Source organism: Alcanivorax sp. NBRC 102024, assembly GCF_001602235.1.
Lineage (GTDB): Bacteria > Pseudomonadota > Gammaproteobacteria > Pseudomonadales > Alcanivoracaceae > Alcanivorax.
Map to the genome: position 1 here is coordinate 1 of NZ_BDAS01000016.1, position 42867 is coordinate 42867.

Here is a 42867-nt window from a genome sequence, read left to right on the forward strand (position 1 = left end):
CGGATAGCTAAACCAGTTTGCCTGACGACCATAGAGTGTTGGAACCACCTGATCCCATGCCGAACTCAGAAGTGAAACGACATATCGCCGATGGTAGTGTGGGGTCTCCCCATGTGAGAGTAGGTCATCGTCAGGCTCTTAAATAATACAGAAAACCCCCGTCACGAAAGTGTCGGGGGTTTTTTGTTTTATTCAGGATCACGGTGATCCACTCTCCCTACCTCGCAGCGCTCGCGCTGCCATCCCCTCAAGGGGGACCGAGCCAGCTTGGTCCCGAAGGGATGGCGAGCATGCTCGTCACACACTGTAGGTCATCACGCCCCGCAAAGCCTCAAACTCCAACCTAGAAGCCAGAAGCGGAAAACTACCCCTCGCCATGCAAGCATAGCTCCAACGAATCAGTGCCCACCCCGGGCCTCGCCCTTGTAACCAAACCGCCACCCCGCCGTCATCCCCCTTACTCGGCAAGCCTGCAATCTCAATGCTTCATCACAAGCAATGAGCCAAGACCATGCTGCTGAACATCATATTGATCACCATGGCGATCGCTTTACTGATCTACCGCTACCGCAAACTGATGTACCACTTTAGAACGGTGGAGGTGGGCAAACTCTATCGCAGTGGCACTCTGGGGCCGATTGCATTGCGAGTGATGCATCGCGTGCTGGGTGTGAACACCATTATCAACCTGCGTCTGGAATCAGAATACGGCAAGGGGGACTGGTATCAGCGGCAAAGTCAGTATTGCGCCCGGCACGGGCTCAGGCTGGTGAATATTCCCATGGCCCAGGATACCCCGCCTACGGAAGCGCAGATTCAGGCACTGATGAGGGAGCTGGATCGAAGCGAAAGCCGCTGCCTGGTGCATTGCGAGATGGGCGTTATTCGTACCGGCATGATGGTCGTCGCGGTAGCCACGAGACGGTACGGGGTGCGTGACCAGGCAGTGTGGAAACACTTTCCGCTGTTTGGACACAAGCTTGATGGGCGTCGACGGGCTGTCAGAACCTTCATCCAGCAATGTGCCGACTGGTCGGAGCCCTCAGCCCAGTAACGCACTGTCCGGTGGCAGATGAAGCTTGAGTCGATTACGAATGACCCGGATGTTGAACTCTGTGCTCTGGATGGGCTCGCCATCCAGATTCAGGTTCATGGGGTGGGGCGTTCTGATCTGCAGTGAAGCCAGCCGGGTGCGAACGAACAGGCCTTCCTGCTTGGGGTCCTGACGGGCTTCGCTATCAAACAGTTCTCGCACGCCTGCCAGTAAATCCATCTGCGCGGGAAGAATGGCAACATCCAGTAATCCATCGTTGATCAGAGCATCGGGGCACAGCCGCTGCCCACCGCCCGCTTGTCGGCCATTTCCCAGTCCGAGGGCAAGGAATTCCCCTTGCCATTCGAAGTCGTCACCACTGAAGCTGCCTTCGGCGGCCTGAATCTCTGAAAAGCGGGTAAGACCGGTGAGCAGGTACGCGGCGCCGCCGAGCATGTTCTTGAGATCCTCGGAGGTTTGGGTGGTGACCTCGGTACCAAAGCCGCCAGTGGCCATGTTCAGAAAATAGTGATCATTGACCTGAATGACGTCACAGGCAGTGGCGGGGGCATCGAGTAACGCGATGGCTTCGGAAATGCTTTCCGGGGTGCCGGCAGCGGTGGCGAAGTCGTTGGCGGTGCCCAGCGGCAAAATGGCCAGGGCAAGGTCATCGCGCCCACTGGTCATCATTGCATGAACAATATCCCTGACAGAGCCGTCGCCGCCACCGGCAATAACCGTGGTGTAGCCCAAAGACAGGGCTTCTTCAACGTAGCGTTCCGCGTCACCGCCTTCCCAGGTGACGCGTACGGCAAGGTCGTGACCCTTGTCTCTCCACGCCATTACAGCTTCGCGGACTTCCTCGTTGGTGGCTTGTTTACCGTGCAGGATAAGCAGGCTTTTCGTGGACACAGTCAGGGTTTCCTAATTCAGTGAATGCGGAAGCAAGTGTACTTGATACCTGCAGCAGGCCCTGGCGAGCAATCGCGAGGGTGTGACAGGGGTGCGAACTTTACAACTGTTAACGCTTGCGAGCCCTTGTTGAGAATGATTGCTATCTGCTATTGGGGATATTGAATAATCGAATTTTGCTATTGATCTGGCTGCTGTAATTATAAATGCCAAGGAGGTGGCCAATGATCAAGACATTCAGTTTCGGTGCGATGCATATTACCGTGGCATTTCTGGTCGTCTGGGCAATGACCGGGGATTGGCGGATTGGTGGGGCGACGGCCCTGGTTGAGCCCTGTGTGAATACCGTGGCGTACCATTTCCACGAGAAGATCTGGAAGCGATGGGCCCCGGGTAAAGTCGTGAGCGGAACGGTCATGGCATAAGATAAACTCGATGTTTACTCTGCTGTAACCGTTAGTTAAGCTAGCGACCAAGTATACATTCCTAGGGGTATTTGTCAGGTGCAGAATTCAAGCAGTGACATTGATGCGATCCGCCAGGTGGTGAATCAGGTATTGGAAGTGCACGCGCGGGAGGAGGGCGGTCAGCGCTCACAGGCCCGTTCGGAAATTCTGATCCACTCCATGCAGGTGTTTGCCCAGCGTGGCCTGCAGCGAACCACAGTGCAGCACCTGCTGGATGCCTCTGATGTGTCCCGGCGCACCTTCTACAAATATTTCCGCAACAAGATGGATGTGCTGGAAAGCATCTATCGCATTTTCGTGGACAACATGTTGCTTCACTTCCACAAGGAGGTGAAGCAGGCGTCGTCTGCCCGGGATATTATCCGGAATACCACCCAGGTGTATTTCGACTACCACGTCAGCATGGGCCCGATCATCAAACTGATGATGGAAGAGGCACGCTCCTCAGCCTCGGCGCTGGCACCGCACCGGGTCCGGGCCCAGGATATTGCCTCCGAAGTCCTCACCACCCAGATTAGCCGCTACACCGGCAAGGACTATGAGCCCCTGGTGTTCCGCACCATGTTGTGGATGCTGGAAAACTATTCCCTTTATATCTTCGAAGACGGTGGCTTCTCCCAGCAGCGGCTGGACCTGTGCAAGAAGGTTGCCATCGGCATCGCCGAATCCCTGGTCCTCGGTGAGGTCACCCCGGGTATGCTGGAGCGCACGCCATCCTGAGTGCGTGAGGGTGTGCCGGGCTTATTCCGGCTTCACGAACTTCAATGTCATGCGATCACTTTCTCCGATCGCCAGATATTTTTCCCTGTCTTTATCGCCAAGCCGCAGTGAGGGAGGGAGCGTCCAGACGCCTGCGGGATGGTCTGCACTGTCCTGGGGATTGGCATTGATTTCCGATTGTTCTGCGAGACGAAAACCGGCTTTTTCTGCCTGAGCAATCACATAGCTTTCGGTCATGTACCCGCTTTCGATCTGGGCATCCAGTGAGCGCCCTTCTGGCGCACGGTGTTCAACAACCCCCAGAATGCCTCCTGGTTTCAGAGCCTTGAAGAAGCTGGCAAACACGGCTTCTGCCTTGCCTGCCTTGGCCCAGTTGTGGACATTGCGGAAAGTAAGCACCCGGTCCACGGTGTTTGCGGGGGCAATGTCGCTGTAGGCAGGGGGATACAGGTGGGTGATGCGGGTCCGGTCGTATAACGCGGGTTGCTTGGCCAGATTCGCCTTGAACAGGGTCAATGCGCGGGTATAGAAGTCGATGTCGCTATCCGGCGGAAACTGGGCGGCATAAAAAGTGCCTTCCTCGCGCAGATAGGGGGCAAGTATCGCGGTGTACCAGCCCTTGGCGCCGGGCCAGATTTCCACCACCGTCATGTCTTTTTCCACCTCGAAAAAATTCAGGGTTTGTACCGGGTGGCGATATTGATCACGCGCCTTTTCTTCACTACTGCGGTGGGGTGCGGAAAGAATGTCGTCGAGGGAGGCCGCGTGAGCCAGGGAAAATGACAGCAATGCTGCCAGGGCAATCAGAATGCGCATGGTCTCGTCCTATCTGAGGCCGCGGATTAACACCTTCATGTAGTCTGCGGCTTGTTGTTCGAGGCTGCCTTCGCCGGTGAGTGCCCACGTGTAAGTGGTGCCCACCACTAGATTCACCATCATCAAGATGGTATCGCGGGTTGGCAAGGCGACAAAGTAGCCGTCCTTGCGCAGCTCCTTGAAGAACGCATCCGCCACCGGCAGGTTCTGTTCCATCAGCGCTAGGTACTGGCGCTGAATATCGCCCATGAAATCCCCAGCTTCCTGGATCAGCACTCGGGAAAAATTCTGATTCTGCTCCAGATAGCGGGCCACGTTGCGGCAGAGATTTTCCAGCCGCTCCAGCGGGGGAATGCTGGCCATCAGGTCAGCGAAAATGATATCGCGGATGGTGTTAAGGTTTTCCTCCACGATGGTGAGTAGCAGGGACTCCTTGGACGGAAAGAATTTGTAGATGGTGGCCTTGCCGACCCCCGCCTGCACGGCAATGGTCTTGACCTCTGCGCTACGGAAGCCTTCGCTGGCGAAGACTTCCTGGGCGCAGGTAAGGATGCGGGCACGGCGAGGGTCATCCATAGCGGCTTCCGTTATGCCTTACAGATATTTGATTTTTTCCAGCTGCTCTTCGAGCTTGGCCAGCTGGGACCGGTAATCGTCCAGTTTGGCTTTTTCCTTGTCTACGACAGCCTGGGGCGCCTTATCCACAAACTTGGGATTTTTCAGTTTGACTTCGGCGCGCCCCACTTCCTTGCGCAGTTTGTCGATCTCTTTCGAGAGCCGCTCGATTTCTGCATCCTTGTCGATCAGCCCGGCCATGGGCACCAGAATTTCCATATCGCCGACCAGGGCGGTGGCGGAGGCCGGTGCGGAGTCTTCCGCGTTGAGCCAGGTGATGGATTCCAGTTTTGCCAGTTTGCTCAGGAAGGAGCGGTTGGCATCCAGCAGGGCCTTGTCGCTGTCCTTGCCGTTGTGCAGGTAGACGGGCAGGGCCTTGCCCAGCGGGATGCCCATTTCGCCGCGGATATTGCGTACCGCGCTGATCACGGCCTTGACCCATTCGGCACCCGTTTCCGCTTCTTCATCAATCTTGCTGGCGTCGCTGGCCGGGAAGGCCTGCAGCATGATGGTGTCGCGCTTATCCCCTTCCGTTGCCGCAGCCGTTTTGCCGGCCATGGGGCCGATCTTCTGCCAGATTTCTTCCGTAATGAAAGGCATGAACGGGTGAGCCAGACGCAGGATGGCTTCCAGCACGGTCACCAGGGTGCGGCGGGTGCCGCGTTTCTGGGCCTCGGAGTAATCGTCGCCCCACAGCACGGGCTTGGACAGTTCCAGGTACCAGTCGCAGTACTCGTTCCAGATAAACTCGTAGGCGGCATGGCTGGCCACGTCGAACCGGAAGCTGTCCAGCGCTTCGCTGACTTCCTGTTCGGCGCGCTGCAGGGCGGAAATGATCCAGCGATCCGCCAGGGACAATTCCACCTCGCCGGTCAAACCGCAATCTTCCCCTTCCGTGTTCATCATCACGTAGCGGGCAGCGTTCCAGATCTTGTTGCAGAAGTTCCGGTAACCTTCAATGCGGCCCATGTCCCACTTGATATCACGACCGGTGGAGGCCAGCGACAGGAAGGTGAAGCGCAGGGCATCGGTGCCGTAGGGGTTGATGCCGTCCGGGAAATCCTTGTGGGTACGCTTGGTGATCTGTTTTTCTTTCTGCGGCTGCATCAGGCCCTTGGTGCGCTTTTCTACCAGCGCATCCAGGGTGATGCCGTCGATCATGTCCAGCGGGTCCAGCACATTGCCCTTTGATTTGGACATCTTCTGGCCGTCGTTGTCGCGCACCAGGCCATGCACATAGACCTTCTTGAAGGGCACCTGGTCGGTGAACTTCAGGGTCATCATGATCATCCGTGCCACCCAGAAGAAGATGATGTCGAAGCCGGTGACCAGCACATCCGTGGGGTGGAAGGTGCGCAGGGCATCGGTATCTTCCGGCCAGCCCAGGGTGGAGAAAGTCCACAGGGCGGAACTGAACCAGGTGTCCAGCACGTCCTCGTCCTGGGTCAGGGGGATGTCGCCCAGATTGTTGTTGGCGCGGACTTCCTCTTCATCACGGCCCACATAGACATTGCCATCGGCGTCATACCAGGCGGGAATCCGGTGTCCCCACCATAGCTGACGGGAAATGCACCAGTCCTGCAGGTCACGCATCCACGAGAAGTACATGTTCTCGTAGTTCTTCGGCACGAACTGGATGTCGCCGTTTTCCACGGCGGCAATGGCGGGTTTGGCCAGTTCTTCCACGGCCACGAACCACTGGTCGGTCAGGTAGGGTTCGATGACCACGCCGGAGCGGTCGCCACGGGGCACCTGCAGGGTATGGTCGGCCACTTTCTCCAACAGACCCAGGGCATCCAGATCATCCACCACCTTCTTGCGGGCATCGACCCGGTCCAGGCCGCGATAGGCCTCCGGCACTTCGTCATTCATTGCCGCGTCGATGGTCAGGATGTTGATCATCGGCAGGTCGTGGCGCTTGCCCACTTCGTAATCGTTGAAGTCGTGGGCCGGGGTGATTTTCACGCAACCAGAGCCGAAGTCCGGATCCACGTAATCGTCGGCGATGATGGGGATGTCACGCTCGGCCAGCGGCAGGCGAATGGTCTTGCCGATCATGTCCTTGTAGCGCGGATCTTCCGGGTGCACCGCCACGGCGGTATCGCCGAGCATGGTTTCCGGGCGGGTGGTGGCCACCACCAGGTGCCCGGAACCATCGGAGAGGGGATAGCGGAAATGCCACATGTGGCCCTGCTCCTCCACATTCTCCACTTCCAGATCGGAGATGGCGGTATGCAGGGTCGGGTCCCAGTTCACCAGCCGCTTGCCGCGATAGATCAGGCCTTCTTTGTGCAGGCGTACAAAAACTTCGCGTACCGCGTTGGACAGGCCCTCGTCCATGGTGAAGCGCTCGCGGGTCCAGTCCACGCTGGCGCCCATGCGACGCAGCTGACGGGTAATGGTGCCGCCGGATTCGCCTTTCCACTCCCAGACTTTCTCCAGGAATTTGTCACGGCCAAGCTCATGACGGTTGGTACCTTCTCCGGCCAGCTTGCGCTCCACCACCATCTGGGTGGCGATACCGGCATGGTCGGTACCTACCTGCCACAGGGTGTTGCGACCCTGCATGCGTCGGTAACGCACCAGGGTATCCATGATGGTGTCCTGAAAGGCGTGGCCCATGTGCAGGCTGCCGGTCACATTGGGGGGCGGAATCATGATGCAAAAGGAATCACCCTGGCCGGACGGCTTGAAATAACCGGCTTTTTCCCAGTTTTCATACCAGGCCTGTTCGATGCGATCGGGTTGATAAGTCTTGTCCATGAGTCCGCTTCTAAACCAGTAAAAAATGAGGGCGAATTATAGCGGAGCGGGGCGGCTGCGTCGCGGGTTGCGGGAAAACCCGGTTGCCGGAGCCTGCTGAGGGGATATCCGGGAAAGCGAGGACTTACGACTTTTTGCGCAGTGCGGCACGCAGCTTCAGGCGCAGGGCTTTTTCCAGCTTCGGCAGGGCCTCGGCCACCAGCTCATCGATCACCGCATCAATATCATCGCTGTTCAAAGCCGGGCGGGCAGAAGAAGGGGGCGGGGCCATGACGGCAGGCGCCACACGATCTTCGGGGGCCGGGGGTGGGCTGCCAAGAAAGGGGTTGTGTCGTTCGCTGGCGAGCTTGCGGATCTGCTCTCGCTCCAGGCTGCCGGAGCCGGTGGTCGAAGGGGCTGGCCGAGCCTCCGTGTCGTCCAGCAGTGACTGGACGTCGTCGAGCTCCTTGAGAAGCTCTTTTTTTCGTGTCTCCCGGTCGCTCATGGTGGTGTCCGTGACGTGTTCAGCCCAGTTCGTGTGTGGTGACCGGGAAGCCCCGCTCGCGGTAGTAGCGAAATCGGTCACGCCCAGCCTGTCTTTCATTCTCGGCACCGCTGATCATCTCTGCAACCCGCTGGAAACGGGAGGCAAAATCCGGCACCTGATCGGTCAGGTTGATCAGCACATCGTGGTGGTCGCCGGGATCCTCGCCGTGACCCAGGATGACCGGGGCCTTGCCTTCCTGCTGAGTCCCGTGGGGCAGGAAGCCAGTGGCAGGAGTCTGCCAGAACTGCTGGTCCAGTTGCCGTGCATGGTCCGCATCCCGACAATGAATATAGACCAGCCGGCCCTGTTTCTGGGCCTTGTCGGCAATGCGCCAGGCCAGCGCCTGACGAACGCCGTCGCCAGCTTTGTTGCTCAGGTAGAAAGTCACTTCGGTCATGGTGGGCCTGCGGGCGTCAGACGTGACAGATGCACGTCTGACGCGTGGGTTGCGCTGTCGTCGCCGGCCATCAGGTTTCCGGCGACCGGTCCATTACTGGCTCAGGTTCATCAGATAGCGGGTCAGCATGGGGACCGGACGACCGGTAGCACCTTTGCTCATACCTCCGCTGATCCAGGCGGTGCCGGCGATATCCAGATGCGCCCATTTCACGTCCTTGGCAAAACGTGACAGGAAGCAGGCGGCAGTGATGGAGCCGGCTTTGGGGCCGCCGATGTTCTGCATGTCGGCGAAGGGACTGTCCAGCTGGCTCTGGTACTCGTCCCACAGGGGCATGGGCCAGCCCCGGTCACCGGTCTCCTGGCCGGCGGCCAGCAGCGCCTGGCTGAGATCATCGTCGTTGCTGTATACCGCCTGGGCATGGGCGCCCAGGGCGACAACGCAGGCGCCGGTGAGGGTCGCGACATCGATGACGGTGTGTGGTTTGTGTTTCTGCTGCACATAGGTCAACGCATCACACAGCACCAGCCGGCCTTCCGCGTCAGTATTGAGAATTTCCACGGTCTGCCCGGACAGGGTCTTGACGATATCCCCGGGCCGGGAAGCGCGCCCGTCGGGCATGTTTTCCGCCGCTGCAACCACCGCCACCATATGGATGGGCAGGTCCAGCTCGCACACGGTCTTGACGCTGCCGAACACGCTGGCCGCACCGCCCATGTCGTATTTCATCTCGTCCATATTGGCGCCGGGCTTGAGAGAGATGCCGCCGGTATCGAAGGTGATGCCCTTGCCGACCAGGGCCACGGGGCCCGCCTTGCCGGGTTTGGCGCCCTTGTATTCCATGACGATAATCTGGCCCTGGCGCTCGGAACCCTTGGCCACGGCAACGAAGGCGCCCATGCCCATTTTTTCAGCCTGGGCCTGACTGATCACCTTGACGGTGAGTTTGTCGTAGGCCTTGCCCAGGTCTCGGGCCACGCCGCTCAGGTACTCCGGGTAGCAGTCGTTGGGCGGCAAATTGCCCAGGTCCCGGGCCAGGTTGACGCCGCTTGCCACGCCTTTGCCGGTCTTGCTTGCCTTGCTCAGGGCGGCATCTTTTTCCGCATGCCAGAAGGTCCATTTGCCCAGCTTGCTGGCCGGTGCCGGCTTGCTGCGGTACTGATCGAAACGGTAAGTGCTTTCTTCTGCCACCCGGGTGCCTTCACGGGCCTGCCACTCCAGACTTTGCGGCAGGCTTGCGTCGAGCAACCAGACGGCGTGTTTGGCCGGTGCTTTGCGAACCGTTTTCACCGTCTGGCGCAGCAGTTCCTGCCACTGCAGATCGGAGGGCTGCTTGTCGCCCCGGCCTACCAGCAGCAGGCGAGCGGCGGCCAGACCTTCCGGTTGGTGCAGCCAGCTCATCTGGCCCTTGCTGCCGTCAAAGTCGCCGGCCTTGATGAAACGGGTGAGCTGGTCGCGGGTGCTCTCCGGCAGTGACTCCGGAAGATCGCTGTTCTTGCCCAGCACCAGAATCAGTGCATCGGCTTTGAATTTGTCCAGGGGCCTGTTGCTCACTGCGAAGTCCATGCTGTCTCCATATCAATCAAGGTATGACACGCGGCAAGAGCGCTTGCCGGTGCGAAAACAGGGAAATAGTGGGCTGTTCGGCGTTCAAACGCAATCGGGGCAGGGTGCCGGGGCGTGCCGGGTTGCCAGCGAAACCGCCGCTGTCAGCGGTATTTCATTGCGCTTGATTATCACCTTGGCCAGTCAGTCAGTTACACTAGGACCCATTCACTGCTGCCGCAGGTGCCTGGTTGCCGGGTCGCCCGCGCGGTATGTACCGCTCCCGCAGGCGCTCAGTCCTGCCTTTTCGGGGTGTCGGTGCCTTTTTGCAGACATGAATGAGTGGGCCAGCCCTTGATTCTTCATCGTTATATTAACCGGCAAGTCTTCATGACCACCGTCATGGTCACCTTTATTCTGGTGATGGTGTTGGTCAGTGGCCGGTTTATCAAATACCTCGCCGAAGCCGCCGCCGGCGAAATCGCCGCCGACGCCCTGTTTTTGGTGATGGCGTTCCGGATGCCGGAATTCCTGCAGATGATCGTCCCCCTCAGCCTCTATATCGGCCTGCTGCTGGTGCTCGGTCGCATGCACATGGATAACGAGATGGTGGTGCTGCAGGCTGGTGGCCAGGGCCATCGCCGGATCGTCCGGTCACTGATTCTGCCTATCCTCATGGCCACTACCCTGGTCGCCATGTTTTCCCTCTATGTGACGCCAAGGGGCGATGCGGAAGTGAACCGCATCTTTGAAGAACAGAAAGACCGCTCGGTGCTGGAACTGCTCACCCCGGGGCGTTTCCACGTAAAAGGCTCCAGCAATACCCAGCGTGCCACCTACGCGGAGCAGATGAACCGGGAAAAAGGCGTGCTGGAAAATGTGTTCGTGGCGGATGCCCGGTTCCAGGCCCGCGGCGAGGCGGATCGTTTGCTGACGGTCTGGGCCAAGAGCGGCAAGCTGGTACAGGAAGAGGGCATCAGCTATCTGTTACTGACCGAGGGCTTCCAGTATCAAGGCAAGCCGGGCCAGAGTGACTACAAGGAAATCGGCTTCAAGGAAGCGAAGGTAAGAATAGGTAAGGAGCGAACCGACAGCCGCCCTCCCAAGGTGCGCGGTCGGCCGACGGCGGAGTTGATAAACGAACGGGACAACAGTCGCGATGCCATGGCGGAGTTGCAGTGGCGTATTTCCCTGATTCTGACCGTGCCCATCATGGCCCTGGCAGCGATTCCGCTGGCCCGGGTGAACCCGCGCCAGGGCCGTTTTTACCGGCTGATCCCGGCGGTGCTTGGCTACATGCTGTACGTGGGCATGCTGTTGGTCACACGCAGTGCTATCGAGGACCATGAGGGAGCTCTGCCCTGGTACCTGCACACTGGCTGGGTACACCTTACCGCAGTGATTGTGGTGTTCTTGTTGTATTTCGGCGGGCGGATTTTCCGCCGCAGGAGGCGGGCGTGAGATTACTGAAACGCTACTTCTGGCGGGCGGTATTGATTCCTACGCTGGCGATTCTGGGCATTATCGTGGGCCTGGATTGTCTGTTCGGGTTTATCTATGAACTGGAAGGTCTGCGTGGGGATTATCAGGCCATGCAGGCGCTGCAGTTTATTCTCACCACCACCCCCCGGCGTGTGCATGAATACCTGCCGATGGCCATCTTGCTGGGGACCCTGATTGGCCTTGGTCTGCTGGCCAATAGCGGCGAACTGTCGGTGATTCGGGCTTCCGGTGTCTCCACGTTGAAGGTGAGCTGGCTGGTGTTGCGTCCGGTTTTCCTGCTGATCCTGCTGTCCATTCCTCTTGGTGAATACCTGACGCCCTATTCGGAGCAGGTGGCGCAGAGTAACCGTTCCATGGCGGAAGGGGGCGGCGAGGCGCTGCGTTCCAAATATGGTTACTGGCACCGGGAAGGGCCGGAGTTCATTCATATCAACGCGGTGCAACCCAACGGTGTGCTGCATGGGTTGACCCGCTATCGCTTTGATGACAATCACAAGCTCACGGAAACCCAGTTTGTCGAGCGGGCCATTTACCAGGGCGATTACTGGTCCCTGGAAGGAATCAAGGGAACCCGGCTTTCCGATGAAGGTACCGAAGTCTTCAATCGCGATAACGCCCGATGGCAAACCAAGCTGACTCCGCAGCTGCTCAGTATCGTGGTGCTGGAACCGGATCATCTGGCCATGGCCAAGCTGCTCGAGTACACCGATTACCTGAAACGCCAGGGACTGGAAACCGCTGATTACATGCTGAGTTTCTGGCAGAAACTGTTCATGCCGCTGGCCACGATCGGCATGGTGCTGATCGCCATCTCTTTCGTGTTCGGGCCGCTGCGAGAGGTCACCATGGGCCTGCGTCTCACCGCAGGGATTGTGGCCGGGCTGATCTTCCATTACGGCCAGCAGTTCTTTGGCCAATTATCGCTGGTGTTTCATACCGAACCCTTGATGGCGGCGGTTGTACCACCGGCGCTTTGTCTCATCCTGGGGATCTGGCTCCTGCAGCGGGTACGATAATAATGACAATCTGGAGGGGGCAGGGGCGCACCCATAAAGGGCGCAGGCCTGCGAATGAAGACACCCTGGTGTGCCGGGACAGTGACGGGCTGTGGGCGGTGATCGATGGCATGGGAGGGCACGATGCCGGTGATCTGGCCGCTACCATTATCCGTGAATCCCTGGACACGGTGGCGCTGGGGGGCGGTATTGCCCACCGGCTGATGGCCGTGGAATCCGCCTTGCAGAGCGCCAATCACGCCATTCGTCATCATGCGGCACTGCACCTGCGCAGCAAGCCCATGGGGGCCACTGTGGCAGTGCTGCTGATTTATCGGGATGAGGCTGCCGTTCTGTGGGCCGGAGATGCCCGACTATATCGCCATGTGGGGGAAGAGATGACCCGGTTGACCCGGGATCATACGCCGGTTCAGGCCCTGGTGGATGCGGGGGACATTGATGAGCGCCAGGCCATGTCCCACCCCCGGGCCCATGTGATCTATCAGGCCATTGGCAATGGCGACAAGCTGAAACTGGAGCAGGCCCGTTTTGATCTTTCTGCGGATCAACAGTTTCTGCTGACCACTGATGGCGTGCATTCGGTCCTCACGGTGGACGATCTGGGGCGCCTGATGGGACAGGGTGCCAGCGAGTCTGCCATCCTCAAAGCCGCGCTCAATGCGGGTAGCCGGGATAACGTGACGGCGGTAAAAGTGTCCGCTAATGGGCATTACGAGTGACAAATCTTTCTCCGAGGCTGGCAAAGCCGTCATCTGCTGGTATACTCGCGCACCACTGCCAGAGTGGTGGAATTGGTAGACACGACGGATTCAAAATCCGTTGCCTTCGCGGGCGTGCCGGTTCAAGTCCGGCCTCTGGTACCAAATGACGGTCCGGCAGCATCCGAAGAGCTCCTCGAAAGCTTTAAAAACAGCAAGTTATCGATGAGTCTCTTCCGCTGCCGTCCGACAAGGTTTGTTGACATCTGGCCCCACCTGGGGCCAACTTTGGGGCCAACTCCACAGCCCAAAGCCGGCGAAAGCCATGGAAACCAACAAACTCAGCGACGTCAAAATCCGCGCAGCAAAGCCCCAGGACAAGCTCTACAGCATCTCCGATGGCGAGGGGATGTTCCTGGAGATTTCCCCCAAAGGCGGCAAATGGTGGCGCTTCAAATACCGCTTCAACGGTAAGCAAAAGCGACTCTCCCTTGGCACCTACCCCAGCACAAGCCTGAAAGCTGCCCGAGACAAACGGCAACAAGCTCGAGAGCTGCTGGCTTCTGGCGTTGACCCGGGTGATCAGCGTAAAGCCGAAAAGATGGCCACAGAGACCGCCTTGCGCAATACCTTTGCCGGGGTGGCGGAAGAGTGGGCGCAGAACAAGGTGAGCAGCGAGAAGTGGACGCCGACCACGGAGCGGAAGCGGCGCATCTGGCTGAATAATGGCCTTCTTCCATTCCTGGGCAGCCGGCCCATCTCTGAAATCACCACAGCTGAGCTGTGGAATGTGCTGCAGCGTACCCAAAAGACCAGTGGCTATACCGCCAACCGCTTGAGGGGTATGGCCTCCGAGATCTTCAACTTCGCTATGGCAACCGGTCGTGCCGAGAACAATCCCGCCTTGCCTCTTCAGGGGCAGATTGCCGTTAAGAAAGAAAAGCACCGCCTGGCGATTCTGGAGCCAGAGGAAGTGGGCAAGATGCTTCGGGCCATTGATGCCTGTCAGGCAGCGGCCACCACCAAGGCCGCAGCCCGGTTGGCTCCGCTGGTATTCGTCCGACCGGGTGAATTGCGTCACGCCGAGTGGTCAGAAATTGACCTGAAGAAGGCCCTTTGGAGCATTCCTGCAGAGAAAATGAAGATGCGGGAGCCCCACGTAGTCCCGCTGTCTCGCCAGGCTGTCGCGATTCTCAAGGAAATCCAGCCGCTCACAGGGCATTGCCGCTATGTTTTCGAGGGCACCAAGCCCGGAGAGCCGATCAGTGACAACACCCTCAACAAGCTGCTGAAAACCCTTGGCTACAAGGGAAGGATGACCCAGCACGGATGGCGCGCCATTGCCCGTACCCTGCTTGATGAAGTCCTGGATGTCCGTGTGGACTGGATCGAGCACCAGCTCGCTCACTCCGTCAGGGACGCCAATGGTCGGGCCTATAACCGGACGTCGCACCTGGAGGGTCGTGTGGGGATGATGCAGCAGTGGGCGGATTACCTGGATGGCCTCAAGGCGGAGGGGCCGGCAGAGGAGGTGAATGGGGCCAGTCAGGAGGCTTGACGTGTGTTCCCATCTGCTTTTGCGGGCAAGCAGTGGCAATGGCGGAAAGAGCTTTACCTCAGAATGATGGTTTCTTTCTGTTGTACAGAATTTCGCCAACGTTTCGTGTCGGCTCGAGTTTAGGTGGCTCGGGCTCTGCTTTATCATCAATGTCAGGCGCACTGCCGGGGGCTATATCCGATTCGTCTTTTTCTATTGATGTGGAGCTCAGAGAATCGAGTTCCTTTCTAAGGCGATGAATTTCCTCGTCTTTTTCTGCGACAGTTTCCCGGAGGCTCTCAGCCTCCCTGGTAAACACCGAGGAAAGGGGGGGCCATTCAAGCGGGGAGTGCTTTTCGAAATGGCTAAGCTTCGCCTGATTAACGGCTTCTTTGATGGCTGCTTTCTTGTCAGCTTCCGTTTGAAATCCCTCTTCGATGAGCTTCTCCAGCGTGGCTTTTTGCGTTTCCCTCCTGCCATTGGCCAGCTTCTTTAGTGACTCGTGGGTACGTTTTTTCACGCTGATTGAGAGTGTGGAGGTTTTGTTCTTTTGGCTGCATTTAAAAACTCTCCAGTTCTGTTTCAGCTTGCGGATCGCCTCTGCGCGGTCAGCGCCTTTCGGAAGAGCCTCCTCTAGATCTGAGATGAGTGCATCAATTGTGTCTTGGCCTTCATGGGTTAATCGGCGTAAACCTGCGTCACGTAATTTCTGATCGAGCCAGTCCTGCCTTGCTTTCTCTCCCTTAATCCATTCCTCGATAGTTTGTGGTTGTCTGCCCATGGTTCCTCCAAGCGCCCATGCTAAATCTTCCCATTAGTTTAAATGCTAACATTTACGTTATCCATAGCGTTATATATAACGTTAAAAGTAACGAAAATGATAATACCTGGTGGTATAATGGGGTAAAAGGGGGCGGTATGTGGCCATTAAGACTGTTGATTTACAGAAAGGGCGATCCTGCGGAGGAGACACTGAAGGGCATATCAGGTGTGTCTCGCTTGTTTTTGTACTGCTTCGTTTGTCGGTTTGGTAATGGTACCGCCTCGTGCTCCTTTGAGGAATACGCAGAGCTATTCCGGCTAAACAGCAAGCACGTTGGTCGGGCTGTGCAAGAGCTGGGAGCTTCCGGGGTCGTGGCGATATCGAAGGAGCATGGGGTTGATCATCGTCCTAAGAGGCTGATTCAGGTGGATGATGATTTTGCGGAAGCGCTGAAGGGGTCGTTCAAGAATTGCCCTGTCGAGGTGGAAGAAACTCTGATTCGTAAAGTGGCATTTGGGTGCCTTTGCCAAGAAAAGGGGATGAAGCTAACCCCATTAAATCGATTGTTCTTGTCCGTCCTTTTGTCGCATTCATCAAAGGTTGGCAGGGTTGTTGATTTGGGACATGCGTCACTGTCTAAGCTCACGGGCTTTTCTGTTGACCAGAGAAGGTCGCAGGTCAGTAGGCTGGCTGATTTGGGTTTCCTTAGAGCGTTGGTTCCAGGTGTGACGGGGCGTTATCTATTTGGTTCTGCCAAGAGCCAATATTTCTTGAATATGGGGCATCCAGCATTTGGTGAGAATAGTAGGTCTGAGACTCTGCTGGTAGGCAGAGGCTTCGCTGGGGATGAGGATTGGTTAGGTGGGCAGGCAGAAGCGCTGTTCAAGGGAGCGAGGGAAGTTAACCAGTTGGTACCTGGCATTGTTAAGGAAGAGGGGCGTTCCGATGTCGCTCTCAGAAAAGTGGTCCGGTTCGAGAGGCAATGGGGCCTGAAGAGGGCTGGCTTGGAACAGGGCGGGGCAGGCTATCAGCAACTATCTGACCTGACGGCGCTTTTCAAGGATTTGCCTCTCGAGGGATATATTTCATATCTTCAAGCAAAAATAAATGAGTATGCCAGCGAGTTGCTTTCCGAGTTTCAGGATCAGGATGGGTTGCAACTTCTAGAGGTGGCAATACTGGCCAAAATTGGTGAAGAGCTTGTCATCGGTAATGAGCCAGGAGCCAAAGCATTCAAGACGGCGATCCTGACAGCTTCACAACGTCAGGCGGAAAGGGCAAGGCTGTTGCTGGATGGTGTGAAGAAAGAGTTGGGTTTGGCTGAGGGCGCAGAGAAGGGAGGCGATACAGAGTTTGTGATTCTTCCCATGCTGGAGTCTCACCCTGCATCAGGAAACATGCTGACCCTGTGCGTATCTTCCAGCGGCCCAAGTCCACTTACCGAGAGCCCGTATTGGAATATTCGCCTCACCATGGGATGGGGCAGAGAGTATTGCATTTCCACAGCTGAGTCGCAGCCAGATAGCTCGTTTCTTGAGGAGGGTATGCAGGTGGTTTGCGGTTTGAAGGCCAAAGCAAAGCGGTACCCCGAACGTGCGAGCAACGCAGATGCAATAATAACCTAACTAGGGAGTGGATTCGGGGCTGGGTCTTAGGTCGGTAGTGGCCTCGACCGCTTTTTCTGTCCCGGTAATAGTATTACACGAAAGCCTTTAAGAGGGTTCTCTACCCTCTGATTGATATCAAATACTAGTAAGAGAAGAATACCAGTAAGTGATTGATAGATAAGCTCAATATAATTATGTCTGGTTAAGAAATACACACCAGCTAATTCCTATGGATTCATTACATTCAAGGAGTTAGCAATGAAACGTCGTCACCCAGACAATACCCACCTTACTTACCATCACTCAGGCCCCTGGAACGGATATGACGTTCAGCTACAGAGGGGGCCGTTGTTTATTCCATATCTGGAGCGTATCCACCAGACCATGGAGCAAGCTATCCATAGGCAGGCAAGTACTATGGCGGTGAGGATAGATCTCTATCTACCTGATAACGGGTATGTGCGTTCTGGCGATTGGTTTGGTCTCTTCATTCGGTCCCTAAAAGAACAGGTGGACGTAGATCTGTCTAGACGTGAACGCGAGGGTCGGTGGGTGCCTGACTGGAAACTTGACTACACCGCCGTCGAGGAGAAGGTGGGAGATCAGCAGGTGCATTATCACGCCTGCTTATTTCTGAATGGTGAGATCTATCGTGGGCTAGGGGAGTTTCCTGTGGGGAGTGGCTTCGATCCGGATGTGCTGGGAGATCCACGGGCTGAGCGGGCAGATAGCCTAGCTAAGAAGATTGTCATGGCCTGGGCTAGGGCATTGGGAATGACCATGAGAGAAGCGGCTGGCTTGGTGCATTTCCCTTCAGGAGGGGTGTACCGGCTGAGGCGTAGTAGCGCGGGATTCGAAGCGACTGAAGCTGGGCTGTTTAATCGGCTGAGCTACCTAGCGAAGGCGCAGAGCAAAAGGTTCGGCAGAGGAGGCCGAAATATTCGCTATAGCCGAGGCGATTAGTGCCAGAGACGATCTGGCCGTTTTTTACAGCCATGGCTCATCTCATGAGCAGAAGGAGATATCTCATGAGAATCATTCGATTGAAAGAAGTCATGGAAACTACAGGTCTGGGCCGATCATCCATCTATAAGTACGCCCAAGAGGGCTCATTCCCGAAACCCGTGAGCCTGGGAGGGCGCTCATCGGGCTGGGTGCTGGATGAAGTGGAGGAGTGGGTGATCGAGCAGATTGCCAAGCGGGATCAGCGTTTAGAAGAGGAGGGCATGCGGGCTGGCGGTTAGCCGGCCCCCCACAGCCAACCTTTAACCTCATCCTCGTTGGCCAGTACCACCTGCTGGGCCTCCGGGTCTCGGTGTCGCGACCCATCTAGTCTAAGCAGTTGCACAATGTAATTGGCCATGGCAGCCCGACACTCAATAGTCAGCGCTCCATCGGTCATGTCGTAATCCCGCGCAACCACGTCCTGTTGAGCCACAGAGAGGCGAGGATCCGGGGTGACATGCAGAATGAGTCGTTCTTGCCACGCATGATCATCCTGCTCAGTGTGGTGTTCGCTTTGTTCGGTGAATTCGGTGAATTCGGGTTCATCCTGAATCCGGCTTAATACGAAATCCCGGTAGTCGCTACTCTTCTCGCGCCAGGCCCGGGCATGCCAGCGCATGCCATTGTGTGCCACGGTGTGAGGTTGAATGATGCGGGATTCCGGCTCCGGGTTGCTCAAGGAAGTGTACTGGATTTCCACGCGTAGTTTGTCCCGGCAGGCCTGGAGAATCGGGCGCAGCACACTCGGGCGTAGGTCACGGGAAGGAGGAAGTAGCACTTCGGTATTGAGTTCGCGCACATCCAGGGTCTCAAAGGCACAACTGAGGTCCTCCCGGGCATGCATCATCTGCAGGTATTCATCGGCCACGCCCCGTGTGAATACGGGCTTGAAGGTGCTGGCGGGCTTGTAGCCCTTAAGGGAGCGGTCGTAAACCAGGTTGGCCGGCGCATATTCAGCAAGATAGTGGTTAATGTCCTTGCTGGCCTGCTGCCTGCCAATACCGAATGCCCGCTGAAGATGGTTGGTCGTCAGTCGCCCCTCCCAGAGGGCGATCACCTCGATCAGCCTGTAGCGTAATAACAGATCCCAGCGCAGCGGCCAATCCGCTGCGTTTTTGCCCGCAACCCTTGCCATGGATGTGCTCCAAAAAGCGATATATGCCAAAAGGCGACGTGTTCATGTATTCAGTATCGACATGACAATAATAAGTAAATAGCCTTTGGGTGTCATCATGGACGAGACAAAAGCGGCAGGATGCCGCATCTGACTTAAGGAAAAGTGGCGAAGGAGAAAACAATGAAAGTCTATGCACTATTGATGCTGGTCCTGGCGACCATGGCCATTACAGGCTGTTCCGACCCCACCATTGACGCCTCCAGTGAGGCCAAGATGAAAGAGTCTGTGGCCAAGGTTCGGGAGTCATTGCCCGAAGCGAAGCGGACAGATTTCGATAAGGCGGTTCAGTTGATCGCCTTTAGTCAGATCGATATGAAAAGCCTGTTTGCCAATGGCGGAGCTGGTGCGGGTGATATGGAAGGCAAAATGCGGGGTGCCCTGAACGGTAAAACCGCAGAGCAAGTGCTGGCCCAGGCAGAGCAAATTCAGGCCGACCGCAAGGCTCGTGAGAAAGAGCAAGCACTGGCCGAGATCCGCGAACTTGTTGCCAAGCGGGAAAAGTCTGAGCAGGCCAAACTGCAGCTGGATAAGTTCCAGGTGGTACGCTCCCGCTTCTATATGCGAGAAAGGCAATATCTTGGCAAGCAGCCGATCATTGAGCTAACGGTCAAGAACGGCACGGATCAGGCCATCTCTCGAGCCTATTTTTCTGGCACCATCGCTAGTCCTGACCGGAGTGTGCCTTGGCATCAAGACCAGTTCAATTACAGCATTTCCGGTGGTCTAGAGCCGGGAGAGGAAGCTACCTGGACGTTGGCGCCGAACAGTTATTCTGGCTGGGGAAAGGTGAATGCCCCTGCGGATGCCGTCTTTACCGTGATGGTGGAAAAGCTGGATGGGCCGAATGGGGAAGTTCTGTATTCCACCAGAGACTTCAGCGAGCGAGATCGTAACCGCTTGGCGGAGCTGAAAAAGCAATATGGAGTTGATTAGACCGACTTCAGCCTGAATACAGAGAACCTGATTCAGTTGGGGTAGGGACTTGAGGGGCTCTGGTCGGTACCATACGGAAAAAATATTAGGTCGGTCCAAGGTCAAGAAGGCCGCCAGCGGGGCACGGAGTGCTTCGTAAGAGCAGGTAACAGGAGATAGGGATGCCTCGATTTCTTCACACCGCTGACTGGCAGATAGGCCGCCAGTACGCCAGCTTTGCACCGGATGATGCGGTGGCGTTGGCCGAGGCCCGTATTTCTGTCATAGAGCGCATCGCCGATCTGGCGAAGGAGCATGCTGTCGATGCGGTGCTGGTCGCGGGCGATGTGTTTGATGCCCAGACGGTATCGGATCGCACCATTCGCCGTCTGTTTAATGCCATGGCCGACTACGCCGGCTCCTGGATCCTGATTCCTGGCAACCATGATGCGGCGCTCGCCGAAAGTGTCTGGACTCGAGCGCAGCGGCTTGGGGCTGTTCCCGCGAATGCTCACTTGGCCCTCTCGCCAGAAGTGCTGGAATTTGCCGACGCCGGCTTTGCTATCCTGCCGGCGCCGCTCACCCAGCGGCATACCCAATCGGATCTCACCAGCTGGTTTGATCAGGCGGAAACCGCAGAAGGCCTTGCACGCATCGGTCTGGCCCACGGCAGTGTTCAGGGCATCCTGGCGGAAGACGTGGACTCCCCCAACCCCATTTCAGCGGACAGGACGGAAACGGCACGGCTGGATTATCTGGCCCTGGGGGACTGGCACGGCACCAAGCAGATCAACCCGCGTGCCTGGTACAGCGGCACACCAGAACAGGATCGTTTCAGTAACAACGACCCGGGCAATGTGTTGCTGGTGGATATCCCTGAAGTGGGCACAGAGCCCCAGGTGGAGATCCTGCCTATCGGTCGACACCCCTGGATTCAGATGTCAGAGCATCTTGCCGTGTCATCAGACCTGGATCAGCTCATCGCCAAGATTGAAGCGCAACCTGAGCAGGCGGTGGTGGCTCTGCGTCTTGAGGGGGAGGTCAGCCTGCTTGGCAAACAGCAGCTGGAGCGCGCGTTGTCAGTAGCGGAAGCCCGCTTCCGCAGCCTGGGTTATGACCTGTCAGGCCTGAGCTTGCAGCCCACCGAAGACGATATCGCCGCCCTTCATGCCGATGGCTATGTGGGAGACGTGATCGCCGAGCTCCGTGACCAGCAGGAGGGTGAGGGCGGCGAAGTCGCCAGAGATGCCATGGCTATCCTTGCCTCCATGTTGCTGGAGAAACAGGCCCAGGGAGGTGACGCATGAAATTGCTGCGCCTCAAGGCCGAACAGCTCCGCCAGTTCCGCGCCCCCGTGGAAATCAAGGACCTGGAGCCGGGTATCAACCTGTTTACCGGCCCTAATGAATCCGGCAAAAGCACCCTTGTACGTGCGATCCGGGCTGCCTTCTTCGAGCGCCATAAATCCTCCAGCGTGGAGGATCTGCAGCCTTGGGGTGATTCGGCAGCCGTGCCCACCGTGGAGCTGGAGTTCGAATGGGAGGAGCAGTCTTGGAAACTGGTGAAGAGCTTCCTCAAGAAGAAGCGCTGTGACCTTACCGTTGATGGTACGGCCTATAGCGGGGACGAGGCCGATGACATGCTGGCGGACCTGCTGGGCTTCGAGCTACCCAAGAGAGGAGCAAGCCGTCCGGATCAATGGGGCATTCCCGGCTTGTTATGGATCGAGCAAGGCGCAGGCCAGGAAATCCAGGCCCCGGTAGAGCATGCCGGCCAGCACCTGAAAGCCGCCCTTGGCGGTAACCTGGGCGAAGTAACCAGCAGCACGGGCGATGAGCTGATCAACCAGGTGACAGCAGAGAGAGCCAAGCTGCTGACCACAACCGGCAAAGCCACGGGCAACTATGCCAAAGCCATTGCCGACGCGAACACTCTGCAGGGGCAGTGTGACGCGCTGCAGGATCGCATCCAGCAATACCGGCAGCAGGTAGATCGGCTGGGCCAGCTGAGAGAAGAGCAGTCCCAGGCCGAAACAGAGCGTCTCTGGGAGACCTACCGTCAGCAAGCCAAAGAAGCAGAAGCCCGGTTGAGTGAAGTCGAGTCCTGGCAAAGAGAACAAGATCGGGACCAGCAGGCGTTCAAAGACTGCCAAACCAGTATTCAGACCACACTCGAGTTGCTGAGCAGCTTCCAAAGCCAGCAGCAGGACCTGGCACGCCGCGAGGACGAAAAGAAAGCCGCAGAACAGCAGCAAGCGGACCTTGAGGCGCGCAAGCCTGCCAGTGAAGCGGCCCTCGAAGAAGCCAAGCAGGCCCACGAGGCCGCTCGCAAGGCATTGAAGCTGGCCCAGCAGCACCAGCAACGCAAGGAGCTGGTCCGGGAACTGGAAGGCATAGAGGTTGAACTGGTTAATAACCAGAGCAAGCTCGCACGGGCGAAAGCTCTCCATGCCTCCCTTCTGGAAAACCGCCAAAAGCAGCAATCCCGGCAGACTGACCCGCAAACAATCCTGCGGCTAAAAGACGTGGTCTCAGCGCTGGATCGCCTGGCCATTCAGCAGGATGCCGTGGCAACCCGGCTGCAATTCGACCTGACCGATGATCACAGCGTTACCCTGGATGGGCAGGGCCTGGCAGGGCAGAGTGAGCATCTGTTGATTGAGCCAGGCGAGGTAGCCATCAAAGGCGTCGGCACCCTGCGGGTGTTGCCGGGGGGCGAGGATGTTGCCGAGATCGCCAGGGCCAAGCAGAGCCTGACCGACGAGCAGGAAAACTTGCTGACCCGGCTGCGCGTCACGTCCCTGGTTGAGGCAGAAGAGCAACTAAAGCAGCTGCAGGCACTGGGGCAAGCCATCCAGCAGGATGAATCCGTCCTCAAGGAGTTGGCACCGGAGGGGTTGGAAGCCCTGTCTGATCAACTGCAGCTGAAACAGGCGCGCAAAGATGCGCTCGCCCCGCAAATTCAAGCGTTACCAGAGCAAGAAGAAGACAGCCCGTCCCCTTCCCGTGCCGAGGCTCAGCTGGAAACCGCCGCAGAGGCGCTTGAAGACGCGCAAACCGCGAATCAAACGCTGAAGAGTGAGCTTTTGCTGGCGGATCAGGCCCTGAATCGTGCCCGGCAAGAGTGGGAGCGCCTCAGCAATGAACTGCAAGCCCCGGACCGCAAACAGCGTGAAAAGCAGGCGGGCGAACAGTTGGCCGAGCTGCGAACCAACGAGCGCCACCTGAGCGACCAGATTGAAAAGCGGGAAGCGCAGATCAATGATGCCAACCCGGAAGCGCTTGAGCAGGACGTGAGGCGTCTCACTCAAAGCGCAGATGCGGCTGAAAAGCAGGAAGAGTCGCGCCGGTTTGAGCTAATTCAGCTGCAGGCTCGCCTGGAGTCAGCCGGTGCGGAAGGCCTGGAAGAGCAAAGCGCGGAACTGAAAGTCGAGCTGGACCGGGCAACCCGCCGAAGAAGGGAGCTCGAACGCCACGCCAACGCCCTGGACTTCCTGCTAGCCCGTCTCACAGAGCATCGCCTGGAGCTCACTCGCCAACTCCAGGCCCCATTGCAGAAACACCTGAACCACTACCTGCAGCTCTTGTTCCCGGAGGCTTCCCTGAATGTGGATGAAAACCTCATCCCGGAAGTGTTGGTCCGCCAGGGTCACGGTGGGGAAGAGCGTGGGCAGTTTAATGAGTTGAGCTTCGGCGCACGGGAGCAGATGGCCCTGATCAGCCGGCTGGCCTATGCCGATCTTCTGCAGGAGGCCAAAAAGCCAACCCTGATCATCATGGATGATGCCCTGGTCCACAGCGATGCCGAGCGCCTCAAGGCCATGAAGCGCGTGCTCTACGACGCAGCCCAACGCCACCAGATCTTGCTGTTTACCTGCCACCCGGATAACTGGCGGGATTTAGGAGTGATGGCCCGAGATATAGATTGGTTGAGGCATTGATTCATGTGGGGGTTATCGAGCGCTGGACTTTTCCCTATTCTCCCAATAATGCCGGCTGGCATTTGTGTACAATTTTTTGATACTTGCTGTGTGAGCCGGTTCTCTCGGGTTGGGGTGTGGTTTATAGCGCTCGTATTTAGGGGGAGCAATGCCGCACGGATATCAGATAAAAGCGCTGCGCTATAGGCGAGGGGATAAATGGAGCTGATCGATAACATTAACCAGCTACTGGGCGATGATCTCAAGAAAACCTTAAAATCTGGCGCCAGGCTGAAAATTGCTGCCTCATGCTTCTCCATCTATGCCTTTGAAGCTCTCAAAGATGAGCTGGAGCAAATTGAAAGCTTGCAGTTTATCTTTACTTCCCCAGCCTTCGTGCCCAGTGAGGTGACCGATAAACTTCGCAAGGAGCGCCGCGAATTTCATATTCCACAACTGGAGCGTGAACGGAGTTTATACGGCAGTGAGTTTGAGATACAGCTGCGCAACAAGCTCACCCAGCGGGCCATAGCCCGTGAATGTGCAGACTGGATGCGCCGTAAGGTCACCTTCAAGAGCAACCACAGTAAATCTGCGATGCAGCAGTTCGCTTGTGTGAACGAACAGGGCGCGAGTACAGCCTACATGCCACTGCATGGCTTCACTGCTGTCGATCTTGGGTATCAACAGGGCGATGCGGTTTCAAACTTCGTACACAAAGTTAATGACCAGGCCAGCACAGCTAGCTATCTAAGCCTGTTTGATCAGATATGGGAAGATTCCGAAAAACTGGAGGACGTAACAGATCAGGTTTGTGAGCATATTGAGTCTGTATATCGCGAGAACTCCCCAGAGAGCATCTATTTCTTGATGCTCTACAACATCTTCAATGAATTCCTGGAAGATATTGATGAGGATGTGCTCCCCAACGACCGGACAGGGTACCAGGACACTCTTGTCTGGCAGAAGCTGTTTAATTACCAGAAAGATGCCGCTATCGGCATTATCAACAAGCTGGAAACTTACAATGGCTGCATCCTTGCGGACAGCGTGGGGTTGGGGAAAACTTTCAGCGCATTGGCGGTAATCAAGTACTACGAATTACGCAATCGCTCAGTATTGGTGCTCTGTCCCAAAAAGCTTGCTGACAACTGGTTGAACTACAACAGTAATCTAACCACCAATATATTCGCCGAAGACCGCTTTAATTACGACGTACTTTGCCATACCGACCTCAGCCGAACCGGTGGGGAGTCTTTTGGCATGGCCCTCAATCGCGTGAACTGGGGTAACTATGACCTGGTTGTCATTGATGAATCCCACAACTTTCGCAACAACGATGCCTACAAAGACAAGGAAACCCGCTACCAGAAACTGATGAATAAGGTTATTAAGGCGGGGGTAAAAACCAAGGTCTTGATGCTTTCAGCTACGCCGGTAAATAACCGATTTAACGATTTGCGCAACCAATTGGCGCTTGCCTATGAAGGCAGTTCGGAGAATCTGAGCAGCAAGTTGCGAACCAGTCATTCTGTGGAAAAGATATTTCGTAATGCGCAAACGGCATTCAACAATTGGTCAAAATTGCCGCCCCAAGAACGCACAGCGAAAGCCATACTGAACTCCCTGGATTTTGATTTTTTCGAATTGCTAGACAGCGTTACCATTGCGCGATCACGCAAGCATATTACAACCTTCTACGATACCACTGACATCGGCCATTTCCCTGAACGTCGTAAGCCGCTCTCATTTCGTTGCCCGTTGACCATGCTGGGCGACACCATGAGTTTTAATGATATCTACCAGCAGCTCGCCCTGCTCAAACTGGCGGTCTATGCGCCAGTTAGTTACATCCTGCCTAGCCGACTGAAAAAATATGAGGAACTATACGACACTCAGGTCTCAAGCGGTGGAGGGAAGCTCAAACAAACCGACAGGGAAAAGAGCTTGCAGGCACTGATGACAGTGAACCTGCTAAAACGCTTGGAAAGCTCAGTGCATGCTTTCCGTCTTACTTTGCAAACCCTGAGAGATAACCACCAGAGCACGCTCGAGCGAATCTCCGAGTATCACCAATCCGGTGGCGAGAGGGATATCAGTGATTACACTGATATCTTGGAAACACTTGACCCAGAAGATGACGAAATTCCGGAATTCGAGGATAGCGGAAACCTGGTCGGCGGAAAGGTAAAGATTAGCCTTTCCGATATGGATCTTCCTTCCTGGGAGCGCGAGCTCCAGAGTGATCTGGAAATTATCAAAGGCTTGCTCACCGAAATGGAGAAAATCGGACCGCGAGACGATGCCAAGCTCCAGCATCTAAAGGATCATGTGTTGGGCAAGATTGCCAGCCCGATAAACCCAGGCAACAGAAAGGTGCTGATTTTCACCGCGTTCGCAGACACGGCAGATTACCTTTATCAAAACTTGGCACCACTTCTACAGGAAAGCTGCGGCCTCCATAGTGCCAGAATCACAGGCCAAGGCGGACCAAAGTCTACTTTGCAGAGCCGCACCCGGCGGCAACATTATGATTTTCAGGAAGTGCTCACTCTCTTTGCGCCTAAAGCCAAAGAAAAGTCATCTGTCATGTCTGACGAGCCCGGCGAAATCGATTTGCTGATTGCCACCGATTGCATTTCCGAAGGTCAAAACCTACAAGATTGCGATTATTTGATTAATTACGACATCCACTGGAATCCGGTACGCATTATCCAGCGCTTTGGTCGGGTGGACCGCATTGGCTCCCCAAACCAGAGCATTCAGCTGGCTAATTACTGGCCAGATATCTCCTTGGATGAGTACATCAACCTTAAAGAGCGGGTCGAAAGCCGTATGACCATCGTCGACGTGACCGCTACCGGCGATGACAACGTGCTCTCCGCCCAGGCCAACGACGTGGCTTACCGCAAGGAACAACTACGCCGGCTGCAAGAAGAAGTCATCGAGTTGGAAGATCTGAAAACCGGAATTGCCATCACAGACCTGGGGCTCAATGACTTTCGCATGGATCTACTCAACTATGTGAAAGCTAATGGCGAATTGGACAAGGTGCCCAACGGCCTTCACACAGTGATTCCGGCAAACCTGGATAAAGGGTTGGAGCCGGGTGTTATTTTCACGCTGCGTAACCGAAATGCCGAAATCAACGCTGCACCCCATTTACCTAACCATAACCTCCTTCATCCTTACTACCTGGTATATATCAGCCAGGATGGCCAAGTGCTGAGTGATCACACTCAGGTCAAACGCCTTCTCGACTTGGCTCGCAGTGCGTGCAAAGGCCGCGCCCAGGCACTTCCGGAGGTCTATACACCCTTTAACCGTATCACTGCCGACGGGCGTAAAATGGATAGTTATTCGACTCTATTGGACCAGGCTATAGGTAGTATTATCGAGGTGCAGGAAGAAAAAGACTTGGACAGCCTGTTTAAAGGCGGCCGTACCACGGCACTTACGAATGCGATTAATGGGCTTGATGACTTTGAGCTACTGTCATTCATCGTCATTCTGCCGGAGCCGCAAGAATGAGCGAGCAGGCCAAAAGTGACGTCCTGTTTGACTGCCCGGAGCATACCCGGGTGGGCCGTCAAGTTCCCAAGCGCCGTATCATTGATGCAGCCAAACCTGGTAAGCGGGTGCGGGAGCTACTGACTCGGCAGGTGGAGAAAATTGTATGGCAAAACAAGCTGGCCCCGGAAACGCTCAACCTGCCTGCCACTCGATCCGTACCCGAAATTCAGATCTTTCGCGTATTTTTGAAGCAGGAAGGCTCTGGTGATGGGTTGCCCGAAGACGTACTGCGCTGCATTGACGGCGCTATTGGTTTTCCTGTCCTCTTTGAGCTGATTAGGGCTGATGAGCAGATTCGTCTTGTAGCTGGTTACAAACGCCCAAGCGAAGCGAAGCTAGATAAATGGGTAATCGATGGTTACTTCGCCAGTAACTGGGGGCCGGCAGGAAAACCACGGGAAGCTTTGCCTGTAGCTCTTGATCTAGGCTCGCTATACAAGCAGATATTACAGCGACTCATTCCACTGCGAACCCAAAATAATGAGAATCTTGAAAAGCTGATTAATCGCGTAAGCAGGGCGCGTGCAAAAGAGCGAGAAATAGAAAAAACACAGTCCATGCTGGAACGCGAAAAGCAGTTCAACCGTAAAGTGGATGTTAATAGCCGCTTGAGAAAGCTGAAGGAAGAATTAGAACAAATAAAGAGAGGGGGCGGCAATGAGTGAGCCTGATATTTTGGATTCAGACAATGAAAACCTTGGTGGCCTTGCTGAGAATACGCTATCTCATTTTTTGGTTATCGAAGAAGCGGCTAAAGCAGGCTTACAAAGTCCTCCATCCCAAAGTGCTGAAGCGTTGGGGTATGTCAATACCATGACGTCTGAGGAGACGATTGAGCGGATGAATCAGGCGAACCTGGCCGCCATCGAGAATTATCGAACGCTGTCCGTTGAGCCTGCCATTGCCCGTGTGGTTGCATTGGGTGAGAGTGGGGATGAAGAAATTTACTATATTTGTCGTGCATCCGGTGGGGTTAATGGGGTTGTCAGTTATCGCGCTCCGGTCGGGCGGTTGGCTTCTTTGGAAATTGGAGATGAACTCACGCTTCCTAACGGGCGCACTCTTGAAGTCATAGAGCGAGTAAAGCTAAGGCCCGGCAAGAATGACCACGGGTGGGATTCGAAAGATAGCGTTTTTGAGTCTGATAGCATCGGCCTAATAACTATTGAATCTTTGCGTGCCCTGTTGCCTAAGGACGCAAGCGATAGCGAAGTCGAAAATATACTTGATCAGATGTTGGCGGAAGAGGAGGAAAATAAGAATATCATAAGGGGCCTGCGGCGGAGACGAATCACAAGGATGGGGCTCCGAGATCAACCAATACTTGATCGGTATCAGGATGAAATATTTCGTCTTCCCCTTGACCGCCGATTAATGATTATGGGGCCACCTGGCACCGGGAAAACCACGACCTTGATACGGCGTCTTGGTCAAAAGCTTGATATCGATTTCCTGGATCAGAACGAACGAAATTTAATTAATGCCATTAATGCGCCGGAGTCACCACCCCACGCAAATAGCTGGCTGATGTTTACGCCTACCGAACTTCTGAAGCAGTACCTGAAGGAAGCATTCTCTCGTGAAGGAGTGCCAGCATCAGATCAGCGTATCCGCACATGGCAGGATTATCGAAGAGAGTTGGCGAGAAATACTTTCGGCGTGCTGAAGACGTCAAGCGGTGGTGGCTCCTACGTGTTGAAAGAGGAGATTCAGAATCTGGCCGAGGACTCCAAGGTGGATGCAATCGCTTGGTTTGAAGATTTCGATGCTTGGCAGAAAGGAATCTACCTCCAGGAATTGCTTGATTCTTCTATCAGGCTTAAAGAATCCAAAATCTCAGACATTGCTGCCCTTGGTTATCGTCTAAATGCCACTGTCAAGAAGTCAGATAAATCATCTATTTCAGCAATGTTTGAGCTTCTGGCGGGAGATAGCGCCGGGATTCAAAAGCTTGTTGTCGAACTGAAAGAAAAAACAGACAGGAAAATTAGGGGAGCCCTGAACTTGCAACTTAATAAAAGTCGCAGTTTCCTGGATGAGTTTTCGGTATTCATCGACTCTCTCAGGCAGCTTCAATCCGCTGAAGAGAGTGACCAGGAAGAACCGGATTACGATGAAGATGAAGAGGGCGGTCTCGCGCCACGAACCGGGCGTGCTGCAGCTTTGAGCGCATACATGAGCGCAGTGCGTGCCCAAGCTCGCGCTACGGCGTCTGGCCGCACTATCAGCAAAAATTCCAGGATCGGGAAAATCATTGAGTGGCTTGATGATCGGATTTTATCAAAAAGTGATCTGTCTGAAGTAGGTATTAGTTTGGTCATCCAGACTAACGCACGTCACTTTATTAATCCGGTAAAGCGCTACCTTGACGGCGTGCCGAAAAGGTATCGCGCATTTCGGAGAGAAAGGCAGAAGGAAGAGCGCTGGTACAGAAGAGAGAGGTTTGATGCGAAAGACCTCCATCCCCTGGAGTTAGATATTATTCTTTTGTCTATGCTGCGATCAGCTGCAGAGCTCCTTGGCAGGAAAAACGTTCTGCGCAATCTCAATGATCCTGCCTGGTCATCACTCCAATCGATTATGGGACATTACCGCCATCAGGTGCTAGTAGATGAAGCAACAGACTTTTCTCCCATACAGCTGGCATGTATGGCTGCATTGACTAATCCGCGCTTGCCGTCATTTTTTGCCAGCGGTGACTTCAATCAACGGCTTACCTCTTGGGGTGCCCAATCGCGAGATGAACTGAAGTGGGTATTTCCAGATTTTGATATACAGCAAATAACCGTTTCTTACCGGCAGAGCAGGCAGCTAAACGAACTGGCAAGGGCTATTATTAAGAATTTTGGCAATGCGGACAGCGAAGCGACCTTACCGGCCAATATGGATTGCGAGGGTGTTGTGCCCGCCTTAATAGAGGGCGCGGACAGTATTGAATGCGTCGCGGAATGGTTATCTGAGCGAATCTGTGAAATCGAAGAATCCATCGGCCAGTTACCGTCTACGGCCATATTCGTAAATAATGAAGCGGATGTAGACCCCCTTGCTGAAGCGGTAAATGCCAAGCTCTCTGAGCACAATATTCGGGTTGTTCCGTGTCTCAAAGGTCAGGCTGTGGGCCAAGAGGGACATGTGCGTGTATTTGACATACAGCATATCAAGGGCCTGGAATTTGAAGCTGCTTTCTATGTGGGTATTGATCAACTCGCGAAAAAATATCCCAGCCTGTTCGATAAGTACCTGTATGTGGGGGCAACACGCGCAGCCACGTATCTTGGAATGACCTGTGAGGCGAATTTGCCAAAGGATATTGAGGGGTTAAGGGCGCACTTTGGCATTAACTGGCAGCAGTAGGCTAAAGATTCAAATCAAATTAACGGCTGGAAGCTAAGGGGCCTAATAATGAGCGAGGCAGGTGATCAGGTTAAACAGGGAGAGTTTCTCAATATATTAAAGGTCAGAGATGACCCAAGGCCTCTGTACTTCAACAAAAATGATGACGAAAGTATAGATTGGAAGGAGGGTTCAGATGCGGCATGGGCTCAGGAAGAAGGGAGCTGCACCAAGGTCCTGAGGAAAAGGATCGAGCCATGGCTGACCTCGCTATTCCAGTCTGAACACCTATCCCTGTTAGCAGGTTCGGGACTGACGCATGCTGTTCACTGCTTGGCACAAGGTAAGCCGGCAGCAGGAATGAACAAGCTTCCTCTTAAAACAAAAAGTGTTGAGATCGATAGGGAAGCCGAAAAATCAGCAGAATTAGCTGGTCGGGAAAAGGGGAACCTGGAAGACCAGTTGAGAATTGCGAATGAACTTCTTCGAGGTTTGGATATTCTTGGGGATGACTCAGCAGGTTCACTCCGAGATGAGCTGAAGGATGGGATGTCGGAGTTCGCAAAATCCATTCTTGAAAGCGAGAAGGGTATTGTTTCAGCGGACGCAGAGAAAAGGGATCAAGCGCTAAATACCTTAGTGACCTTTTTAATGAGCTTTGCCAGCCGTACAGGTGTGCGCGACCGGCTGAACATATTTACAACGAATTATGATCGTTTAGTGGAAGCCGGTGCTGAATTGGCAGGCTTGCATTTGCTTGATCGTTTTTTGGGCAATCTAATGCCAATATTCAGGTCGTCGCGGTTAGATCTGGATATGCACTATAATCCGCCAGGCATTCGTGGTGAGCCGCGCTATCTGGAAGGCGTTGCACGCTATACAAAATTACATGGCTCGGTCGATTGGGTGCAAACTGGGAGGGATATACGCCGTATAGGTCTACCGTTGGGGGCGGATGAAGTGGCTCCTTATCTGAATGTTCCAGGTTTCCAGGGCGTCACAGAAAACAAATTGATGATTTATCCCAACGCGGCAAAAGATCAGGAGACCGCAAACTATCCTTATGTTGAATTGTTCCGTGACCTCGCATCCGCTGTTTGCCGCCCAAACAGTACGCTCGTTACCTATGGCTATAGTTTTGGGGATGAACATATCAACCGCGTAATTCGAGATATGCTCACTATCCCATCGACGCACCTGGTTGTGATATCAAGGGATGATAACCTGGGCCGGATAATGAAAAATTATGATGAAATTGGCCGGTCATCTCAGATCAGCCTGATGATTGGCCCCGCACTGGCTGACTTAAGCATTCTGACAGAAAGCTTTCTGCCCAAAGCCTCTATTGATAAGACTACCTCTCGTATGAGCGAGTTACTGAAACAGAGATTTGATGCTCAACAGGGGCCAGTTAATCAGTCTTCAGGGAAGGCGCAGTCTGACGACTTGGGTGGATTGATATGACAGTATCTCCCCAAGCGTATGCTGACTCGCTCCGTATAGGCACCGTAGACTTTGTATCACCAGACGAAGTCAAAGTCCTTTTGGATATCGAGACGCCAGATGCTGTGGCGCTGAACACAGGCATGCCTCGCCCCTTTCCGCGAATCAATGGGTATGTCTTGATTCCGAGTGACCAAGGCCATCTGGTTGCCCAAGTAGAGTGGATTACCATTGAGCGCTCTCAGTATCCAAAACGAAAAGGGATGCAGGACTTCGGCCTGGTCGACTTGCCATATCCACTGCGAAAGATGAGTCTCAACCCCCTCGGGAGCCTTGTTTATGAAGGCAGGAGGGGCGAATCCGATGAATTTAGTTTCAAACGGGGCGTTGAATCCTACCCCACCGTTGGTGACCCGGTGTTACTGCCTACTGAAGTACAACTCAGGTCTATTGTTGAATCTGGTGATAACCGCCATGTAAAAATTGGGACAAGCCCCCTGGCGGCCAATGCTGAGGTTTGCGTTGATCCTGATCGCCTCTTCGGGCGCCACCTGGCAGTGCTGGGGAACACAGGGAGTGGGAAGTCCTGCTCCGTGGCAGGGCTGATCCGCTGGTCGCTGGAAGCAGCGAAGAAAAAAAGCGGGGTTAACCCCAATGCACGCTTTATCGTTCTTGACCCCAATGGGGAGTATGCCAATACCTTCAAGGATATGGGAGATGTTCGCGTATTTGCGGTTGAATCAAGTGAGAGCGTCGAGCAATTGCAGGTGCCCTTGTGGTTCTGGAATAGCACGGAATGGGGCGCATTTACCCAAGCTAGTGCAAAAACACAGCGGCCAACGCTTATTCAGTCCCTTCGTTCAGTCCGCGATGGGTCTTTGGCGACCGCAGTTACACCAAGTCATGAGATGCGCCGCTATTTACGTACATTAATCTCTGCTCTGCTTATGGATCGAAACTCCGGTAATCCATGGAAAGGGCCTGGACCGGCAAAAGGATTTAGCGAAAAACTAGCGGAATGGAAAAAGTGTCTAATTAAAGACGCTTCATTTAGTACAGAGGAAGATGAAGCCCTCGATAATTTGTTAATCCATATCGACAATTTGAATAGTGAACATCCAGGTCCATGGCCGAAGGTCTTTAATCTTGGGGAAGTAGAAGCGCTTCTTAACATGTTGAGCGAGACGCATTCTGTTTTCGGGGGCAGTGACACGGATGCTCTCCCTGTCGACGCAGATGTTCCTCGCGCCTTTACAGGTGATCAGCTTCTACGCAGCGTGGAAGCCAATGCAGAGTTGTTAAATGTCTCCGAGTTCGTTGAGACCATGTTAATGCGTATCCGAACTATTCTTTCGGACAGCCGCATGAAAAATATCACCAGCGGTTTGGAGGATACAACGCTAGATGGTTGGTTAGCTGACTATATCGGTGGCAACCAAGCCGCAAATGGCTCGGTTACGGTAATTGACCTGTCATTAGTGCCAGCAGAAGTAGTGCACATTATCACGGCTGTAGTGGCGCGCATGACGCTGGAGGCCTTGCAACGTTACCGCAACCTTAATAAGGGCAAGACCTTACCAACCGCATTAGTCATGGAAGAGGCTCACACGTTTATTCGTCGATACTCTGACGATGCAGAGAACCAGAACTCAGCTGCGATTTGCTGTCAAGTTTTCGAGAAAATAGCACGTGAAGGGCGAAAGTTCGGCTTGGGTCTAGTGCTATCATCGCAGCGACCCAGTGAGCTTTCTCCAACAGTGCTTTCTCAATGCAACAGCTACTTATTGCACCGGATCAGCAATGATCGTGACCAGGACTTGGTGCATAAACTGGTCCCGGACAATCTTCGTGGATTGTTGCGTGATCTTCCGTCTTTACCGTCTCAGCATGCCATTTTGCTGGGGTGGGCATCAGAGCTGCCGGTGCTTGTGAAGATGAATGGTTTGCGCGCCGAGCATCGACCAAAGTCGGATGACCCAGATTTCTGGTCGGTATGGTCTGGGGAGTCGGCGCGAAACGTCGACTGGAAGGAAATCGCCTCTGATTGGCAACAGGTACAAACAAGCGATACGGATGATGACACAGAGGACTTGATTGGCCGCACCGATGAGGATGATACCGATATTCCGTTCTAGGGCGCTTTCCAAACCGTGTACAGAAAAATCAAATAGAGAATTACACCGCTGAATCAAATCAGCAGTAAGAGAGCAAAACATGGACAAATTGAAAATGCACTCGCCAGACATGACACAAGAGAACATTGCCCGTATTCGGGAGCTATTCCCTGGGTGCGTTACAGAGGCGAAAGACGAGGATGGTGGCGTGAAGCTGGCAGTAGACTTTGATCAGTTGCGTCAGGAGTTGAGTGACTCCATCGTAGAGGGGCCGCAAGAGCGCTACCATCTGAACTGGCCGGGAAAGCGCGAGGCACTTTTGACTGCTAATGCGCCCATTGCCAAGACGCTGCGCCCCTGTCGTGAGGAGAGTGTGGATTTTGACAGTACTCAGAACTTGTTTATCGAAGGCGATAATCTGGATGCGTTGAAATTATTGCAGGAGACTTATCTTGGCAAGGTGAAAATGATCTATATCGATCCGCCCTATAACACCGGAAATGATTTTATCTACGAAGATGATTTTGCAGAATGTGTTGATGATTACCTAAAGCGCTCTAACCAAATGGACGAAGAGGGCAATAGGCTTATTTCTAATTCTGCCTCCAATGGACGATTCCACTCCGATTGGCTAACCATGATGTATTCAAGACTGCGACTGGCAAGTAGGTTGCTGAGTGATGATGGAGTCTTGTTTGTAAGTATTGATGACAATGAAGCGCATAATCTTATTTCTATTGGTTCGGAGATATTTGGAGCAGAAAACTATGTGGCGCAACTGGCTGTTCAGTTGAATCCCAGAGGGCGTCACCTCGACCGCTTCGTTGCAAAGACGCATGAAACGGTGCTTGTGTTCGTTAAGGATGGGCTGAATGCTAATTCCATCCATGGAATCGAAAAAGAAGGCCGAATGGTTAAGGAATATAATAGAGAGGATGAAAGTGGTCCCTTCCGACTCCTTGGTCTAAGGAATCGAAACCAATCTTTTAACCCAGATACTCGTCCTAAGCTCTACTACCCGCTTTATGTTAATGAAATGACTGGCAAGGTTTCTCTTGAAAAGGATGTTGAGCACACAGTAGAGGTTTGGCCAGATGCTCCAAATGGTGTTAAGACCTGCTGGACATGGGGTAAAGATAAGGTTTTGAAGGAAGGGGGCCTATTATTCGCTGAACAAATTGGAAGTGAATGGCGTGTTTTTCGAAAAGACTATTTGCATAATGCGGATGGCGATATAGCTAAAACATTAGTTAAGTCGTTATGGACAGAAAAAGAAATAACAAATGATTATGGAAGGAAAGCAATAAAAAATTTGTTTGGGTCCGCAATCATGGATTTCCCAAAATCACCTGAACTATTGTCAAAATTAGTAAAGATTGGTAGCCATAGAGACTCTATAGTCATGGACTTTTTTTCGGGGTCTGCATCTACCGCTGAGGCTGTCTTCTCGGTTAATGCTGAGGATGGTGGTAATAGAAGGTTTATAATGGTCCAGCTTCCAGAGCAAGTTGATCCAGGGTCACAGGCCGGCAAGGAGGGGTTTCGAGTTATTGCGGATATTGGCAAAGAACGCATCCGCCGATCCGGAAAAAATGTTATTAAAGGCGAATACCGAGAAGGGTGGAGTGGAGATGTCGGCTTCCGTGTATTAAAAGTCGATATGTCTAACATGACTGAGGTTTACTATTCGCCAGATTCATTAGACAAGAAAAATATTGACTTTTTTATCGATAACATTAAGCCCGGCCGCACCCCAGAAGACCTGCTGTTTCAGGTGATGTTGGACTGGGGGATAGACTTGGCACTTCCCATCGAAAAGCAAGATATTCAAGGGCGTGAGGTCTTCTTCGTGGATTGCAACGCCTTGGTTGCATGTTTCGATGCTCACGGTAGGATTGACGAGAATTTCGTCAAGGAGCTGGCCAAAACTGTGCCGCTGCGTGCAGTCTTTCGCGATGCTGGCTTTAAGGATGATGCTGTGCGCATCAATGTGGAACAGATTTTCAAGCAGCTGTCTCCCTCCACCGAAGTGAAGTGCATCTAAGGCAACGGTATGAAGCTCAAGTTCAAGACACAGGCCTACCAGAGCGCAGCTGTGCAGGCTGTAGTCGATTGTTTCTCCGGGCAGCCTAACCTGTGTGGTGTCCGCTATCGTATGGACCCGGGGGTTAGGCCAGCACCTGCATCCGCTAGCCCCCAATCTGCTTTATTTGGGGAAGAGGCTGAGCCAGCCGAGCAAGATGCGGCTTTTCGTAATGCGGATATTGTGTTGCCTGATGAGCAGTTGTTGGAGAATATCCAGCAGGTGCAACGGCAACAAAATCTGCCTGTTACTAGTGCATTAGATGACTTCTTCACGTTAAACAACAAAGGCTCGCAAGTTCCCGTTAAAGCCAAGTACAAAAAACTGGCAGCTGATATTAGTCACCTGCACTTGGATGTTGAAATGGAGACGGGCACCGGGAAAACGTATTGTTATATCAAAAGCATTTTTGAGCTTAACAAGCAGTACGGATGGAGCAAGTTTATTATCGTGGTGCCTTCCATCGCTATTCGAGAAGGTGTGGCCAAGTCCCTCGAAATTACCGCCGAACACTTTCTGGAGACGTATCACAAGAAAGCTCGGTTTTTCATTTACGACTCTAAGCAGCTGCACCATTTGGAGAGCTTTTCGTCGGATGCTGGTATTAACGTGATGGTTATCAACGTGCAGGCATTCAATGCTACTGGCAAGGACGCGCGGCGCATTTACGAAGAGCTGGACGACTTTCAATCCCGGCGCCCGATTGATGTGATTAGTGCTAACCGTCCTATATTGATCCTGGATGAGCCACAAAAAATGGAGGGGGACAAAACCCTCAAGTCCCTGGCCAATTTCCGGCCATTGATGGTGCTGCGTTATTCTGCCACCCATAAAACCAGTCACAACAAGATCCACCGGTTGGATGCCCTGGATGCCTACAATCAAAAACTGGTCAAGAAAATCGCCGTGCGAGGTATCGCGGTTAAGGGGTTGGCAGGTACTAACGCTTACCTCTATCTACAGTCCATCGAGATATCCAGCACCCATCCACCTATCGCCCGTGTGGAACTTGAGAAGAAGCAGGCCAATGGCACGATCAAGCAGGTGCTGCGCAAGTTATCCAAGGGCGATAACCTGTTTGAGCTCTCTGGTGGATTGGACCAGTACAAGGGTTTTGTGGTGGCGGATATCAACGCTAATACGGATACCCTGAGCTTTACGAATGGTGAAGAGCTGTTTGTGGGTGATGTCTCAAGGGATGTCAACGAAGCTACCCTGCGCCGTATTCAGATTCGCGAAGCCATCAAGGCCCATTTTGATAAAGAGCAGGCGCTGTTCCAGCAGGGTGTCAAGGTGCTGAGCTTGTTCTTTATTGACGAGGTGGCCAAATACCGTGATTACGATGCCGAAGATGAGAAGGGCGAATACGCCCGCATTTTCGAGGAAGAATACAATCAGTACCTGAACGAAGTGCTGGACCTGGATGAAACGCCTTATATTCAGTACCTGAAAGCCATTGACGTTGATAAGACTCACAATGGTTACTTCTCTATCGACAAAAAGAGCAAGAAGCTTGTGGACCCCAAGGTGAAGGCTCGGGGTGAAGGTGCTGGTGAGGCGGATGATGTAGACGCCTACGACTTGATTCTTAAAGACAAAGAGCGGCTGCTTTCTTTCGATGAACCGGTGCGCTTTATCTTCTCCCACTCAGCTCTGCGCGAGGGCTGGGATAATCCAAACGTTTTCGTGATCTGCGCCCTCAAGCACAGCGATAACACGGTTTCACGTCGCCAAGAGGTAGGGCGAGGCTTGCGTCTGGCGGTGGATCAGCATGGTGACCGAATGGATCACCCGGCTACAGTACATGACATTAATGTGCTCACGGTTGTCGCCAGCGAGAGTTACAAGGACTTTGTAGCTGCGCTACAGAAGGATATCAGCGAGACCCTGTCTGCTCGCCCGCGTGTGGCCGATGAGGGCTATTTCACTGGCAAGGTAATGCATACCCCTGAAGGGGATATTACCGTTACCGAGAAAATGGCCAAGCAAATTTACCGTTACTTGCTGAAGAATGACTACACCGATGATGCGGACCATATTACCGAGAGCTATCACAAAGACAAAAAGGACGGTGATTTGGCACAGTTGCCAGAGGAGCTTCAGCCCCATGCTGAGCAGGTGTTCGCGCTGATTGATAGTGTCTTTAGCGGTGCTGACGTGATTGATATTGGCGATGACAGGCGCCCTAAGAAGAACCCGCTAAATAATAATTTCGATAAGGCTGAATTCAAGGCGCTATGGAATCGAATCAACCGTAAAGCCGCTTATACAGTGAAATTCGACTCCGAAGAATTGGTCCAGAAATCCGTATCTATTCTTAATGACAAGGACAAGGGCCTCAAAGTTACCCCGCTTCAGTACATCGTTCAGAAAGGCGAGCAAAAATCGCTGGTTGGTTATGAGGACTTTAAGAAAGGAGATGGGTTCGAAATTCGTGAAACTGAAACGGAAAGGAACAAGAACTCTATTCATTCCTCCGTTCATTATGACCTTATCGGAAAAATCGTTGAAGGAACGTTGCTGACACGCCGCACCGTAGCCGCCATCTTGAAGGGCATGAATAATGCCGTTTTCTCTCAATTCAAAACCAATCCAGAGAATTTTATCTCTGAGGCTATTCGGCTGATTAATGAGCAAAAAGCGACCATGATTGTCGAGCACCTGGCCTACGACCCCGTTGATGATCGCTATGAGCTGGATATTTTCACCGATGGCCAGAGCAAGCAGAATTTCAGCGCTGCCGGTGAAAGGTTGAAACGTCATATCTACGACTATGCCATCACGGATTCTCAGGTGGAGCGGGACTTCGTTAGGGAGCTGGACACTAGTTCAGAAGTGGTTGTTTACGCCAAGCTGCCCAGGGGGTTCCTGATACCAACACCGGTTGGCGACTATAATCCGGACTGGGCGATCTCTTTTAAAGAAGGGGCGGTGAAACATGTCTATTTCGTGGCAGAAACGAAGGGCTCCATGTCCAGTATGGATCTTCGCCCCATAGAAGAGACCAAAATTGCCTGCGCTCGCAAGTTCTTTGATGACATTAACAAGAAGTATGCTCCTGAAAATGTCAGATATGACGTGGTAAATAGCTATGGGAAATTGATGGAGCTTGTAAAGTAATTTTGCAATGCAGCCATCCAGGAACGACGGTGGCAGCACACTGCAACGTGTGCTTCAGGTTATCGGGGACTCCTCTCGATGGGCTTGCCTCAGATGGGGCCTCTCATACCTTCGTGATTCGTGCCGGGAAACGCGGCTTGGCGGTTCCCAAATGTTTCCATGATTGGGGTCGCTTTATTTCTGATCATGAACCTTCTGGATATGATGATTTATGGCTGGCTGAATTTGAAAAGCTGGTGTCGCTGAGTGTTTCGCCGAAGCTTGAGAGTGAAGTGAGGCTGTGGATTAAGGAGGTTATTGAGATAGCGGAGATATCAGATTCGCTAGTAATAGAAAGAGATGAGCTCGAGCGCGTTCGGCTTGCCATTCCAAAATGTGAAATACCCACTTCGCTGTCTTTGGTTGCAAAGAAAAAAGAAATAGGCAGGGCTCCCGAGGGAGTCCCGTCCGTTTGTTATTGAAACTCCCAGGTCCATTGACCATTTGCATCGGCTACTGTCACTTCAACGATGTTGCAGCGACGGTATGTGGACCATTTGAATTTCTGGCCGAACTTCATTTTTACCGGAAAGGGTTTGATATATTCATAGATTCCCGGTGCGTACAGGCCCATTTGGCCTATCTGTATCGCGAAGTAAGATGGGTCCGCTTCTTTCCTGCGGGCATATTCATCCCGTGAAATTCGTTTACCGAGTTTGTTTGATTGGATTCTGCAATTGCCCCTATTGATCACGATATCATTGATATCTGCCGTGTCTTCAGTGGCGGTCAGATAGACCGTATTACCACGGACTTCGATATCGACGGACGGTTGACCTTGGGCTTCAGCTCGCGCTTGGGCTAATGCCGCATCTTCGCCCATAGTCTCCACAGACTCAATGTAACCAGGAGGAGCGATAAACATACCGCTTACTTCGATCCAGTCGGCGTATTCCCTCAACTCTTTGTGCATCTCTTCAGCGTTCATGCCGTCGAAACGAGAGTAGTCTGGACCCGTGGCTTCTGCCTGGTCATTGACGTAGCCCCGCTGGTAAATACCCCACAGCTCGTCGAACTCAGCTACCGCTGCTTGGTTTTCAAGTTCAGCTTTAAGAGCATTAACGCTCTCGGTGGGGTTGTCTGCGTCATATGTCTCACCGCAGCCCGCCAGTGAGCAAATAGCCATGGACATGATGATGGTTTTGATGAGTGAATGTTTCATGTGAATACCTTTGGGTGTTAATTGGGTAGGGAAGACCCTGTCTGGCAGTAGGTCGCGGGCTAGGAAGAGGGGGTCATCGGCATTCCACGCCAGCTTTAGCGACACTGGTGTAGAAACGTCTGACATTCCCCCGGCCCTGGCTGAAACCTTGCAGCTCCTCGATGGAGTACTGCTGAGCCAGCTTATTGAAGGCGCAGCGGCACATTTCTGTAGGGGCGCTTTGCGTGCATCCTGCGAGGAACTCTCCTTTGACCTTGTTCATGGGGTCGTCCGAGCACCCGGAAGAAAGCAGGGAGAAGACTAATAGGGCAATGCTGATGGGTTGATTCATAGCGCTTCCTTACATCAGTACCAGGCTGATGCCCAGGGCTACGCCAATGACAAGTCCTACGGTTTGCGGTCCCATCATCCAGAACAGCTTGATCCAGATCAGAGATCCCATACCGCCACTGGTGAACATCATGTCGGGCTTGGCGAAACGGCGAATAGCGTCACCAATCAAGGCGCCAATAGTGCCGGTTACGGTTCCCACGACGGCTGCGAATATCTTGGCCATCAAACCGGCCCCCAGCACCATGGCTGAGTTGTTGTAGCTCACCATGATGATAGCCAGCACCAGGGCTGCGATGCCCCACCCAATAGCGGATTTTTGGATGCTGCTGAGCTCCTGTTGCTCTACAGCGCTATTGCTGGCGTCAAAGTCTTCCATTGTCTTTCTCCTTGTTTGAGTTGGTTCTTCCTGAGATCCCCGGGCAGGCATGAGCAGTGTGCCCTGCCTAAAGAAGGTGCTTGCTGGTGGGTTATGTGATCCAAGACGCGGAAAGTATTGCAATGCAATACTATTAAGGTCAAGTGTAGTGATACGACAGAGGTATGGCTCTGCCGTAGCGTTGCTTCATCAGTTAGATGGAGTGGGCGTGATGAGCTTTCCCGAGCGCCTGAAAGCGGCCCGGTTGGCATTGGGGTTGACTCAGGAACAGTTGGGTTTTGAGTTGGATGTCACCAAATCCACGGTTTCCGCATGGGAAAATGGTCGTGATGCTCCAGGTTTTCGTCTTTTCCCTGCCCTGAAACAGGTGCTGGGCGTTTCTCTGGACTACTTGATATGTGGAGATGAGGCGGGCGGCGTCACCGACCCTGCAGGTACCTACGGCGCGGAAGTCCGCAGTGAAGCTGAAGCGCATTTGCTAAAGCGTTACCGCAAACTGTCACACAGGCGCCAGGAAGGCCTGAAGGCGTTACTGGATTAATCTGCAGCCTGCTTACCTGCCAGCTTATTACTTAGCTCAGTGGTTGATTGAGAACGGGATTCCCTGGCATGAGCTGATCCCTCGTGCGAGAACTCCTCAACCACTTGTAACCCCTCCTCCTCCGCATACTCGAACTGGGCATTCAGCAGGCCCGCCTGAGCGACCTTGTCGAGCTCTGCCTGGCTAATCCCCAGATTTTCCATCACCTTGGCTTCTTCTCGGGCATGGGTGACGGCCTCTTTCATGGATTGATTGGCTCTCAGCGTCAGATCCACGTAGTAGATCGGCGCCCGGTGACTCTGGGTGGTGCTCTTCCCGCGCAGTTTCAATTCCAGGGGAAGGGTGGCCAGGTTGCCACCAGAGATGGCATGGAAGTAGCGCAGCCTCGCTGCCAAGGTGCGAATGCTGTTGTATCCGGTGGTGCGGAACACAAAGCAGCCCAGTTCATCCTCTTCCCCGATCCGCACATACAGCCGCCCGTAAGGTTTGCACAGATCGTGGGCGCCGAATTCGCATAGGTCGGGTGAGGGGCAGGGTAACTGCTCCAGGCCCTGGTCGGTGCGGCGCCGGCAGGTCTCCCCGTCGCCACTGCACAGGGGGCGGCCACTCTTGCGCTCAAAGAAGGTGTACTCCGCCCGCAGGTTCAAGTCCGGATCATTAAAGGGCAGGGTGACGGGAATGCTGCGTAGCTTCTTGCCTTGTACCTCCTGGCGCAGGGCCTCATCTAGCGGATGCGGTAGCCAGCCCTCCCGGGTCTGGATCTGGGTAGTGATGGTGAATTGGTCGTCTTTCTCCGGCAGACGCTTGCCGTTCTTTTCC

35 protein-coding genes, 1 tRNA gene and 1 rRNA gene are annotated in these 42867 nt (G+C 54.0%); 24 read left to right on the plus strand and 13 right to left on the minus strand.

All coding sequences use genetic code 11. From position 1 onward, the window contains the following. Window positions 1-20: 20 nt before the first annotated feature. Both rrf and A0251_RS16255 read left to right on the plus strand, forming a co-directional pair. Window positions 21-136: ribosomal RNA gene (gene rrf, locus A0251_RS16250) — 5S ribosomal RNA — on the plus strand. A 375-nt stretch (window positions 137-511) separates the two neighbouring features. Then, entirely contained in the window at window positions 512-1054 is a 543-nt protein-coding gene (locus A0251_RS16255; RefSeq protein ID WP_062817892.1) for a fused DSP-PTPase phosphatase/NAD kinase-like protein, read from the plus strand. Here the strand turns inward: A0251_RS16255 and yegS are convergent. Beyond that, complete coding sequence (gene yegS, locus A0251_RS16260; RefSeq protein ID WP_062817893.1) at window positions 1043-1945, minus strand: lipid kinase YegS; 903 nt, start codon at window positions 1943-1945, stop codon at window positions 1043-1045. The genes A0251_RS16255 and yegS overlap by 12 nt on opposite strands. Before the next feature lie 224 nt (window positions 1946-2169). Here yegS and A0251_RS16265 point away from each other — a divergent pair, with 224 nt between their 5' ends. Together A0251_RS16265 and A0251_RS16270 are read left to right on the plus strand one after the other, a co-directional pair. After that, a complete protein-coding gene (locus A0251_RS16265; protein WP_062817894.1) occupies window positions 2170-2370 on the plus strand; it encodes a DUF2061 domain-containing protein in 201 nt (66 codons plus the stop codon). Window positions 2371-2448: 78 nt separating this feature from the next. Continuing rightward, window positions 2449-3132, plus strand: a complete 684-nt coding sequence (locus tag A0251_RS16270) for a TetR/AcrR family transcriptional regulator (protein ID WP_062817895.1) — start codon at window positions 2449-2451, stop codon at window positions 3130-3132. A gap of 21 nt (window positions 3133-3153) precedes the next feature. Here the strand turns inward: A0251_RS16270 and A0251_RS16275 are convergent, their stop codons facing one another. The 6 genes from A0251_RS16275 to A0251_RS16300 form a co-directional block, all read right to left on the minus strand. Further along, entirely contained in the window at window positions 3154-3948 is a 795-nt protein-coding gene (locus A0251_RS16275; RefSeq protein WP_062817896.1) for a class I SAM-dependent methyltransferase, read from the minus strand. A gap of 9 nt (window positions 3949-3957) precedes the next feature. Then, a complete protein-coding gene (locus A0251_RS16280) occupies window positions 3958-4524 on the minus strand; it encodes a TetR/AcrR family transcriptional regulator (protein WP_062817897.1) in 567 nt (188 codons plus the stop codon). A gap of 18 nt (window positions 4525-4542) precedes the next feature. Then, window positions 4543-7326, minus strand: coding sequence for a valine--tRNA ligase (locus A0251_RS16285; RefSeq protein WP_062817898.1), 2784 nt, complete (start codon window positions 7324-7326; stop codon window positions 4543-4545). Between the two features lie 124 nt (window positions 7327-7450). After that, complete coding sequence (locus A0251_RS16290; RefSeq protein ID WP_062817899.1) at window positions 7451-7810, minus strand: hypothetical protein; 360 nt, start codon at window positions 7808-7810, stop codon at window positions 7451-7453. A gap of 19 nt (window positions 7811-7829) precedes the next feature. Next, window positions 7830-8249, minus strand: coding sequence for a DNA polymerase III subunit chi (locus A0251_RS16295; protein WP_062817900.1), 420 nt, complete (start codon window positions 8247-8249; stop codon window positions 7830-7832). 93 nt (window positions 8250-8342) lie between these two features. Continuing rightward, the gene (locus tag A0251_RS16300; RefSeq protein WP_062817901.1) at window positions 8343-9815 is read right to left on the minus strand and encodes a leucyl aminopeptidase; all 1473 of its coding nucleotides are present in this window, start codon (window positions 9813-9815) and stop codon (window positions 8343-8345) included. 321 nt (window positions 9816-10136) lie between these two features. Between A0251_RS16300 and lptF the strand changes: the two genes are divergently transcribed. From lptF to A0251_RS16325, 5 genes are all read left to right on the plus strand, one after another. Further along, complete coding sequence (lptF, locus tag A0251_RS16305) at window positions 10137-11255, plus strand: LPS export ABC transporter permease LptF (RefSeq protein ID WP_255357643.1); 1119 nt, start codon at window positions 10137-10139, stop codon at window positions 11253-11255. Then, window positions 11252-12313 (plus strand): LPS export ABC transporter permease LptG, encoded by a 1062-nt coding sequence (lptG, locus tag A0251_RS16310; RefSeq protein WP_062817902.1) that lies wholly within the window; start codon window positions 11252-11254, stop codon window positions 12311-12313. The genes lptF and lptG overlap by 4 nt, the downstream gene beginning before the upstream one ends. 2 nt (window positions 12314-12315) lie before the next feature. Next, window positions 12316-13032, plus strand: a complete 717-nt coding sequence (locus A0251_RS16315) for a PP2C family serine/threonine-protein phosphatase (protein WP_062817903.1) — start codon at window positions 12316-12318, stop codon at window positions 13030-13032. A 57-nt stretch (window positions 13033-13089) separates the two neighbouring features. Continuing rightward, window positions 13090-13176: transfer RNA gene (locus A0251_RS16320), tRNA-Leu, on the plus strand. A gap of 160 nt (window positions 13177-13336) precedes the next feature. Continuing rightward, entirely contained in the window at window positions 13337-14569 is a 1233-nt protein-coding gene (locus A0251_RS16325; RefSeq protein ID WP_062817904.1) for an integrase arm-type DNA-binding domain-containing protein, read from the plus strand. Between the two features lie 58 nt (window positions 14570-14627). Here the strand turns inward: A0251_RS16325 and A0251_RS16330 are convergent, their stop codons facing one another. Continuing rightward, window positions 14628-15329, minus strand: a complete 702-nt coding sequence (locus tag A0251_RS16330; RefSeq protein ID WP_062817905.1) for a hypothetical protein — start codon at window positions 15327-15329, stop codon at window positions 14628-14630. A 407-nt stretch (window positions 15330-15736) separates the two neighbouring features. Here A0251_RS16330 and A0251_RS16335 point away from each other — a divergent pair, with 407 nt between their 5' ends. The 3 genes from A0251_RS16335 to A0251_RS16345 all read left to right on the plus strand — a co-directional run bounded on the left by A0251_RS16335 (window position 15737) and on the right by A0251_RS16345 (window position 18162). After that, the gene (locus A0251_RS16335) at window positions 15737-16936 is read left to right on the plus strand and encodes a hypothetical protein (RefSeq protein ID WP_156478310.1); all 1200 of its coding nucleotides are present in this window, start codon (window positions 15737-15739) and stop codon (window positions 16934-16936) included. 240 nt (window positions 16937-17176) lie between these two features. After that, entirely contained in the window at window positions 17177-17881 is a 705-nt protein-coding gene (locus A0251_RS16340) for an inovirus Gp2 family protein (RefSeq protein ID WP_062817907.1), read from the plus strand. A gap of 65 nt (window positions 17882-17946) precedes the next feature. Next, entirely contained in the window at window positions 17947-18162 is a 216-nt protein-coding gene (locus A0251_RS16345; protein WP_035460473.1) for an AlpA family transcriptional regulator, read from the plus strand. Here the strand turns inward: A0251_RS16345 and A0251_RS16350 are convergent. Beyond that, window positions 18159-19058, minus strand: coding sequence for a YafY family protein (locus A0251_RS16350; protein ID WP_062817908.1), 900 nt, complete (start codon window positions 19056-19058; stop codon window positions 18159-18161). The genes A0251_RS16345 and A0251_RS16350 overlap by 4 nt on opposite strands. 162 nt (window positions 19059-19220) lie before the next feature. Here A0251_RS16350 and A0251_RS16355 point away from each other — a divergent pair, with 162 nt between their 5' ends. From A0251_RS16355 to A0251_RS17465, 11 genes are all read left to right on the plus strand, one after another. Then, window positions 19221-20033, plus strand: a complete 813-nt coding sequence (locus A0251_RS16355; RefSeq protein ID WP_062817909.1) for a DUF6694 family lipoprotein — start codon at window positions 19221-19223, stop codon at window positions 20031-20033. Between the two features lie 161 nt (window positions 20034-20194). Then, on the plus strand, window positions 20195-21319 hold the full coding sequence (locus A0251_RS16360) for a DNA repair exonuclease (protein ID WP_062817910.1): 1125 nt from the start codon (window positions 20195-20197) through the stop codon (window positions 21317-21319). Further along, window positions 21316-23952, plus strand: a complete 2637-nt coding sequence (locus A0251_RS16365) for an AAA family ATPase (protein ID WP_062817911.1) — start codon at window positions 21316-21318, stop codon at window positions 23950-23952. The genes A0251_RS16360 and A0251_RS16365 overlap by 4 nt, the downstream gene beginning before the upstream one ends. A gap of 198 nt (window positions 23953-24150) precedes the next feature. Next, window positions 24151-27462, plus strand: coding sequence for a helicase-related protein (locus A0251_RS16370; protein ID WP_062817912.1), 3312 nt, complete (start codon window positions 24151-24153; stop codon window positions 27460-27462). Continuing rightward, complete coding sequence (locus tag A0251_RS16375) at window positions 27459-28169, plus strand: DUF4391 domain-containing protein (protein ID WP_062817913.1); 711 nt, start codon at window positions 27459-27461, stop codon at window positions 28167-28169. The genes A0251_RS16370 and A0251_RS16375 overlap by 4 nt, the downstream gene beginning before the upstream one ends. After that, complete coding sequence (locus A0251_RS16380; protein ID WP_062817914.1) at window positions 28162-30858, plus strand: ATP-binding domain-containing protein; 2697 nt, start codon at window positions 28162-28164, stop codon at window positions 30856-30858. Before A0251_RS16375 ends, A0251_RS16380 begins: the two co-directional genes overlap by 8 nt. A 48-nt stretch (window positions 30859-30906) precedes the next feature. Beyond that, window positions 30907-32301 (plus strand): SIR2 family protein, encoded by a 1395-nt coding sequence (locus A0251_RS16385; RefSeq protein ID WP_062817915.1) that lies wholly within the window; start codon window positions 30907-30909, stop codon window positions 32299-32301. After that, a complete protein-coding gene (locus A0251_RS16390; protein ID WP_062817916.1) occupies window positions 32298-34415 on the plus strand; it encodes an ATP-binding protein in 2118 nt (705 codons plus the stop codon). The genes A0251_RS16385 and A0251_RS16390 overlap by 4 nt, the downstream gene beginning before the upstream one ends. Before the next feature lie 79 nt (window positions 34416-34494). Next, a complete protein-coding gene (locus A0251_RS16395; RefSeq protein WP_062817917.1) occupies window positions 34495-36438 on the plus strand; it encodes a site-specific DNA-methyltransferase in 1944 nt (647 codons plus the stop codon). 9 nt (window positions 36439-36447) lie between these two features. Further along, window positions 36448-39597, plus strand: coding sequence for a type III restriction-modification system endonuclease (locus A0251_RS16400; protein ID WP_062817918.1), 3150 nt, complete (start codon window positions 36448-36450; stop codon window positions 39595-39597). Window positions 39598-39734: 137 nt separating this feature from the next. Then, window positions 39735-40058, plus strand: coding sequence for a hypothetical protein (locus A0251_RS17465; protein ID WP_156478311.1), 324 nt, complete (start codon window positions 39735-39737; stop codon window positions 40056-40058). On the opposite strand, the gene A0251_RS16405 is transcribed toward A0251_RS17465, so the two are convergent. From A0251_RS16405 to A0251_RS16415, 3 genes are all read right to left on the minus strand, one after another. Then, entirely contained in the window at window positions 40052-40798 is a 747-nt protein-coding gene (locus A0251_RS16405; RefSeq protein WP_062817919.1) for a hypothetical protein, read from the minus strand. The genes A0251_RS17465 and A0251_RS16405 overlap by 7 nt on opposite strands. A gap of 73 nt (window positions 40799-40871) precedes the next feature. Beyond that, a complete protein-coding gene (locus A0251_RS16410; protein ID WP_008929377.1) occupies window positions 40872-41129 on the minus strand; it encodes a hypothetical protein in 258 nt (85 codons plus the stop codon). Window positions 41130-41138: 9 nt separating this feature from the next. Beyond that, entirely contained in the window at window positions 41139-41507 is a 369-nt protein-coding gene (locus A0251_RS16415; protein ID WP_008929378.1) for a hypothetical protein, read from the minus strand. Window positions 41508-41718: 211 nt separating this feature from the next. Here A0251_RS16415 and A0251_RS16420 point away from each other — a divergent pair, with 211 nt between their 5' ends. Continuing rightward, window positions 41719-42048 carry a helix-turn-helix domain-containing protein gene (locus A0251_RS16420; RefSeq protein ID WP_008929379.1) on the plus strand — a complete coding sequence of 110 codons (330 nt, stop codon included), beginning with the start codon at window positions 41719-41721 and terminating at the stop codon, window positions 42046-42048. On the opposite strand, the gene A0251_RS17555 is transcribed toward A0251_RS16420, so the two are convergent. After that, the coding region (locus A0251_RS17555; RefSeq protein WP_062817920.1) for a hypothetical protein at window positions 42045-42867 on the minus strand (823 nt) is incomplete at its 5' end. The two genes, A0251_RS16420 and A0251_RS17555, sit on opposite strands and share 4 nt — an antisense overlap.

Bases quoted from the DNA above. Each gene is read 5' to 3' on its own strand.
- A0251_RS16295 (WP_062817900.1), bottom strand. From the start codon at position 8,249: ATGACCGAAGTGACTTTCTACCTGAGCAACAAAGCTGGCGACGGCGTT.
- A0251_RS16280 (WP_062817897.1), bottom strand. From the start codon at position 4,524: ATGGATGACCCTCGCCGTGCCCGCATCCTTACCTGCGCCCAGGAAGTC.
- A0251_RS16275 (WP_062817896.1), bottom strand. From the start codon at position 3,948: ATGCGCATTCTGATTGCCCTGGCAGCATTGCTGTCATTTTCCCTGGCT.
- A0251_RS16400 (WP_062817918.1), top strand. From the start codon at position 36,448: ATGAAGCTCAAGTTCAAGACACAGGCCTACCAGAGCGCAGCTGTGCAG.
- A0251_RS16415 (WP_008929378.1), bottom strand. From the start codon at position 41,507: ATGGAAGACTTTGACGCCAGCAATAGCGCTGTAGAGCAACAGGAGCTC.
- A0251_RS16390 (WP_062817916.1), top strand. From the start codon at position 32,298: ATGACAGTATCTCCCCAAGCGTATGCTGACTCGCTCCGTATAGGCACC.
- A0251_RS16370 (WP_062817912.1), top strand. From the start codon at position 24,151: ATGGAGCTGATCGATAACATTAACCAGCTACTGGGCGATGATCTCAAG.
- A0251_RS16395 (WP_062817917.1), top strand. From the start codon at position 34,495: ATGGACAAATTGAAAATGCACTCGCCAGACATGACACAAGAGAACATT.
- A0251_RS16315 (WP_062817903.1), top strand. From the start codon at position 12,316: ATGACAATCTGGAGGGGGCAGGGGCGCACCCATAAAGGGCGCAGGCCT.
- A0251_RS16410 (WP_008929377.1), bottom strand. From the start codon at position 41,129: ATGAATCAACCCATCAGCATTGCCCTATTAGTCTTCTCCCTGCTTTCT.
- A0251_RS16290 (WP_062817899.1), bottom strand. From the start codon at position 7,810: ATGAGCGACCGGGAGACACGAAAAAAAGAGCTTCTCAAGGAGCTCGAC.
- A0251_RS16345 (WP_035460473.1), top strand. From the start codon at position 17,947: ATGAGAATCATTCGATTGAAAGAAGTCATGGAAACTACAGGTCTGGGC.
- A0251_RS16350 (WP_062817908.1), bottom strand. From the start codon at position 19,058: ATGGCAAGGGTTGCGGGCAAAAACGCAGCGGATTGGCCGCTGCGCTGG.
- A0251_RS16375 (WP_062817913.1), top strand. From the start codon at position 27,459: ATGAGCGAGCAGGCCAAAAGTGACGTCCTGTTTGACTGCCCGGAGCAT.
- A0251_RS16405 (WP_062817919.1), bottom strand. From the start codon at position 40,798: ATGAAACATTCACTCATCAAAACCATCATCATGTCCATGGCTATTTGC.
- A0251_RS16325 (WP_062817904.1), top strand. From the start codon at position 13,337: ATGGAAACCAACAAACTCAGCGACGTCAAAATCCGCGCAGCAAAGCCC.
- A0251_RS16360 (WP_062817910.1), top strand. From the start codon at position 20,195: ATGCCTCGATTTCTTCACACCGCTGACTGGCAGATAGGCCGCCAGTAC.
- A0251_RS16330 (WP_062817905.1), bottom strand. From the start codon at position 15,329: ATGGGCAGACAACCACAAACTATCGAGGAATGGATTAAGGGAGAGAAA.
- A0251_RS16380 (WP_062817914.1), top strand. From the start codon at position 28,162: ATGAGTGAGCCTGATATTTTGGATTCAGACAATGAAAACCTTGGTGGC.
- A0251_RS16385 (WP_062817915.1), top strand. From the start codon at position 30,907: ATGAGCGAGGCAGGTGATCAGGTTAAACAGGGAGAGTTTCTCAATATA.
- A0251_RS16285 (WP_062817898.1), bottom strand. From the start codon at position 7,326: ATGGACAAGACTTATCAACCCGATCGCATCGAACAGGCCTGGTATGAA.
- A0251_RS16255 (WP_062817892.1), top strand. From the start codon at position 512: ATGCTGCTGAACATCATATTGATCACCATGGCGATCGCTTTACTGATC.
- A0251_RS16355 (WP_062817909.1), top strand. From the start codon at position 19,221: ATGAAAGTCTATGCACTATTGATGCTGGTCCTGGCGACCATGGCCATT.
- A0251_RS16265 (WP_062817894.1), top strand. From the start codon at position 2,170: ATGATCAAGACATTCAGTTTCGGTGCGATGCATATTACCGTGGCATTT.
- A0251_RS16420 (WP_008929379.1), top strand. From the start codon at position 41,719: ATGAGCTTTCCCGAGCGCCTGAAAGCGGCCCGGTTGGCATTGGGGTTG.
- A0251_RS16340 (WP_062817907.1), top strand. From the start codon at position 17,177: ATGAAACGTCGTCACCCAGACAATACCCACCTTACTTACCATCACTCA.
- A0251_RS16300 (WP_062817901.1), bottom strand. From the start codon at position 9,815: ATGGACTTCGCAGTGAGCAACAGGCCCCTGGACAAATTCAAAGCCGAT.
- A0251_RS16365 (WP_062817911.1), top strand. From the start codon at position 21,316: ATGAAATTGCTGCGCCTCAAGGCCGAACAGCTCCGCCAGTTCCGCGCC.